48 protein-coding genes (2 of these 48 running past the window's edge) are annotated in these 57,671 nt (G+C 71.3%); 15 read left to right on the forward strand and 33 right to left on the reverse strand.

Annotated elements, in window-relative coordinates:
* The 9 genes from glgB to malQ form a co-directional block, all read right to left on the reverse strand.
* Positions 1-390, reverse strand: the 5' end (the start) of a protein-coding gene (gene glgB, locus OG494_RS22495) for a 1,4-alpha-glucan branching protein GlgB (RefSeq protein ID WP_328458755.1). It extends 1,821 nt beyond the left edge of the window; 390 of the gene's 2,211 nt are visible here — the first part of the coding sequence; the start codon lies at positions 388-390; its stop codon lies off the left edge, out of view.
* A gap of 5 nt (positions 391-395) precedes the next feature.
* Positions 396-1,769, reverse strand: coding sequence for a maltokinase N-terminal cap-like domain-containing protein (locus OG494_RS22500; RefSeq protein ID WP_328458757.1), 1,374 nt, complete (start codon positions 1,767-1,769; stop codon positions 396-398).
* Positions 1,770-1,774: 5 nt separating this feature from the next.
* Positions 1,775-3,583 carry a maltose alpha-D-glucosyltransferase gene (gene treS, locus OG494_RS22505; RefSeq protein ID WP_328458759.1) on the reverse strand — a complete coding sequence of 603 codons (1,809 nt, stop codon included), beginning with the start codon at positions 3,581-3,583 and terminating at the stop codon, positions 1,775-1,777.
* A gap of 48 nt (positions 3,584-3,631) precedes the next feature.
* Positions 3,632-5,614 carry an alpha-1,4-glucan--maltose-1-phosphate maltosyltransferase gene (locus OG494_RS22510; protein WP_328458761.1) on the reverse strand — a complete coding sequence of 661 codons (1,983 nt, stop codon included), beginning with the start codon at positions 5,612-5,614 and terminating at the stop codon, positions 3,632-3,634.
* A gap of 321 nt (positions 5,615-5,935) precedes the next feature.
* Complete coding sequence (gene glgX, locus OG494_RS22515; protein WP_328458763.1) at positions 5,936-8,083, reverse strand: glycogen debranching protein GlgX; 2,148 nt, start codon at positions 8,081-8,083, stop codon at positions 5,936-5,938.
* Positions 8,084-8,230: 147 nt separating this feature from the next.
* Positions 8,231-9,946, reverse strand: a complete 1,716-nt coding sequence (gene treZ / locus OG494_RS22520) for a malto-oligosyltrehalose trehalohydrolase (protein ID WP_328458765.1) — start codon at positions 9,944-9,946, stop codon at positions 8,231-8,233.
* Positions 9,943-12,219 carry a malto-oligosyltrehalose synthase gene (treY, locus tag OG494_RS22525; RefSeq protein WP_328458767.1) on the reverse strand — a complete coding sequence of 759 codons (2,277 nt, stop codon included), beginning with the start codon at positions 12,217-12,219 and terminating at the stop codon, positions 9,943-9,945. Before treY ends, treZ begins: the two co-directional genes overlap by 4 nt.
* Positions 12,216-14,336 (reverse strand): glycogen debranching protein GlgX, encoded by a 2,121-nt coding sequence (gene glgX, locus OG494_RS22530; protein ID WP_328458769.1) that lies wholly within the window; start codon positions 14,334-14,336, stop codon positions 12,216-12,218. The genes treY and glgX (OG494_RS22530) overlap by 4 nt, the downstream gene beginning before the upstream one ends.
* An 86-nt stretch (positions 14,337-14,422) precedes the next feature.
* Complete coding sequence (malQ, locus tag OG494_RS22535) at positions 14,423-16,378, reverse strand: 4-alpha-glucanotransferase (protein WP_328458999.1); 1,956 nt, start codon at positions 16,376-16,378, stop codon at positions 14,423-14,425.
* A gap of 172 nt (positions 16,379-16,550) precedes the next feature.
* Between malQ and OG494_RS22540 the strand changes: the two genes are divergently transcribed.
* On the forward strand, positions 16,551-18,005 hold the full coding sequence (locus OG494_RS22540; protein ID WP_328459000.1) for an amino acid permease: 1,455 nt from the start codon (positions 16,551-16,553) through the stop codon (positions 18,003-18,005).
* Here OG494_RS22540 and OG494_RS22545 read toward each other — a convergent pair.
* The 3 genes from OG494_RS22545 to OG494_RS22555 form a co-directional block, all read right to left on the reverse strand.
* Positions 17,983-18,765, reverse strand: coding sequence for a DUF6885 family protein (locus tag OG494_RS22545; RefSeq protein ID WP_328458771.1), 783 nt, complete (start codon positions 18,763-18,765; stop codon positions 17,983-17,985). The two genes, OG494_RS22540 and OG494_RS22545, sit on opposite strands and share 23 nt — an antisense overlap.
* Positions 18,766-19,366: 601 nt before the next feature.
* Positions 19,367-19,765, reverse strand: coding sequence for a VOC family protein (locus OG494_RS22550; RefSeq protein ID WP_328458773.1), 399 nt, complete (start codon positions 19,763-19,765; stop codon positions 19,367-19,369).
* A gap of 9 nt (positions 19,766-19,774) precedes the next feature.
* Positions 19,775-20,578 (reverse strand): EamA family transporter, encoded by an 804-nt coding sequence (locus tag OG494_RS22555; protein ID WP_328458775.1) that lies wholly within the window; start codon positions 20,576-20,578, stop codon positions 19,775-19,777.
* A 341-nt stretch (positions 20,579-20,919) separates the two neighbouring features.
* Between OG494_RS22555 and OG494_RS22560 the strand changes: the two genes are divergently transcribed.
* Positions 20,920-21,096 carry a DUF7455 domain-containing protein gene (locus OG494_RS22560; RefSeq protein ID WP_247063514.1) on the forward strand — a complete coding sequence of 59 codons (177 nt, stop codon included), beginning with the start codon at positions 20,920-20,922 and terminating at the stop codon, positions 21,094-21,096.
* 151 nt (positions 21,097-21,247) lie between these two features.
* On the opposite strand, the gene OG494_RS22565 is transcribed toward OG494_RS22560, so the two are convergent.
* The 5 genes from OG494_RS22565 to OG494_RS22585 form a co-directional block, all read right to left on the reverse strand.
* The gene (locus OG494_RS22565) at positions 21,248-22,429 is read right to left on the reverse strand and encodes an ROK family transcriptional regulator (RefSeq protein WP_328458777.1); all 1,182 of its coding nucleotides are present in this window, start codon (positions 22,427-22,429) and stop codon (positions 21,248-21,250) included.
* 11 nt (positions 22,430-22,440) lie between these two features.
* Positions 22,441-23,904 carry a sugar ABC transporter permease gene (locus tag OG494_RS22570; RefSeq protein ID WP_328458779.1) on the reverse strand — a complete coding sequence of 488 codons (1,464 nt, stop codon included), beginning with the start codon at positions 23,902-23,904 and terminating at the stop codon, positions 22,441-22,443.
* A gap of 20 nt (positions 23,905-23,924) precedes the next feature.
* Positions 23,925-24,698: an ATP-binding cassette domain-containing protein gene (locus tag OG494_RS22575; RefSeq protein WP_328458781.1), complete on the reverse strand. Its 774-nt coding sequence runs from the start codon at positions 24,696-24,698 to the stop codon at positions 23,925-23,927.
* A gap of 138 nt (positions 24,699-24,836) precedes the next feature.
* Positions 24,837-25,976: a sugar ABC transporter substrate-binding protein gene (locus OG494_RS22580; RefSeq protein WP_328458784.1), complete on the reverse strand. Its 1,140-nt coding sequence runs from the start codon at positions 25,974-25,976 to the stop codon at positions 24,837-24,839.
* A gap of 969 nt (positions 25,977-26,945) precedes the next feature.
* On the reverse strand, positions 26,946-28,682 hold the full coding sequence (locus tag OG494_RS22585; RefSeq protein ID WP_328458786.1) for a DEAD/DEAH box helicase: 1,737 nt from the start codon (positions 28,680-28,682) through the stop codon (positions 26,946-26,948).
* A gap of 236 nt (positions 28,683-28,918) precedes the next feature.
* On the opposite strand from OG494_RS22585, the gene OG494_RS22590 reads away from it, so the two are divergent.
* Complete coding sequence (locus OG494_RS22590) at positions 28,919-30,079, forward strand: YihY/virulence factor BrkB family protein (RefSeq protein ID WP_328459001.1); 1,161 nt, start codon at positions 28,919-28,921, stop codon at positions 30,077-30,079.
* Positions 30,080-30,167: 88 nt separating this feature from the next.
* A complete protein-coding gene (locus tag OG494_RS22595; protein WP_328458788.1) occupies positions 30,168-33,317 on the forward strand; it encodes an efflux RND transporter permease subunit in 3,150 nt (1,049 codons plus the stop codon).
* Positions 33,318-33,479: 162 nt separating this feature from the next.
* On the opposite strand, the gene OG494_RS22600 is transcribed toward OG494_RS22595, so the two are convergent.
* Both OG494_RS22600 and OG494_RS22605 read right to left on the reverse strand, forming a co-directional pair.
* The gene (locus OG494_RS22600; RefSeq protein WP_328458790.1) at positions 33,480-34,316 is read right to left on the reverse strand and encodes a hypothetical protein; all 837 of its coding nucleotides are present in this window, start codon (positions 34,314-34,316) and stop codon (positions 33,480-33,482) included.
* 180 nt (positions 34,317-34,496) lie between these two features.
* Positions 34,497-34,739, reverse strand: a complete 243-nt coding sequence (locus tag OG494_RS22605; protein WP_328458792.1) for a DUF3039 domain-containing protein — start codon at positions 34,737-34,739, stop codon at positions 34,497-34,499.
* Positions 34,740-34,806: 67 nt separating this feature from the next.
* On the opposite strand from OG494_RS22605, the gene OG494_RS22610 reads away from it, so the two are divergent.
* The 5 genes from OG494_RS22610 to OG494_RS22630 are packed head-to-tail and all read left to right on the forward strand — an operon-like array spanning position 34,807 to position 38,478.
* Positions 34,807-35,595: a sporulation protein gene (locus tag OG494_RS22610; protein ID WP_328458794.1), complete on the forward strand. Its 789-nt coding sequence runs from the start codon at positions 34,807-34,809 to the stop codon at positions 35,593-35,595.
* Positions 35,596-35,618: 23 nt separating this feature from the next.
* Complete coding sequence (locus tag OG494_RS22615) at positions 35,619-36,080, forward strand: PPOX class F420-dependent oxidoreductase (protein WP_328458796.1); 462 nt, start codon at positions 35,619-35,621, stop codon at positions 36,078-36,080.
* Positions 36,077-36,694 carry an HD domain-containing protein gene (locus OG494_RS22620; RefSeq protein WP_328458797.1) on the forward strand — a complete coding sequence of 206 codons (618 nt, stop codon included), beginning with the start codon at positions 36,077-36,079 and terminating at the stop codon, positions 36,692-36,694. Before OG494_RS22615 ends, OG494_RS22620 begins: the two co-directional genes overlap by 4 nt.
* Positions 36,695-36,703: 9 nt before the next feature.
* Positions 36,704-37,609, forward strand: coding sequence for a pseudouridine-5'-phosphate glycosidase (locus OG494_RS22625; RefSeq protein WP_328458798.1), 906 nt, complete (start codon positions 36,704-36,706; stop codon positions 37,607-37,609).
* Positions 37,606-38,478: a carbohydrate kinase family protein gene (locus OG494_RS22630; RefSeq protein WP_328458799.1), complete on the forward strand. Its 873-nt coding sequence runs from the start codon at positions 37,606-37,608 to the stop codon at positions 38,476-38,478. The genes OG494_RS22625 and OG494_RS22630 overlap by 4 nt, the downstream gene beginning before the upstream one ends.
* A 76-nt stretch (positions 38,479-38,554) precedes the next feature.
* Here the strand turns inward: OG494_RS22630 and OG494_RS22635 are convergent, their stop codons facing one another.
* The gene (locus tag OG494_RS22635) at positions 38,555-38,890 is read right to left on the reverse strand and encodes a DUF3099 domain-containing protein (RefSeq protein ID WP_328458800.1); all 336 of its coding nucleotides are present in this window, start codon (positions 38,888-38,890) and stop codon (positions 38,555-38,557) included.
* Between the two features lie 17 nt (positions 38,891-38,907).
* Positions 38,908-40,173 carry an amidohydrolase gene (locus OG494_RS22640; RefSeq protein ID WP_328459002.1) on the reverse strand — a complete coding sequence of 422 codons (1,266 nt, stop codon included), beginning with the start codon at positions 40,171-40,173 and terminating at the stop codon, positions 38,908-38,910.
* Positions 40,174-40,201: 28 nt separating this feature from the next.
* Between OG494_RS22640 and OG494_RS22645 the strand changes: the two genes are divergently transcribed.
* The 4 genes from OG494_RS22645 to OG494_RS22660 all read left to right on the forward strand — a co-directional run bounded on the left by OG494_RS22645 (position 40,202) and on the right by OG494_RS22660 (position 46,040).
* A complete protein-coding gene (locus OG494_RS22645) occupies positions 40,202-41,701 on the forward strand; it encodes a DUF7782 domain-containing protein (RefSeq protein WP_328458801.1) in 1,500 nt (499 codons plus the stop codon).
* Positions 41,698-42,123: a D-aminoacyl-tRNA deacylase gene (gene dtd / locus OG494_RS22650; protein WP_328458802.1), complete on the forward strand. Its 426-nt coding sequence runs from the start codon at positions 41,698-41,700 to the stop codon at positions 42,121-42,123. The genes OG494_RS22645 and dtd overlap by 4 nt, the downstream gene beginning before the upstream one ends.
* Before the next feature lie 286 nt (positions 42,124-42,409).
* Positions 42,410-43,438: a sigma-70 family RNA polymerase sigma factor gene (locus OG494_RS22655; protein ID WP_328458803.1), complete on the forward strand. Its 1,029-nt coding sequence runs from the start codon at positions 42,410-42,412 to the stop codon at positions 43,436-43,438.
* A gap of 943 nt (positions 43,439-44,381) precedes the next feature.
* Positions 44,382-46,040 (forward strand): fumarate hydratase, encoded by a 1,659-nt coding sequence (locus OG494_RS22660; protein ID WP_328458804.1) that lies wholly within the window; start codon positions 44,382-44,384, stop codon positions 46,038-46,040.
* 118 nt (positions 46,041-46,158) lie between these two features.
* On the opposite strand, the gene OG494_RS22665 is transcribed toward OG494_RS22660, so the two are convergent.
* The 4 genes from OG494_RS22665 to OG494_RS22680 form a co-directional block, all read right to left on the reverse strand.
* A complete protein-coding gene (locus OG494_RS22665) occupies positions 46,159-46,824 on the reverse strand; it encodes a hypothetical protein (RefSeq protein ID WP_328458805.1) in 666 nt (221 codons plus the stop codon).
* Positions 46,825-46,909: 85 nt separating this feature from the next.
* On the reverse strand, positions 46,910-48,334 hold the full coding sequence (locus OG494_RS22670; RefSeq protein WP_328458806.1) for a DHA2 family efflux MFS transporter permease subunit: 1,425 nt from the start codon (positions 48,332-48,334) through the stop codon (positions 46,910-46,912).
* Between the two features lie 84 nt (positions 48,335-48,418).
* Positions 48,419-48,856 (reverse strand): SRPBCC family protein, encoded by a 438-nt coding sequence (locus OG494_RS22675; protein WP_328458807.1) that lies wholly within the window; start codon positions 48,854-48,856, stop codon positions 48,419-48,421.
* A 14-nt stretch (positions 48,857-48,870) separates the two neighbouring features.
* Positions 48,871-49,362 (reverse strand): hypothetical protein, encoded by a 492-nt coding sequence (locus OG494_RS22680; RefSeq protein ID WP_442874493.1) that lies wholly within the window; start codon positions 49,360-49,362, stop codon positions 48,871-48,873.
* A gap of 103 nt (positions 49,363-49,465) precedes the next feature.
* Between OG494_RS22680 and OG494_RS22685 the strand changes: the two genes are divergently transcribed.
* Together OG494_RS22685 and OG494_RS22690 are read left to right on the forward strand one after the other, a co-directional pair.
* The gene (locus tag OG494_RS22685; protein ID WP_328458809.1) at positions 49,466-50,008 is read left to right on the forward strand and encodes a MarR family winged helix-turn-helix transcriptional regulator; all 543 of its coding nucleotides are present in this window, start codon (positions 49,466-49,468) and stop codon (positions 50,006-50,008) included.
* Positions 50,005-50,370 carry a hypothetical protein gene (locus OG494_RS22690; RefSeq protein WP_328458810.1) on the forward strand — a complete coding sequence of 122 codons (366 nt, stop codon included), beginning with the start codon at positions 50,005-50,007 and terminating at the stop codon, positions 50,368-50,370. Before OG494_RS22685 ends, OG494_RS22690 begins: the two co-directional genes overlap by 4 nt.
* Before the next feature lie 95 nt (positions 50,371-50,465).
* Here OG494_RS22690 and OG494_RS22695 read toward each other — a convergent pair whose 3' ends face one another.
* From OG494_RS22695 to OG494_RS22730, 8 genes are all read right to left on the reverse strand, one after another.
* A complete protein-coding gene (locus OG494_RS22695; protein WP_328458811.1) occupies positions 50,466-51,002 on the reverse strand; it encodes a hypothetical protein in 537 nt (178 codons plus the stop codon).
* Positions 51,003-51,051: 49 nt separating this feature from the next.
* On the reverse strand, positions 51,052-51,849 hold the full coding sequence (locus OG494_RS22700; protein ID WP_328458812.1) for an ABC transporter permease: 798 nt from the start codon (positions 51,847-51,849) through the stop codon (positions 51,052-51,054).
* On the reverse strand, positions 51,827-52,681 hold the full coding sequence (locus tag OG494_RS22705; protein WP_328458813.1) for a 2-aminoethylphosphonate ABC transporter permease subunit: 855 nt from the start codon (positions 52,679-52,681) through the stop codon (positions 51,827-51,829). Before OG494_RS22705 ends, OG494_RS22700 begins: the two co-directional genes overlap by 23 nt.
* The gene (locus OG494_RS22710) at positions 52,678-53,739 is read right to left on the reverse strand and encodes an ABC transporter ATP-binding protein (RefSeq protein ID WP_328458814.1); all 1,062 of its coding nucleotides are present in this window, start codon (positions 53,737-53,739) and stop codon (positions 52,678-52,680) included. The genes OG494_RS22705 and OG494_RS22710 overlap by 4 nt, the downstream gene beginning before the upstream one ends.
* A complete protein-coding gene (locus tag OG494_RS22715; protein ID WP_328458815.1) occupies positions 53,736-54,740 on the reverse strand; it encodes a 2-aminoethylphosphonate ABC transporter substrate-binding protein in 1,005 nt (334 codons plus the stop codon). Before OG494_RS22715 ends, OG494_RS22710 begins: the two co-directional genes overlap by 4 nt.
* Positions 54,737-55,402, reverse strand: coding sequence for a phosphonatase-like hydrolase (locus OG494_RS22720; protein ID WP_328458816.1), 666 nt, complete (start codon positions 55,400-55,402; stop codon positions 54,737-54,739). Before OG494_RS22720 ends, OG494_RS22715 begins: the two co-directional genes overlap by 4 nt.
* Complete coding sequence (locus tag OG494_RS22725; RefSeq protein WP_328458817.1) at positions 55,399-56,517, reverse strand: TIGR03364 family FAD-dependent oxidoreductase; 1,119 nt, start codon at positions 56,515-56,517, stop codon at positions 55,399-55,401. The genes OG494_RS22720 and OG494_RS22725 overlap by 4 nt, the downstream gene beginning before the upstream one ends.
* A 423-nt stretch (positions 56,518-56,940) precedes the next feature.
* Positions 56,941-57,671 carry the 3' portion of a GntR family transcriptional regulator gene (locus tag OG494_RS22730; RefSeq protein ID WP_328458818.1) on the reverse strand. Its footprint extends 46 nt past the window's final position, so the window shows 731 of its 777 coding nt (coding positions 47-777); the start codon falls outside the window, past its right edge; the stop codon is at positions 56,941-56,943.

Raw genomic sequence — 57,671 nt, forward strand, 5'->3', positions numbered from 1 at the left:
GTGCGCGCCGAGCGCCTCCCAGAGCCGCTCGTGCCGGCCTTCGCCGATCAGGTGCAGGTCCAGCTCGCCGACCGTGGGCAGCCAGCGGTACGGGTCGTCCGCGGTGACGCTGTGGCCGTCGTACTCGATTTCCAGGCGGTAATCACCGGGGTGTTCCGGGACGGCGACGGCGAACAGCGCATCGATCACCGGCTCCATCGGGTAGCGGTGCTCGCCGACGCTCAGCGCGACGGCCTTGGCGCCGGGCAGCAGCGCCCGCGCCGCGAACCCCTTGCCCACGGCGTGCACGCCCAGCACCGAGTGCGGGTCGTGGTGGGACCCGGCCAGCAGCCGGTCGATGTCGGCGGCCGGCGGGGCCGCGTCCGGCAGGTTCTCCGGTACCGCGTTCACGTTCCTCACCCATCTCCCCGCATGATCCGGGCGATCGAGGCGAGCGGGACGCCCAGCCAATCGGGCCGGTTCGCGTACTCGTAGCTCACTTCGTAGATCGCCTTGTCCAGTTCGAACGCGCGCAGCAGCTCACCCTGGTCGCGCGGGTCGGCCGCGATCGCGGCGTACCCCTCGCAGAACGCCGTGCGGTTGCGGGCCGACCACTCCTGCGCCCGCTCGGCCAGCTCCGGGTCGTCCGGCTGCCCGACCAGCATCTGCTGGGCCGCGTAGTCGAACGACCTCAGCATGCCCGCCACGTCGCGCAACGGCGACCTGAGCGCGTGCCGCTCCTCGACCGGGGCCGCGGGCTCGCCCTCGAAGTCGATGAGCAGCCAGCCGGTGACCGTCCGCAGCACCTGGCCCAGGTGCAGGTCGCCGTGGATGAACTGCATCGTCACGGAGTCGGCGGGCAGCGTCCGGAGCGTCTCGAACGACGCGCGCAACGCCGGCGCGTGCACGGCCAGCTCCGGGACCTGCCCGGCGACGGTGTCCAGCCGCGCGATCATGGCCTTCATCGTGCGGTCCAGCTCGTCGGCGTCGACGCCTTCGGTGTCGAGCGCCGCGGCCAGGTCCGCGTGCACCTCGGCGACCGCGCGGCCCAGCCGCTCGGCCTCGCCGGCGAAGTCGCCGCCGACCTCCTCGGCGTGCCGCTCCGGGCCGGCCATCAGGTCGCGGACGCTGGTGGTGGCCATCGCCCAGCCGTCGACCGCGTCCGGGATGAACTGCTGGAGCATGCCGACCGTGGTCGGCTCGCCGTCCAGGTCGCCGGTGATCGAGCCGAGCGGCGCGGCGATGTGCTTGCTGCCCACCTTCTGCAGCGCGCGGTGCAGCAGCAGGTCCTTGTTCTGGCCCGGGGTCAGCTTGCGGAACAGCTTGAGGATGTACTGGCCGCCGTAGACCAGCGAGGTGTTGCTCTGCTCGGACGAGATCGGCCGGGCGCGCAGCCCGGTCTCCAGCTCCACGCCGGGCTCGTGCCCGAACCCGAGCGCGCCGACGCGCCCCTCGCTCGCCATCAGGTCCAGCAGCACGCCGGTCAGGTCCGCGTCCGCGGACGCCTCGTAGGCGTTCAGGTCGCCGCCGGCGACGATCCAGCTGCCCGACGCGATCTCCGGTGGGTGCGTCCGGCGGCCGACGAGCAGCTGGTAGGGCTCGCGGCGGTCGCCCTGGATCACCTCGATGACCAGGTGCAGCAGCTGCGGGTCGCCTTCGACCAGCTCGGTCACGCCGAGCGGCCGGACACCGGTCACCGGCCGGTCCTTGCCGGCGAACCAGCGCTGGGCCGGCAGCCACCGGGCCAGATCGCCGGTCAGTGCGTCGACCAGCTCACTGGTCTCGGACACGGAACTCACCTCGCTTCGCCTTCGTCTCCCGGGGTCGTCAGCTGGAACCAGTAGAAGCCGTGCCCCGGCAGCGTCAGCAGGTAGGACAGCTCCCCGATACCCGGGAAGCGCACGCCGCCGGTCAGTTCGACCGGGACGCACCCGCGGTGCGCGGACAGGTCCAGCTCCACCGGCTGCGGGAAGCGGGAGAGGTTGTTCACGCAGAGCACCGTGTCCTCACCGCCGTCCGGGCGCCGCCACTGGCGCTTGTAGGCCAGCACGCTCGGGTTGGAGCCGCCGAGGTCGACGAACTCCCCTTCGGCGAAGGCGTGGTGCTGCTTGCGCACCTCGATCATCCGCCGGGTCCAGTTGAGCAGGGAGGAATCGTTGTTGGACTGCGCTTCGACGTTCAGGCCCTGGTAGCCGTAGACCGGGTCCATGATCACCGGGAGGTAGATCCGGCCCGGGTCGCACGAGGAGAACCCGGCGTTGCGGTCCGGGGTCCACTGCATGGGTGTGCGCACCGCGTCGCGGTCGCCGAGCCAGATGTTGTCTCCCATGCCGATCTCGTCACCGTAGTACAGAACGGGCGAGCCCGGGAGGGACAGCAGCATCGCCGTGAACAGCTCCTGCTGGTTCCGGTCGTTGTCCAGCAGCGGGGCCAGCCGGCGGCGGATGCCGATGTTGGCCTTCATCCGCGGGTCCTTGGCGTACTCCGTGTACATGTAGTCGCGCTCTTCGTCGGTGACCATCTCGAGGGTCAGCTCGTCGTGGTTGCGCAGGAAGATGCCCCACTGGGTGCCGGCCGGGATCTCCGGGGTCTGGGTCAGGATCTCCGAGATCGGGAACCGCGACTCGCGGCGCACGGCCATGAAGATCCGCGGCATCAGCGGGAAGTGGAACGCCATGTGGCACTCGTCGCCGCCGACCGCCGGGTCGCCGAAGTACTCGACGACGTCCGAAGGCCACTGGTTCGCCTCGGCCAGCAGGATCCGGCCGGGGTACTCGTCGTCGACGACCTTGCGGCAGCGCTTGAGGAACTCGTGCGTGCGCGGCAGGTTCTCGCAGTTGGTGCCTTCCTGCTCGAACAGGTACGGCACGGCGTCGAGGCGGAAGCCGTCGATGCCCAGGTCCAGCCAGAACCGCAGGGTGTCGATCATGGCGTTCTGGACGTCGGGGTTCTCGAAGTTCAGGTCGGGCTGGTGGGAGAAGAACCGGTGCCAGTAGAACTGGCCGCGCACCGGGTCGTAGGTCCAGTTGGACGACTCGGTGTCGACGAAGATGATCCGCGCGTCGGCGTAGCGGGAGTCGTCGTCGCTCCACACGTAGTAGTCGCCGTACGGGCCGTCGGGATCCTGGCGCGACTGCTGGAACCACGGGTGCGCGTCCGACGTGTGGTTGAGCACCAGGTCGGTGATCACGCGGATGCCGCGCCGGTGCGCCTCGTTCAGCAGGAAGACGAAGTCCTCGACGCTGCCGAACTCCGGCAGCACGGCCCGGAAGTCGCTGATGTCGTACCCGCCGTCGCGCAACGGCGACGCGTAGAACGGCGGCAGCCACAGGCAGTCGATGCCCAGCCACGCCAGGTAGTCCAGCCGGCCGGCCAGGCCGCGCAGGTCGCCGGTGCCGTCGCCGTTCGAATCGGCGAAGGCGCGCACCAGCACCTCGTAGAACACCGCGCCCTTGAACCACGCCGGGTTGCTCGGCGCCTGCTGCGCCGAGCGGAAATCCTCGGCCTGGGGTTCGACCAGCATCCCGTCGGCCGTCATGGCCTCACCGGTGTGCGGCACGCCCTCGAGCCCGAGCGCCGCGTCGGGGCGAGTCTCCTCCGCCATGTGTTCCACCTCGTCCCTCAAGTCCCGCACTGTCCCGCGTTTTCCCGTCTACCCGGCCAGCCGGCGCCGGACCGACACCACGTGGGCCACGGCCCGCCACGGTTCGAGCCGGACGAAGTTGGCCTGCCCCCAGTCCCAGGTGTCACCGGTGACCTCGTCGTGGGCGATCAGGCGTTCGTGCGCCTCGAAGCCGAGGGCCCCGGTGTCGAGCCACAGCGTGCCTTCCTGCGGCGCGTACGGGTCGAGCGTCACGACCGTCACCACGGTGTCGCCGGTGGCCGGGTCCTGTTTGGAGTAGGCCAGCAGCGCGTCGTTGTCGACGTGGTGGAAGTGCAGGGTGCGCATCTGCTGCAGCGCCGGGTGCGCGCGGCGGACGGCGTTGAGCTTCGCGATCCACGGCTCCAGCGACCGGCCTTCGGCGAGCGCGCGGTCGAAGTCGCGCGGGCGCAGCTGGTACTTCTCGGAGTCCAGGTACTCCTCGCTGCCGTCGCGGACCGGGACGTGCTCGAACAGCTCGTACCCCGAGTAGACGCCCCACGTCGGCGAGATCGTCGCGGCCAGCGCGGCCCGCAGGGCGAACATGCCCGGGCCGCCGCGCTGCAGCGACTCGTGGAGGATGTCCGGGGTGTTGACGAACAGGTTCGGCCGGCCTTCGTTCCAGTGGTCCCGCAGGTCCACGGCGAAGTCGATCAGCTCCTGCTTGCCGGTCCGCCAGGTGAAGTACGTGTAGCTCTGGGTGAAACCGAGCCGGGCCAGGCCCCACAGCCGCGCCGGGCGGGTGAACGCCTCGGCCAGGAACAGGACGTCCGGGTGGGCGTCCTTCACCGACTGGATCAGCCAGGCCCAGAAGTCCGGCGGCTTGGTGTGCGGGTTGTCGACCCGGAAGATCTTCACCCCGTGCTCGGCCCACACGAGCATGACCCGCAGCATCTCTTCGTAGACGCCCTTGGGGTCGTTGTCGAAGTTGATCGGGTAGATGTCCTGGTACTTCTTGGGCGGGTTCTCGGCGTAGGCGATCGACCCGTCCGGCCGGGTGGTGAAGAACTCCGGGTGCTTGAGCACCCACGGGTGATCGGGTGCGGCCTGCAGCGCGAAGTCGAGCGCCACCTCCATGCCGAGCTCTTCCGAGCGGGCCACGAAGGCGTCGAAGTCGTCAAAGGTGCCGAGGTCCGGGTGGATGGCGTCGTGCCCGCCCTCGTCGGCGCCGATCGCCCACGGCGAGCCGACGTCGTCCGGGGTCGCGTCGAGGGTGTTGTTGGGGCCCTTGCGGTTCACCCGGCCGATCGGGTGGACCGGCGGCAGGTAGACGACGTCGAAGCCCATCTTCGCGACCCGGTCGAGCGCGGCCGCGGCGGTGGTGAACGTGCCGTGCACGGCGTTGCCCTCGGCGTCGAGGCCGCCGGTGGAGCGCGGGAACAGCTCGTACCAGGAGCCGTAGGCGGCGCGCTTGCGGTCGACCCAGAGCTTGAACGGCTTGCCCTTGGTGATCAGCTCGCGCACCGGGAACTCGTGCATGAGCTGGCGGACCTCCGGCGACAGCGCGGGCCCGACGCGCTCGGCGAGGGTCAGCTCGTCGTTGCGCAGCGCGACGACCGCGCCCGTGAGCAGCGCTTTCTCGGCCCGGCGGTCCGGGCGGCGGGAGACGCGCTCCAGCAGCCGGGCGCCGTTCTCGAGGTCGTTCGCCAGGTCCTCGGGCCCCTGCCCGGCGGCGATCTTCACCTCGACGGCGTGTTCCCACGTCGCCCAGGGATCGCTCCAGGCGTCGATGCGGTAGGTCCAGAGCCCGGTGACGTCGGGGACGATCACCGCGGCGAACTCGTCGGGGTGATCGGGGCCTCGCGGCACCATCCGCGCCTGGCGCGTCAGGCGGTCGCCGGGGCCGCGCCACGCGACGGTGGCCGCGACGGCGTCGTGACCTTCGCGCCACACCGTCGCGGTGACGGGAATATGTTCCCCCGCAACGGCTTTGGCCGGATACCGGCCGCAGCTCACGCTGGGGGAGACATCGTCGATACCGAGCCGGCCGGTCATGGGCAACGCCCCTCGATCTATGGGTGTGGACTCAGGCGTCGTCAGTCTGCCCGACTCGATCACGCACGATCGAGGCAGGGCTCTCTTGTTCTGTACCCAGACTCGTTCGAGTGAAACGCTTCCCGCGCAAAGGTTCCCGGCGGATGTCCGGCGGGTTACGACCGGACGGCGGTGTACCCGAAGGGTCGGCTCACGTACCCAGGCAGTCGGCTCACGTACCCAGACAGTCGGCTCACCGTCCGACCTTCCAGGTACGCGAGCCGACTCTCCAGGTACGCGAGCCGACCCTCCAGGTACGCGAGCCGACCCTCTGGGTACGCGTCAGTAGCTTTCGGCCGGCTGCTCCGCCGCCAGGCGCGGCGCGCGCAGGAGGAGCAGCGAGCGCGACTGGAGTGTCACCCGGCTCTTCGGTTCCAGCGGGCCGGGGTTGCCCGGGCTGCCGTCGCCGGTGCTGGTGTCCAGGGTCGGCTTGAACGTCTCGCCGTACTCGCGGCCCGGCAGGACGACCTCCGTGGGCTCGTCGCCCGCGTGCAGCCACAGCAGCCACGAGTGGTCCGGGACCAGCGCGCCCTCGCGGTTGCGGGCCTGGCTGTTCGAGCCGTCGATCCACATGCCCAGCGTGCGGCGGTCGGCGAACCAGTCGCTCTCGCCGAACTCCTCGCCGTCCGGGCGGAACCAGACCAGGTCCGGCTTGCCGGTCGGAGTGGTCCGGCCTTCGAAGAACTCCGGCTGCCGCAGCGCCGGGCTGTTCGCGCGCAGCCGCACGACGCGGCGGGCGAACGCGAGCATCGTCTCGGCCTCGGGATCACCGGGGGTCCAGTCGAACCAGGACGTCTCGTCGTCGAGGCAGTAGGCGTTGTTGTTGCCGTGCTGGGTGCGCCAGAACTCGTCACCCGCGGTGAGCATCGGGGTGCCGGTGGACAGCAGCAGCGTCGCGAACAGGTTGCGCGCCTGCCGGGTCCGCAGCTCGCGGACCCCGGCGTCGCCGGTCTCGCCCTCCGCGCCGTGGTTCCACGAGCGGTTGTCGTTGGTGCCGTCGCGGTTGTCCTCGCCGTTGGCCTCGTTGTGCTTGTCGTTGTAGGACACCAGGTCCCGCAGCGTGAAGCCGTCGTGGGCGGTGATGAAGTTGATCGACTGCCACGGCCGGCGCAGGTTGTGGTCGTAGAGGTCGGACGAGCCGGCCAGCCGGTAGGCGAGGTCGCGGACGCCGGTCGCGCCGCGCCAGAAGTCCCGGATGGTGTCGCGGTAGCGGCCGTTCCACTCCGCCCACTGGGCGCCGAAGCCGCCGACGCGGTAACCCTCGCCGGTCGCGTCCCACGGCTCGGCGATCAGCTTGCAGCGCGAGAGCACCGGGTCGGTGGTGATCGCGGTGAGCAGCGTCGAGGCGGCGTCGAACGCGCCTCCGCGCGGCCGGCCCAGCGTGCTGGCCAGGTCGAACCGGAAACCGTCGACGCCGAGCTCCTGCGTCCAGTACCGCAGCGAGTCGGTCACCAGCCGGACCACCGTCGGCGAACCGGCCTCCAGGGTGTTGCCGCAGCCGGTGATGTCGGCCATGTGGCCGCGGTCGGTGTGCAGGTAGTACACCGGCGCGTTGAGCCCGCGGAAGCTCAGCGTCGGCCCGTCCGGCCCGCCCTCGCAGGTGTGGTTGAACACGACGTCGACGATCACCTCGATGCCGGCCGCGTGCAGCGCCGCCACCATCAGCCGGAACTCCTCGACCTCGTGCCCCGGCTCGCTGGCGTAGGCCGCGTGCGGCGCGAAGAAGCCGAGCGGCGAGTACCCCCAGTAGTTGTGCCGGCCGCCGCGGACCAGCGACGGCTCGTCGAGGAACGAGTGCACCGGCAGCAGCTCCACCGACGTGACGCCGAGCCGGGTCAGGTACTCGATGGCCACCGGGTGGGCCAGGCCGAGGTAGGTGCCGCGCAGCGCCTCGGGGATGAACGGGTGCTGCTGGGTGAACCCCTTGACGTGCAGCTCGTAGATCACCGCCTCCTCGAACGGCACCTCCGGGTGCGCCCCGGTGTCCGGGCCGCCGGGCGAGGTGACGACCGAGAGGGGCACGCTGCCCAGCGAGTCCACTGTGGACATCGGGCCGCGGTCCGGGTCGCCGGTGAAGCCCTGGGCGGCGGTCAGGTCGGTGAGCTGGCCGGTGATCTGCCGGGCGTACGGGTCCAGCAGCAGCTTGTTCGGGTTGCAGCGCAGGCCGCGGGCCGGGTCGTAGGGCCCGTGGACGCGGTAGCCGTAGCGCTGCCCCGGCGTCACCCCGGGCACCAGGCCGTGCCAGACGCCGAACGTGCGCTCGGTGAGCGCGATCCGCCGCTGCGACCCGTCGGCGTCGATGAGGCACAGCTCGACGGCGTCCGCGACGGCGGAGGTGATGGCGAACCGGACCCCGCCCGCCTCGGGGTGGGCGCCGAGCGGGAACGGGCGTCCGGCGAGGACGTGATCGGCGGAGGGTCGGGTAGCCATTCCTGAATCGTCCCAGACGCCGCCCCCGGTCCGCCGCACCGAGGGCGGGATTCAGCGGTATTCCGCGCTCGGGGCACCTGCCGCCGAAGTCCGTGAAGGCCTCCTTGAGGGACTCTGAGTCCCTCAAGGAGGCCTTCACGGACCTTCTCAGGGTGCTGTGGACGCCAGCACGAAGGACTCCGGCGGCAGGTGCGCGGCGCCGCCGTCCAGGGTGGCCGGTGCCCATGCGAGCAGCTCCTTCGTGGCCCCCAGCGGCAGCGTGACGTCGCCCGGGCCGAAGTTGCACGCCAGCCGCAGGTCGCCGCGGCGCAGCACGAGCCACGACCCGTCCGGCGCCGCGTCGATCCGCAGGTCCGGCGTCCACGGGTCGGCCAGCTCGGGCCGTTCGCGGCGCAGCCGGATCAGCGTGCGGTAGAGCTCCAGCATCTCCCGGTGCTCCGGCTGGTCGGCCTCGGCCCAGTCGAGCTTCGAGCGCTCGACGGTGGCCGGGTCCATCGGGTCGGGGACGTCGGTCTCGCCCCAGCCGTGCCGGGCGAACTCGCGACGGCGTCCGGTGCGGACCGCCTCGGCCAGCTCCGGGTCCGGGAAGGAGGCGAAGAACTGCCACGGCGTGCTCGCCGCCCACTCCTCCCCCATGAACACCATCGGCGTGAACGGCGAGCAGAACAGGATGGCCGCGCCGCAGGCCAGCCGGCCCGCGGGCACCGTCGCGGACAGCCGGTCGCCGGCCGCGCGGTTGCCGATCTGGTCGTGGTCCTGCAGGTAGGCGAGGAAGCGGTGCCCGGGCACGCTGCGGGTGTCCACCGGCCGGCCGTGGGTCCGCTCGCGGAACGACGACCAGGTGCCGGCGTGGAAGAAGACGTCGCGCAGCACCCGCTGGAGCGCGTCCGGCGCGGCGAAGTCCGCGTAGTAGCCCTCGTCCTCACCGGTCAGCCGGACGTGCATCGCGTGGTGGAAGTCGTCCGACCACTGCGCCTGCAGGCCGTAACCGCCGCGCTCGCGGGGCGTGACCAGCTTCGGGTCGTTGAGGTCGGACTCGGCGATCAGCGTCAGCGGCCGGTTCAGCGCCGTCGACAGAGCCTCGACCTCGACGGCGAGCTGTTCGAGCAGGTGGACGGCCCGCCGGTCGAGCAGCGCGTGGACGGCGTCCAGGCGCAGCGCGTCGAGGTGGAAGTCGCGCAGCCACGCGAGCGCGTTGTCGACGACGTAGCGGCGGACCTCGTCCGAGCCCGGACCGTCCAGGTTGAGCCCGGGTCCCCAGTCGTTCTGGCCGGCGAAGTACGGCCCGAACCGGTCGAGGTAGGCCCCCGACGGCCCGAGGTGGTTGTAGACGACGTCGAGCACGACGGCCAGGCCGCGCGCGTGGGCGGCGTCGACGAACCGCTTCAGGCCGTCCGGGCCGCCGTAGGGCTCGTGGACCGCGCCCCAGAGGACGCCGTCGTAACCCCAGCCGGCGGTGCCGTCGAAGGAGTTCACCGGCAGCAGCTCGACGTGCGTGATGCCCAGCTCCACCAGGTGATCGAGCCGGTCGATCGCGGCGTCGAAGGTGCCGCCGGGGGTGAACGTGCCGATGTGCAGCTCGTAGACGACGCCGCCCGCGAGCTGCCGCCCGTGCCAGGCGTCGTCGGTCCAGTCGAACTCGGCGTGGTCGTAGACGCGCGACTCCTGGTGCACGCCGTGCGGCTGCCACCGCGAGCGCGGGTCCGGCAGCGGCTCGTCGGAGTCGCCGATCAGGAAGGCGTAGTTGATGCCCTCGGCCTCGGCCGACCACCAGCCGCCTTCGCCGCGGGTCATCTCGTGCACGTCGGCGTCGACCCGGACGCGGACGCGCTCGGCCGACGGGGCCCACACGGTGAACGTCATGCGTCTCCTCGCACGAGCAGGGCCACCGGGTAGCGGCCGAACAGGGTGGCCAGGTCCGGGCTCGCGTCGCGGCCGGTCAGGACGTCGGTCCAGACGCCGTCGGGCAGCGGCAGCACGGTGTCGCGCCAGCCGCCGGCCTCGGCGAGGCCGATCGGCAGCCGGGTCACCACTACCACGAGACCGGGGGCCCGGGTGTAGGCGAGCACGTGGTCCGCGGCGACGCCCTCGGCGCGCAGCGGCCGGTAGCCGCGGAACAGCGCGGGGTGCTCCTGACGCAGCTTCAGCGCCTTGTGCGTCACGAGCAGCTTCGCCGCGCCCGAGGCGTCGATCTCCGGCTGTTCGCCGTCGATGACGCGGGCCAGGATCTCGCGGCGGGCCGGGTAGTCGACCGGACGGCGGTTGTCCGGGTCGACCAGCGAGAAGTCCCACAGCTCGGTGCCCTGGTAGACGTCCGGGACGCCGGGCGCGGTCAGCTGCACGAGCTTCTGGCCGAGCGAGTTGCTCCAGCCCGGGCCCTCGATCCGGCCGACGAACGCCGCGATGTCCGCGGCCAGCTCGGCGTCGCCCATGACGTCGTCCGGCCAGGCCGCGACGTCGTTTTCGAACTCCTCGTCGTGGTCGGTCCAGCTGGTCCGGAGCTTGGCCTCCTTGGCCGCCTTGTCGAGGTAGTCCCGCAGCCGGGGCGGCTCGATCGGCCAGGTCGACACCAGCGTCTGCCAGGCCAGCAGGTTCAGCGACGGCTCGTCGATCCCCCGGCGCGCGGTCCAGCGGCGGACGGCGTCGGCGAACTCGCCGGGCACCTCCGCCAGCACCGACGCGCGGGCCCGGGTGTCCTCGGACCGCTTGGTGTCGTGGGTGGTCAGCGTCGTCATCGCGGCCGGGTAGCCGGCGTCGCGGGCGGCGGCGAGGCGGTGGAACTCCTCGACGCCGGTGCCGAACCGGTCCGGGTTGCCGCCGACCTCGTTGAGCGCGGCGAAGCGGGTGTAGCGGTAGAAGGTGGTGTCCTCGGTGCCCTTCGCGACGACCATGCCCGACGTCTGCTGGATCCGCGTGGCCAGCTCGCCATCAGGTTCGGCGCGCACCTGCGCGTCGAGGGCGTCCAGCGCTTCACCCAGGTCGGGCCGGGCTTCCCGGGCCGCGGCGATCGCCGTCGCCCAGTGCTGCTCGCCTTCGGGCAGGTAGGAGCGGTAGACCGGGAACGCCACCATGGTCTCGGCGACGGCTTCCCGGGCGGCCTCGGTGTTCCCGTGGCGCAGCAGCGCCGCGATCCGCCGGACCTCGGCGACCAGGATCCGGTCGGTGACCAGGCGGCGGGCCTCGGCCTCGACGTCGTGGTAGCCGGTCCGGACGCCGAGCTCGTCCGCCAGCGCGGTGTACGCGGGCTCGGCGGCCGGGTCGACGAAGACCCCGGCGATCTCGCGCAGGGCGTCGTAGCCGGTGGTGCCGTCGACCGGCCAGCTCTGCGGCAGCGGCTCGCCAGGGTGCAGGATCTTCTCAGCGACGATCCACGCGCCGGGCGCGTTCTCCCGCAGCCGCCGGAAGTAGCCACCCGGGTCGGCGAGGCCGTCCGGGTGGTCGACGCGCAGGCCGGTGACGTCCCCGTCGGCGACCCAGCGCAGCACTTCGCCGTGCGTCTCGGCGAACACCACCGGGTCCTCGACGCGGACCGCGGCCAGGTTGGTGATGTCGAAGAACCGCCGGTAGGTCAGCTCCGCGTTGCCGCGCCGCCAGCCGACCAGCCGGTAGTGCTGGCGCTCGTGCACCTCCTGCGGCGTGCCGCCGCCGGTGCCGGGCGCGATCGGGAACCGGTGGTCGTAGTAGACGAGCTCGTCGCCTTCCACGGTCAGCTCCGACACGGCGTCGTCGTCACCCAGGACCGGCAGCAGGATCGGGCCGCGGTCCCAGTCGACGTCGTAGAAGGCGGCGTGCTCGGCGTCGCGGCCGTGCGTGAGCACGTCCCACCACGAGCGGTTCACCTTCGGCGTCTCGACCGACATGTGGTTGGGCACGATGTCGACGACCAGGCCGAGCCCGGCCTCCTTGAGCCGCTTGGCCAGCTCCCGGCGGGCCTCCTCGCCGCCCAGCTCGGGCCGCGCCCGGGTCGGGTCGACGACGTCGTAGCCGTGGGTCGAGCCCGGCGTCGCGTCGAGCACCGGCGACGCGTAGAGCGCGCCGATGCCCAGGTCACGCAGGTAGCCGGTCAGCCCGGCGGCGTCGGCGAAGGTGAACTCCGGGCGCAGCTGCACCCGGTAGGTCGACTCCGGCACCGTCATTCCGTCTCCGTCCGCTGCAGCACGATCAGGGACCGGGCGGGCAGCGTGAGCTTGCCGCCGCCCTCGATGGGCTCCGCGTCCGTGGGCTCCACCTCGCCGGTCGCGGAGTCGATGACGACCGTCCAGGCCTGGCCGTAGCCGTTGCCCGGCAGCGTCGCGTCGATGTCCTCGTAGTGCGCGTTGAAGGCGAGCAGGAACGAGTCGTCCTCGACCGACATGCCGCGCGGGTCGAGGTCGGGGATCGCCTTGCCGTTGAGGAAGACCACGACCGCCTTGCCGAAGCCGTCGTCCCAGTTCTGCTCGGTCATCTCCTCGCCGGCCGGGGTGAACCAGGCGATGTCGCCGAGCTTGTCGCCCTTGCCGACCGGGCCGCCCTGGAAGAAGCGGCGGCGGCGGAACACCGGGTGCCGGTGCCGGAACGCCGTCAGGCCGCCGACGAACTGGACCAGGCCGGCGTTCTCCTTGGCCAGCTCCCAGTCCATCCAGGCGATCTCGGAGTCCTGGCAGTAGACGTTGTTGTTGCCCTGCTGGGTACGGCCGATCTCGTCGCCGTGCAGGATCATCGGCACGCCCTGCGACAGGAGGATCGTGGCGAGCATGTTGCGCTGCTGGCGGATGCGCAGCTCGTTCACCTCGGGGTCGTCGGTCTCGCCCTCGACACCGCAGTTCCACGAGCGGTTGTCGTCGGCGCCGTCGCGGCCGTCCTCGCCGTTGGCCTCGTTGTGCTTCTCGTTGTAGGACACCAGGTCCCGCAGCGTGAAGCCGTCGTGGGCGGTGACGAAGTTGATCGACGCGAACGGGCGGCGGCCGTCGTCCTGGTAGAGGTCCGACGAGCCGGTGATCCGCGACGCGAACTCCCCGAGCGTCGAGGGCTCACCCCGCCAGAAGTCGCGGACGGTGTCGCGGTACTGCCCGTTCCACTCCGTCCACAGGGGAGGGAAGTTGCCGACCTGGTACCCACCGGGGCCGACGTCCCACGGCTCGGCGATCAGCTTGACCTGGCTCACGATCGGGTCCTGCTGCACCAGGTCGAAGAACGTGGACAGCCGGTCGACGTCGTAGAACTCCCGCGCCAGCGCCGAAGCGAGGTCGAAGCGGAAGCCGTCGACGTGCATCTCCGTCACCCAGTACCGCAGCGAGTCCATGATCAGCTGCAGCGTGTGCGGGTTGCGGACGTTCAGCGAGTTCCCGGTGCCGGTGTAGTCCATGTAGTACTCCGGCTCGCCTTCGACCAGCCGGTAGTACGCCTCGTTGTCGATGCCGCGCATCGACAGGGTCGGCCCGAGGTGGTTGCCCTCCGCGGTGTGGTTGTAGACCACGTCGAGGATCACTTCGATGCCGGCCTCGTGGAAGGCCTTGACCATGCCCTTGAACTCCTGGACCTGGCCGCCCTCGCCGGGCATCGCGGCGTACGCGTCGTGCGGCGCGAAGAACCCGATCGTGTTATAGCCCCAGTAGTTCGTGAGGCCCTTCTCCTCCAGGCCGTGGTCGGAGACGAACTGGTGCACCGGCAGCAGTTCCACGGCGGTGACGCCGATCTTCTGCAGGTGCTCGACCACGGCGGGGTGGGCCATGCCGGCGTACGTGCCACGCAGCGCTTCCGGCACGAACGGGTGATTCACCGTCATGCCCTTGACGTGCGCCTCGTAGATGACCGTCTCGTTGTAGGGGCGCCGCGGCTGGCGGTCGTTGCCCCAGTCGAAGAACGGGTTCGCCACCAGCGAGTACGGCACGCGCCCCGCCGAGTCGGCGTCGTTGCGCTCCTCCGGGTTGTCGAACTGGTAGCCGAACAGCGATTCGTCCCACTTCACGCCGTGCGAGACGGCCTTGGCGTACGGGTCGATCAGCAGCTTGTTCGGGTTGCAGCGCAGACCGCGGCTCGGGTCGTACGGTCCGTGCACGCGGAAACCGTAACGCTGGCCGGGGCCGACGTTGAGCAGGTAACCGTGGTGGACGAAGCCGTCGACCTCTTCGAGCGCGTGCCGGGTCTCGTTGCCGTCGCCGTCGAACAGGCACAGTTCGACCTGCTCGGCCACTTCGGAGAACAGGGCGAAGTTCGTCCCGACTCCGTCGTAGGTGGCGCCGAGCGGATAGGGCGTTCCGGGCCAGGGCCGCACTGGTGTCTCCTCGAGCTTCGGGTGGTGCCGGGGCGTCCGCACTCGCGGACGCGCATCACAGGGGGTCGTGCGCTGCCGTATACCCGTTACCCGGGCAACGGACGCGCCGCGGCCAGCGGCGCCACCGCGGCGCGCACTCCCCTCGCGGTGAAGAAGCCGTCGACGCTGACGGGAAGGGGAATCCGCCAGTTAGGGTACTGGTCGACGGTTCCCGGCAGATTCGGCTGCCGCACCTGGCCCGCGACGTCGGCCGGCGAGGTCAGCACCAGCCGTGACGCGGCTTTCGCGAGCAGGGTGTGCAACGCCACGACCGGGTCGCCGTCCGGGATCCCTTCGCGCGCAACGAGTTCGAACAAAGCTTCACGTTCGTCCGCCGCGGCCCGGCTTTCGGCTTCGGCACCGCGGTCCAGCAGCCCCAGCTCGGCGCGGACCCGGACGTGCTCGGCGGCCAGCCAGCCGGCGACCGTGGGCAGGTCGTGCGTGGAGATGCTGGCCATCGCGTCCGGGTCCCAGTCGGCCGGGTCGGTGAACGGGTGGCCGGGGGTGTCCCAGTCGCGTTCGAACCACAGGACGGCCGAGCTCAACATGCCGCGCTCGTGCATGGTCTCGGTGACGACGTCCTCGACGGTCCCGAGGTCCTCCCCCACGACCACCGCGCCGGCGCGGTGCGCTTCGAGCGCCAGCACGCCGACCATCGCCTCGGCGTCGTAGTGGACGTACGTGCCGCGGTGCGCGGGCTCGCCCGGCGGGATCCACCACAGCCGCCAGAGTCCGGCGATGTGGTCGACGCGGATGCCGTCCGCGTAGCGCAGCACGCCCCGGATGACGTCCCGAAACGGCGCGTAACCGGCTTCGGCCAGCTTGTCCGGCCGCCACGGCGGGAGGTTCCAGTCCTGGCCCTGCTGGTTGAACGCGTCCGGCGGCGCGCCGACCCGGACGTCGGCGGCGAAGACGTCGCGCACCGCCCAGGTGTCGGCCCCGCCGGGGTGCACGCCGACCGGCAGGTCGTGCACGATCCCGACGGTCATCCCGGCTTCGCGCGCGGCCCGGCGGGCCTCGGCCAACTGCTCCCGGCAGAGGTGCTGGAGCCAGACGTAGAAGCCGACGCGGTCCTTCAGCTCTTCGCGCGCTTCGGCGACTTCGGGGCCGGCCGGGTCGCGCAGCGGCTCGGGCCAGTCCCGCCAGTCGGCGCCGTGCCGCTCGGCGAGGGCGCAGAAGACGGCGAAGCCCCGCAGGTCGTCGTCCGCGGGCAGCTCTTCGACGCGGTGCGGCCAGAGCAGCTCGAGCGCGGCGCGCTTGGCCGTCCAGACGGCGTCGTAGTCGATCAGTTCGCCGTCGCGGTCCGGGGCCAGCGAGCGGACGGCCTCCTGCGTCGCCGCGTCGGCCGCGGTGAAGGTCTCGGTGGCGGTGACGCGCAGGTAGATCGGGTTGGCGAAGCGACGGCTCGCCGGCGAGTAGGGCGAGCGCTCGACGGGGTGCGCGGGGCTGAAGGCCTGGACCGGGTTGACCAGCAGCACGCCGGCGTCGAGTTCGGCGGCGGAGCGGGCCGCGAACGTCGCCAGGTCGGCGTAGTCGCCGATGCCCCAGGAGCCCGCCGAGTGCAGCGAGTAGAGCTGCAGCATCCAGCCCCAGGCGGGGTGGACGGCGGGCAGCTTCGCCGGGACCACGGCCAGCACGACGTCCTGCTCGGCGGTGACCACCCGGTGCCAGCCCAGCGGCAGGTCCGCCGGCAGCTCGCCCCGGACGTGCCGGCGGGTGCCGTCCTCGAGCACGACCTCGGCGTCCGCGCCGAGCGCCCTGGTAGTGCCCTCCTGGACGACGATGGTCGGCGGCAACGCGCCCGCCGGCCGGGCTTCGCGCACGGCGGTCAGGGCCGCGCCGATCGCGTCGTCGCTGGTCGCGTCCACGCCGAACTGCCGCAGGACAGCGACGACGACGTCGTCGTCCACCGCCACCCACACCTGGTCCGAGTTCTCGTACCGGGTGGCGACGCCGTGGGCGTCGGCGAGCTCGTGCAGGGGACTGCGGGCTTCGTCGGGCAGCTCGGGGCCGGGCGTCTCGTGGGGCACTGGCACAGCATTCCGGTGCCCGGCCGTTCGCGCCATCTGCGCCAGCCGACATCACTCGACGCCGTCGACGGTGAATTCCGGCCGATCTGCGAAACGGCTCGTGACCTTCTAACTTCTCCTCATGGGTGTGCGGAGGACGTTGAACGTGGACGAGGTCCTGAAACGCCAGGACTCGGGTGAGCTCAAGCGGCGGTTGCGCGGGCGCGACCTGATCGGGTTCGGCATCGGGATCATCATCGGGACCGGCATCTTCACGCTCGCGGGCGTCGAGGCGAAGACGCACGCCGGGCCGGCGGTGACGCTGTCGTTCGTGCTCGGCGCCGTCGTCGCCGGGCTGGCGGCGCTCTGTTACGCCGAGCTCGCGTCGAGCGTCCCGACGGCGGGCAGCGCCTACACCTACGCCTTCGCCACCCTCGGCGAGATCTTCGCCTGGATCATCGGCTGGGACCTGCTGCTCGAGTTCGCGCTCGGCGCCGCCGTGGTCGCCCGCGGCTGGTCCGGCTACCTGGCGAACCTGCTCGGCCTGTCGCCGGAGTGGTTCGGCGAGGACGCGAAGGTCAACGTCGGCGCCGTCCTCATCATCGCGGTGCTCACCGTGGTCGCCGTGATGGGGATCAAGGAGTCGGCCTGGCTGACGAACCTGCTGGTGTGCGTGAAGGTCGCGGTCTGCGTCCTGGTCCTCGGCGTGGGCCTGTTCTTCGTCAAGGGCTCGAACCTGACGCCGTTCATCCCGGCGGCCAAGCCGCCCGAGGGTGGGTCGAGCGTGCTGGAGCAGCCGATCGTGCAGGCGGCGCTCGGGCTGGAGCAGTCCGTGTACGGCATCGCCGGCATGATCACCGCCGCCGCCGTGGTCTTCTTCGCCTACACCGGCTTCGAAGCGCTCGCGAACCTCGGCGAGGAGACGCTGAACCCGAAGAAGGACCTGCGGGTCGGCATCCTCGGCGCGCTGGTCGTCTGCGCGGTGCTCTACATCGGCGTCTCGATCGTCCTGACCGGGATGATCCCGTTCACCGACATCGACACCGGCGCGCCGCTGGCCGACGCGTTCGACAAGGTCGGCCAGCACTGGGTCGGCGCGCTGATCTCGCTCGGCGCGGTGACCGGTCTCACGTCGGTGATGATGGTCGAGCTGGTCACGATCGGCCGGATCGGCTTCGCGATGGGCCGCGACGGCCTGCTGCCCAAGAAGCTCGGCACCGCGCACCCGAAGTGGGGCACCCCGCACCGGATGACCATCGGCGGCGCGGTGCTGATCGCCGTGCTGGCCGCGTTCATCCCGATCGCCGAGCTGGCCGACATGGTGAGCATCGGCGCGCTGTCGGCGATGATCATCGTCGCGGTGGCCGTCCCGGTGCTGCGCCGCCGGCGGCCCGACCTCGACCGGCCGTTCACCGTGCCGTTCTCGCCGGTGATCCCGATCGTCGCGGCGCTGGCGTGCTTCTACCTGATGCTCAACCTGAACGTGCTGACGTGGATCCGGTTCGCGGTCTGGCTGGCGCTCGGCCTGGTCATCTACTTCACCTACGGCCGCCGTCACTCCCGCTTCGCGCCGGAGAACGCCGGCCGCGATCCCGAGGTCAGTCCCAGAACGACGGAGTGAGGTTCGCCACGCGGACCGCCTCTCGGGCCACCGCGGCGCGGTCCGCGTCGACGACCAGCAGGACCCCCAGCCCGGCCAGCGCCGCGGCGAGCCATTCCACCGGCTGGTCGTGGATCCCGTTGTCCCCCAAGGACGGGTAAGTGTCCACAACGGACACCAGCGTCCCCTCGGCGCCGATCCGGATGCCCGCCAGGAGCACGAAGTGGCCACCGGGCGGGCGCCAGCGCGACGTCCACAGTGGCGGGACGCCGGTGTCGAGGTAGTCGAGCAGCGCCCGTTCCGGGGTGTCGTCGGCGCCGAGTTCCGCGCCGTCGATCCGGGCGATCACCGCGACGCGCGGCAGGTCCCACAACCCGGCCAGCAGGTCGAACAGCGAGCCGGTGGTCCACTCCCCCGTCGCCGGCACCGCGGTCAGGGCGCCGCCGGACAACGCCCCCACGGCCGTCGCCAGCGCCGAAGCCCGGGTGCCCGCCGTGACCGGATCGCGCACGACTCTCGGCGGCAACCGGAAATCGGCCCGCCCCGGCTCGCCCGGCGGGCGCACCGCCGGCCCGCGCACGGTGCCCGCGGCCGCCGCGACGGCGTCCTGGTCGGGCACGTCGACCCCGGCCGCGCGCAGCGCCGCGAGGCCGCAGAACGCCGCGGCCAGCCCGTCCTTCTGCGGCAGCTCCGCCTGGGCCACCGCGGCCAGCCGGGCCCCGCCCGGCAGCCACCGCACCCCGGACAGATCGAGCTGCCCGCCGTCGATCCCCGAAGACATCGATCCCTCAAAAGTCCCGTCAGTAGCGCCACCGGCGTGCGGCGACGACCTCTTCGACACCCCGTCCGGCCGGGCCGTCCCCAGTATCCCGGCCCGCCAGGGCCACGGCCAGCACGATCCGGCTCCCCGGCAGAGCAGCCCCACCGGAGCGAGCCGTCCACCAGCACCGCCGAGCAGGCCTCTTTCCGAGCGGCCCGCCGGCACACCCCCACCAGGGCGGCCCCCACCCTCTCCGGGGGGTCGGCCCCGCTTCCAGCGTATCGGGGGTGTCCGACGAGAAGCCGGAAACCCGGCGAACGAGGGCCGGTTACCCACATGTCGGGCCGCCTGTGGACAACCCCGGCCGAGCGGTTCAGCCGGGGCGAGTGCTCAGCCAGGCCGCGCAGCCACGCAGGCCGCACAGCCAAGCCAGGCCGCGCTGCCCAGCCAAGCCGAGCCCCACAACTCACCCAGGCGGAGCCGCGCAACTCAGCCAAGCCAGGCCGCCCAACTCACCCAAGCCGAGCCGCTCAGCCAAGCCAAGCCAAGCCGCCCAACTCACCCAAGCCGAGCCGCTCAGCCAAGCCAAGCCAAGCCGCCCAACTCACCCAAGCCGAGCCGCTCAGCTCAACTCGGCCAAGCCGGGCTGCGCGGTCGCCGGCCAGCAGAGGCAGAACGGGTGGCCCGCCGGGTCGGCGTACACCTGGAAGTCGTCGCCGGTCGTGCTGCCCGCCGCCTCTTTCAGTACCGTGGCGCCCAGGGCCATGACCTGCTCGTGCGCCTCCGGGAAGTCCTCGACCCACAGGTCGAGGTGCACCTGCTGCTTCACCGGGCCGTCCGGCCACTGCGGCGGCGTGTGGTCCGGGGCCAGCTGGACGCCGATCCGCGGGGCGCCGTCCACCAGCACCATGTGCCAGTCGCCGTCCTCCTCGACCTCGCCGCCGAGGACGCCCGCCCAGAACCGGCTCTCGGCCGCGAGGTCCGCCGCGTCGAACGTGACGACCTGGTGCTTGATGCGCATGCCGGCAACCTAGCCCGGCGGCTCGGGAGACGGCCGCGAAGGCGCCTCACGTCGCCGTAGCGCCACGCCGGCGACCACCGCCAGCGTCCCCAGCGCCTCCGGCAGGCTCGGCACCTGGCGCAGCAGCAGGAAGCCCATCACGCCCGCCGTCACCGGGAGCAGGGCCAGGAGGACCGCGAACCGGGCCTGGCCCAGCCTGCGCAGCACGACCTGGTCGAGCGCGTACGGCACCACCGTCGACAGCACACCCACCCCGATGCCGAGCAGGAGCATGCGTGGCGAAGACCACACTTCTCCCGTGCCGAACGCCAGGGGCGAGAGCACGACCGTCGCCACGGCGAAGCCGATCGCCAGGCTGTCGATGCCGTCGCCGTCGCTCGCGACGCGCTTGCCGAGCAGGATGTAGCCCGCCCACGCGGCCGCCGCGCCCAGGGCGAACAGCACACCCAGGGCGCTCCCGGACAGCTGGACGTCGGCGATCGCCACCACCCCGGCGGCCACCAGCAGCAGGGCCGCGACGTCCCGCCGGGTGCGGGAGCCGGCGGCCGCCACCACGACGGGCCCGGCGAACTCCAGCGCCACGACCGTGCCCAGCGGCAGGCGGGCGATCGCCTCGTAGAAGAGCACGTTCATGCCCGCCGTCACGATCCCGAAGGCGCACGCCAGCAGCAGCCGGCGGCCGCGCCAGGCCACGCGCGGCGGCCGTCGCCAGGCCAGCAGCACCACCGCCGCGCCCAGGCACCGCAGCCAGGCCACCCCGGCCGGCGTCGCGTGGCCGAAAAGACCGACCGCGATGGCCGCTCCGGCGTACATGGAAATTCCGCTGAGAACGAACAACAGCGGGGCGGGTACCGCGGAAACCTTCCGGGCCGACGTCGGTGCACTCACGACTCCATGGTGCCTGACCACGGAAAATGTGACTCTCCGGGTAATCGACTCCTGCATTGCGGGATCCCGCTACGGCATCCGGGGTAAATCGACGTGACTCGGGTCCCACCGGCGCGGGAACACTTGCGGGCCGCGAAACGTCTGGAAGAGTGGAAGCACGAACACCGCGGAGCCGGAGACGATCGCCGTAGCCGACATCAGTCCGAAGTGGGCGTAGCTGGATCGATGGCACCGGGCGACCGGTGCCGGGACGGAGGGAGACCCCCATGACAACGCCGACGCTCACCCGCCCCGAACTGACCGCCCTCGACCGCTGTGACCGGTGCGGGGCCGCAGCTCAGGTACGCGCTGTCCTCAAGGGCGGCGAGCTTCTCTTCTGCGGGCACCACGCCCGCGAGCACGAGGCCAAGCTCAAGGAACTGTCCGCCGACATCCAGCGGTAACGACCTAGACACACGAAGGCGGCCAGTGCGCACAGGCACTGGCCGCCTTCGTATTCTTCGACCGGCACAACTGCAAGTTGCCGATTGCCGCACCGAAATCACGAACAGGCCTCGGAATGCCGTGATTCCGGACACGGAACCGGACAAGAAATCAGACAGAATCCAGAACGACTTCGAACGCGACTTCGGCGGCGCCCAGCAGCTTCACGTCGGCGCCCAGCGCCGAGCTGACGATCCGCGTGCCGCCGACCGCCCGGCTCACCAGGCTGCGCCGGCGCACCTCCGAGCCGACGTGGCGCAGGACCGCCTCCGGCAGCACCGTCAGCAGGTCGCCGAGGATCACCAGCTGCGGCCCGAGCAGGTTGACGACGTTGATCAGCCCGAGGGTCAGCCACTCGGCGAACTCCGCGAGCCGCGTCAGCGCCGCTTCGGGGTCCCGGCCGAGCTCGCGCAGCTCGAACAGGATCGCGCCGCGCGGGGTGTCCTCGGCCAGCCCGAGCGCCCGGCACAGCGCGGCCTCGCCGACCTCGGTCTCCCAGCAGCCGCTGCTGCCGCAGTAGCAGGCCCGCCCGCCCGGCCGGATCACCATGTGCCCGATCTCGCCGACGTAGCCCGCGCCGCCCCGCAGGGCCGCGCCTTCGGCGATCACGCCGCCGCCGACGCCGACGTCCGCCGAGATGTAGACCATGTCGGACGACCCGCGGGCCGCGCCGCGCAGGTGTTCGGCGACCGCTCCGAGCTCGGCGTCGTTGCCGACCAGGATCGGGATCTGCAGGACCCCGCCCAGCCGTTCGCCGAGCGCGACGTCGGTCCAGCGCAGGTTCGGGGCTTCGTGCACGTAGCCGTCCGCGCGCCGGACGACGCCCGGCACCGACACCCCGACCGCCACCGGGGTCACGTCGAGGTCGCCGGCCAGCACGGCCGTCGACTCGATGACGTGGGTGATGACCTCTTCCGGCCGGTTCATCCGGCCCCGCAGGTTCCAGCTGTTGCGGCCCAGGATCTGGCCGCCCAGCCCCACGAGGGCGATCGCGACGTGCTCGACCTGCAGGTCGACCGCGAGCACGACCGCCGCGTGCGGCTGGGGCAGGACCAGGAGCGAGGGGCGGCCCGCCCCTCGTCCCGGCCTCGGCACCTTCTCCTCGACGACACCGGCTTCCGCCAGCCCGTCGACGAGGGTCTTGATCGTGCTCCGGTTGAGCCCCAGCTCCGCGGCCAGGGTCGCCCGGGTGCTCGGCCCGCCGACGTGCAGCAGGCGGAGCAGGGTCGTGCGGTTGTGCCGACGCACCTCGTCCGGTCGTGCGACGGGTGAGCTGGACACGGGCTTGATCATCCCATGCTGGTTCAGCGCGTCGACGCAGCCGCGCGGCGCCGCGACAGCGCGTCGACCGTGGCGGCGAGCAGGAGGACCAGGCCGGTGATGATGTTGACCACCGCGGCCGGCTGCTTGAGCAGGCCCAGGCCGTTGATGACCACCGCGATGACCAGGCCACCGACGACCGCGTCGGCCACCCGGCCCTTGCCGCCGAACAGCGACGTGCCGCCGATGACGGCCGCGCCGACCGAGTACAGCAGCGTGTTGAGGCCACCGGACTGCGGGCTGACCGAACCGACCTTCGACGCGGCGACGATGCCGCCGATGGCCGCGACCGCCGAGCCGATGATGAACACGCTCGCCCGGATCTTCGGCACGTCGATACCGGCGCGGCGGGCGGCTTCCTTGTTGCCGCCGACCGCGTAGACGTACCGGCCGTACTTGGTCCGGTTGAGCACGTAGGTCCCGGCCACCAGCAGCACCAGCATGATCGGGATGACGTACGGGACGCCCTCGATCGTGACGACGGCCTTGTTCGGCGAGCGGTTGATCGTCAGCAGCCAGGTGCCCAGCGCCGACAGCACGACGAGCGCGCCGACCTTGACCAGCACCAGCGCCGTCGGCTGCACGACCAGGCCGCGCTGGAGCCGCTTGAAGTGGCTGATCAGCGTGATCACGGCGAACCCGCCCGCGGCGACGAGGAAGAAGATCCAGCTGCCGAGGATGTTCAGGTTGCCGTTGGAGATCTTGTACAGGATGTCCGAGTTGGTGATGCCGATCGTGCCGCCTTCACCGATGAACTGCAGCAGGACGCCCTGCCACACGATGAACAGCGCCAGCGTCACGACGAAGGACGGCATGCCGATCTTCGAGACGAGGAAGCCGGTGATGCAGCCGATCGCGGTGCCGACGCAGATGGCCAGCAGGATCTCGAGCCAGGCGTTGGCCGGGACGCCGACCGCGACGAGCAGCAGGCCGACCAGTGACAGCGCGGCGCCGGCCCAGATCCGCTGGTAGGCCGACAGCAGCATGGCCACGGCGAGGACCGCGATGAACGTGATGAACACGCCGGAGCCCAAGGTGCCCAGCAGGTTTCCGGCGTGCACGTAGTGCAGGGCCATCACCGACGCGGCGGTGCCCGAAGCCACACCGGCGGCGAGGTCGATCTCGCCGAGCAGCAGCACGAAGACGATGCCCATCGCGATGATGATCACGCCCGCGCCCTGCGGGAACACGTTGGCGATGTTGGCCAGCGTGAAGAAGTTGTCCGACAGCGCGCTGAACAGGATCACCAGCACGAGCAGGCCGAACAGCGACGGCAGCGAGCCGAGTTCACCGGCCCGGATGCGGGCGAAGTAGTCACGAAGCGCTTCGCCTGTTGACATCGATGTCGTGTCGATGCCGAAGTCGGTGATCGCCGCGGTGGGGTTCTGGGTCTGCGCGAGCGCGTCGGCGGGGGTGCCGACTTCGTGCTTGGCAGGGGTTTCAGTCATTTCCGGTTCTTTCTTCCCGCTCACAGGACCACGGCTTCGGGCCGGGCCAGGCCGAGGTCGCCGGAGCGACCCGCGGTGATCAGTTCCACGACCTGGCCGTGGCTGACGTCCTTCGTGTGCACCTCGGCGACAAGGCGGCCGAGGTACAGCACCGAGATGCGGTCGGCGACCTCGAACACGTCGGCCATGTTGTGGCTGATCAGCACGACGCCGAGGCCCTGCTCGGCCAGCCGGCGGACCAGGTCCAGCACCTGCCGGGTCTGCGCGACGCCGAGGGCGGCGGTCGGCTCGTCCAGCACGACGACCTTGCTGTTCCACAGCACCGACTTGGCGATGGCCACGGTCTGGCGCTGACCACCGGACAGCGAGGAAACCGGCGTCCGGACCGACTTCACGGTGCGCACCGACAGGGAGGCCAGCGTCTCGCGAGCGGCCTTCTCCATGCTGGCTTCGTCCAGCTTCCAGCTGCTCCCGCGCTCACGGCCGAGGAACATGTTCTGGACGATGTCGAGGTTGTCGGCCAGCGCGAGGTCCTGGTAGACGATCTCGATGCCGAGGTCCGCCGCGTCGCGCGGGCCGCGGATGTGGGCGTCCTCGCCGTTGAACCGCACGGCCCCCGAGTCGTACGGGTGGATGCCGGCGATGCACTTGACGAGGGTCGACTTGCCGGCGCCGTTGTCGCCGACCAGGGCGGTCACTTCGCCCGCGCGCACGTCGAAGTCCACGTCGTGGAGGACGTGGACGGGGCCGAAGCTCTTGTTCAGGCCCTTGATCTCGAGGATGGGCTCACTCATGGATGGCATGTCTCCGAATTTCTTATGCCCTGTGCCGCCGCTCCGCCGATCGGCAAGCGAGGAGTGGGGACCGGGCCGGGGCGCGCCGTCGGGGTGCGCGTCCCGGCCCGGCTGTTCATGGGTACTACTGCCTACGGCTCAGGAGATGCCGAGCGAGCTGCACTTGGCGGCGAGGTCGCCACCGCAGATCTCGGTCGCCTTGACGTAGCCCTGGGTCACGACGGTCTTGATGTCCTTCTCCAGGATCAGGGTCGGCGTGAGCAGCACGGACTTGATGTCGCGGTTGTTCTTCGGGTCGTGGAGCTTGCCCGTCGCGATCGCGTCCGCACCGGCGGTGTCACCCTTGACCAGGGCGGCGGCCAGCTTGGCGGTGGCCTCGGCCTCTTCCTTGATCGGCTTGAAGATGGTCAGGTACTGGTCGCCGCGCATGATGGCCATGAGGCCGTCCGCGGTGGCGTCCTGGCCCGTGACCGGGACCTTGCCGTTGAGGCCGTTCTTCTTGAGGATCGTGATGACCGCGCCGGCCAGGCCGTCGTTCGCCGCGACGACGCCGTCGACCTTGCCGCCGTTGCCCTGCAGGATCTGCTCGAAGGTCGTGCCGCCGAGCTGGTTGTCCCAGTCGTTGATCGGCTGCTTCTGGACCAGCTTCAGCGTGTTGTTCGCGAACAGGGGCGCGAGGACGGAGTCCTGGCCCTTGGTGAACAGCGTCGCGTTGTTGTCGGTCGGGGCACCCTCGATCTGGATGACCTGCGCGCCCGGGGTCGCCTTCAGCTTGTCCGCGAGGCCCTGGCCCTGCAGCTGGCCGACCTTCTCGTTGTCGAACGAGACGTAGTAGTCGGCGGACCCGCCGAGGCTCGGCCGGTCGTAGTCGATGACCGGGATGCCGGCGCCCTTCGCCTTCGCCTCGACGGCGGCACCGACGGCCGGGTCGGACGGGGCGATGATCAGGGCCTTGACGCCGGAGCTGATGAAGCCGTCGGCCAGGGTGGTGAACTTCTGGGCGTCACCCTGGGCGTTCTGGATGTCGGCCTCGAAGCCCTGCGCCGTGAGAGCGGCCTGCAGCATCGGCTTGTCGAAGGCTTCCCAGCGCGCCGAGCTGGCGGTCTCCGGCAGGATGACTCCGACCTTGCCGGAGGCACCGCCGGCGGCGGCCGGGGCGGACGAGGAGGCGGAGCTGCTCCCCGTGCCCCCGCTGTCCGAACTGTTTGCACCGCAAGCGGAGAGCACCAGGCCGGTGCTCACCGTGGCGGCGAGGAGGGTAAGGGTTCTGCTGCGCATCCTCGTTCCTTCCGGATCCAAGCGTTGTGGTGAACGGCCCTCGAGGAACTCCACCGGACTCCGGCGGACTCCCTGACTCGGGCCTTGCGAGGCGGTGATCCGGAGAGTCCCGGCGCACCGTCGCGCATATGTTGTGGGCGACAACATATGCCGCTGAGCGGCTGCGGGGAAGATAGCTGGATCGATTAAATGACACCAATTGGACACGGTTCGGCAACACAGGCTGACCGTCGCCCGGAAAGAGTAGATCCGCTGACGATGTGATCGCCAGTACTCACCGTGTGTTACATCCAGGTTTCTTGACGGCGTGAAGTAGACCGGCCGCCGGATCCTCCGGCCACCGAGCGTGGGCGGCCGCGAAGTGGTGGTGATCCCACCGACCACGCCCGCGCCTGGTCGCCGACTTGCGAAACCTTTCGGGCGGACTGCCCGAACCGCCCTTCCGGCCGGGGACGGACGGGCAGGGCGCCGGTGACAGGCTTGTACACAGCGTCACAGGGGTGACCGGGGCGAAACCGGGAACGGACGGTGACGGCGAACTTCAGCCTCTCGGGCGACATCGGCGGGGTTCGAGAGGCGCACCACGGGGTGAACGCGGCGATCGGGGTCCGACGCGGCCGGGACCGGTCGGCTGACCTGCGAAGGGGTCGGGAACGGCCCTGACGGAGCTGCCGGGCCGGCGGCCAGGACAGCGGCTGACGGGTGGGGGCGGGCGCGGCGGCTCTCGACGCGACCGGTCGGGCCGGATGCGCCTCGGTCCGCCAGCGCGGCCGCGGCACGTTCACCAGCCCGCACAAGGTCACCCAGGAGCTCGCCGGCAGCGCCGCGGGCCTGGGGGTGCCCCCGGCGGACGGCAAAGCCGGCGACCGGGCCGGTCACGCGGAAGCCACCCCGGCCGGGGTCGTGAGTGTGCGGTCGGGTTGGAACCGCACGCTCACGACCCGCCGCGGCACCGGGTCGCGCCGGAGGTCACCAGGATCGGAGCGTCACGATCCGCTCTTCCAGCTGCTCCATCGTCGCCATCGCGGTCGGCGGGCCGCCGCAGACCCGGCGCAGCTCGTTGTGGATCGCGCCGTGCGGCTTCTTCGTGCGGTGGTGGTACATGCCGACCAGCGCGTTCAGCTCCTTGCGCAACGCCCCGAGGCGCTCGCTCACCGACTGGGACCGGGCGGGCGGCGGGGCCGCCTCCTCGGCCTTGGGCTTGCGGCGCTTCTCGTCCGAGATCTGCTCTTCCTGCCGCTTGCGCAGCAGCGCGCGGACCTGGTCCGGCTCCAGCAGGCCCGGCAGGCCGAGGTACTCCTGCTCCTCGTCGGAGCCTGAGAAGACCGCCGTGCCGAAGGAGTTGCCGTCGTAGATGACCTGGTCCAGCTCGGCCGAGGCGCCCAGCGAGGTGAACGCCTTCTCCTCCTCGCCCGGCTCGTCCTCGGTGCGGTTGGCCTGGGCGAGGAGCTCGTCCTCCCAGCCCTCCTGCTCGCGGTGGGGCTTGCCCAGCACGTGGTCGCGCTGCGCCTCCAGCTCGCTCGCCAGCTCCAGCAGCACCGGCACCGACGGCAGGAAGACGCTCGCCGTCTCCCCTTTCTTCCGCGCTCGCACGTAGCGGCCGATCGCCTGGGCGAAGAACAGCGGGGTCGACGCGCTCGTGGCGTACACCCCGACGGCCAGCCGCGGGACGTCGACGCCTTCGGAGACCATCCGGACGGCCACGATCCAGCGCTCGTTGGTCTCGGAGAACTCCTTGATCCGGCCCGAGGCCTTCGGATCGTCCGACAGCACCAGCGTCGGCATCTCCCCCGAGAGCCGCTCCAGGATCTTCGCGTACGCGCGCGCCGACTCCTGGTCGGTGGCGATGACCAGGCCGCCCGCGTCCGGCACGCTCTGGCGGACCTGCGACAACCGGGTGTCGGCCGCGTGCAGCACCGCCGGGATCCACTCGCCCGCCGGGTCGAGGGCCGTGCGCCACGCACGGGCGTTCTGCTCGGCCGTCAGCGGCTCGCCGAGCCGCGCCGTGAACTCCTCCCCGGCGCTGGTGCGCCAGGAGGCCTCACCCGAGTAGGCGAGGAAGACGACCGGCCGGACCACGCCGTCGGCCAGCGCGTCGGCGTAGCCGTACGAGTGGTCGGACTTGCTGCGCTGGAAGCCGCCGGCGTCCGGCTCGTAGGTGACGAACGGGATGGCCGAGTCGTCGGACCGGAAGGGCGTCCCGGTCAGGCACAGGCGCCGCACGGCCGGGGTGAAGGCCTCACGGATGGCGTCACCCCAGGACTTCGCGTCACCGCCGTGGTGGATCTCGTCGAGGATGACCAGCGTCTTGCGGTTTTCGGTGCGCACCCGGTGCAGCGTCGGGTGGGCCGCGACCTGCGCGTACGTCAGCGCGACGCCGTTGTAGTCCGACGACGTGACGCCGGTGGTGTTGCGGAAGTTCGAGTCGATCTGGATCCCGGCCGCGGCCGCCGCCGAGGCCCACTGGTGCTTCAGGTGCTCGGTCGGGGTGACGATGCTGACGGCCTCGATCGTGCGGTCCGACAGCAGTTCCGCCGCGATCCGCAGGCCGAACACGGTCTTGCCGGCGCCTGGTGTCGCCACCGCGAGGAAGTCCTTGGGGCCCGTCGTCAGGTACTTGGTCAGTGCCCGCCGCTGCCACGCCCGCAGCGGGCGCGCGGTCGAGTCCTTCTCCGCGGGAGGCGCTCCGAGCTGCGTCCCCGTCATGCCGGTCCCCCCTCGCTCAACTGCCGCTCAAGTGCTTTGACGTGCGAAAACCCTCACTGTGGTACCGACTTCGGCAGTAACGACCGGTCTGGCTGCAGCGGTGAGGGCACTCCGGCGAGTCTACCGGCCGGGTCCGACGGTTCCGGGCACCGGCACGGGTGATGTCACCCGACACGCCCGGGTGCAGGGGTGGTGACGAGCCAAATCTCCACGGATGGACCATGCTGGACACCGACATGGGTGAGGTTCAGCCGCCTGAAACGGCGAAGGTGGCCCGCAAGGGGCCGTGGCGCCTCGTCACGCGCACGCTCGGCAAGGCGTGGGAGGGCAACATCTTCTCGGAGGCCGCGGAGGCGGCCTTCTGGCAGACGCTCTCGCTGCCGCCGCTGCTCCTGGGCCTGCTCGGCAGCCTCGGCTTCGTCGGCGAGTGGTTCGGCCAGGACGTCGTCGCGCAGGTGCACGACCGGATCATCGGCTTCTGCCGGACGGTCTTCAGCGCCAACGCCGTCCAGGACATCATCGAACCGACGGTGAACAGCATCCTCACCGTCGGCAAGGGCGAGATCGTCTCGATCGGCTTCCTCATCTCGCTGTGGGCCGGCTCGTCGGCGATGTCGTCGTTCGTGGACGCGATCACCGTCGCGCACGACCAGTACGGCGTCCGCAACGACGTCTGGCAGCGGATCTTCGCCCTGCTGCTCTACCTGTGCGGCCTGGTGATCCTGGTGGTCGGGCTGCCGCTGCTGGCGATCGGCCCGGACCTGCTGCCGGAGTTCTTCCCCACGCAGTGGCGCCCGACCGTGACGTCGTGGGTGAGCGCGCTGTACTTCCCGGCGCTCGGCGCGATGATCACCCTCGCGCTGACGACGCTGTACAAGCTCGCGCTGCCGCGGAAGCTGCCGTGGCACCGCGGGCTGCCGGGCGCGGTGCTGGCCATGGTCGTGTTCCTGCTCTCCTCGGTCGGCCTGCGCGTCTACCTGAACTGGATCACCAAGACCGGCTACACCTACGGCGCGCTGGCCGCGCCGATCGCGTTCCTGCTGCTGATGTTCTTCATCGGGCTGGCCGTGGTCGGCGGCGCCTACTTCAACAGCGCGCTCCAGGAGCTGTGGCCGGCGAAGGCGACCCGGCGGCAGCGCCGCAAGTGGCGCCGGCTGGAGATGGAACGCGCTTCCGAGCGGCTGCGCACGGAAGAAGGGCGCAAGCTGTGGGAGCGTTCGACGATGCCGCTGCGGCGCCCGCGAGCCGAGGACGTGAACGGCACCACGAAGACCGGCGACGAAGACGGACCGTCCGATGAGGACGGATCGTCACCCAGCGCGCCGGAACCGGCACCCAGCGCAGCTCAGGGTGGAGCCTCATCCGAAGGGACCACCCGGAATCCACCCCCAGACTGAGTCGCTCCTCAGTTCGGACATGGGAGGCTCACCGGGTCACTGACGCCGGCGTCGGTCGCCGCGTCATTCCCGAGGGGGTTCCCAAGTCATGTCCGTGCTGGCCAGATTGAGCCTGCGCAACCGAAGCCTGATCGGCCTGCTCGCGCTCGTCGTCGTCGGCTTCGGTGCCTTCGCGCTGCCGCAGATCAAGCAGCAGTTGTTCCCGTCGCTGCAGTTCCCGCAGGCGCAGATCGTCACCGCGTACGCGGGCGCGTCCCCGGACGCGGTCGACAAGCAGGTCACCGAGCCCCTCGAAGGCGGCCTCCAGGGCCTGAAGGGCCTGGAGCAGCTCAACTCGACGTCGTCCGACGGGGTGTCGCGGATCGTCGCGCAGTTCGAGTTCGGGACCGACATCGACGCCTCCGTCTCGCAGATCCAGCAGGCGGTGAACCAGCTCCGGACGCGGCTGCCGCAGAACTCCGAGCCGACCGTGTCCGCGGGCAGCACCGACGACCTGCCGGTCGTCCTGGTCGCCGCCGGCACCGCCGGGGACCCGCAGCAGCTCGCGCCCGCGCTGACCGACCAGGTCGCGCCGGAGCTGCGCAAGATCGACGGCGTCCGCACCGTCACCGTCACCGGCGTGCAGCAGCCGCGGGTCACGATCACCCTCGACTACGCGAAGCTGGCCGCCGCGGGCGTCGATCCGGCGTCGATCGCCACGACGCTGCAGACGGCGGGCGCGGCCGTGCCGGCCGGAACGCTCACCGAAGGCGGCAAGACGCTGTCCGTCCAGGTCGGCGGCGCGCAGACCACTGTGGACACGATCCGCAACCTCTACCTCACGCCGAGCGCGGCTTCCGGAGCGGCCCGCGGACCGGCACGCGGCCCGGTGAAGCTCGGTGACGTCGCCGACGTCCGGACCGGGTTCGCGCCGCCCACGTCGATCACGCGCACCAACGGCAAACCGAGCCTCGGCCTGTCGATCACCATGGTGGACAACGGGAACGCGGTCGCGATCTCCGACGCCGTCCGCGACAAGCTGCCCGACCTGGCGAAGAAGACCGGCGCCGAGATGAGCGTCGTGTTCGACCAGGGCACCCCGGTGAAGGACGCGATCAGCGGCCTGACCACCGAAGGCCTGCTGGGCCTGGCGTTCGCCGTCATCGTGATCCTGCTGTTCCTGCTGTCGGTGCGCTCGACGCTGGTGACCGCGGTGTCGATCCCGCTGTCGGTCGTGGTCGCGCTGCTCGCGCTGTGGACCGGCGACCTGTCGCTCAACCTGCTCACCCTCGGCGCATTGACCATCGCGATCGGCCGAGTGGTCGACGACTCGATCGTCGTGCTGGAGAACATCAAACGCCATCTGGCGTACGGCGAGGAGAAGCAGCGGGCGGTGCTCGACGGCGTCCGCGAGGTGGCCGGCGCGGTGACGTCGTCCACGCTGACGACCGTCGCGGTGTTCCTGCCGATCGCCTTCGTCGGCGGGTTCGTCGGGGAGCTGTTCTCGCCGTTCGCGATCACCGTGACGGTGGCGCTGCTGGCGTCGCTGCTCGTGTCGCTGACCGTGGTCCCGGTGCTCGCGTACTGGTTCCTCAAGCAGCCCGCGATCCCGGCGGACGCCATCGAGGCCGAGCGAGCGCGCGAAGCCGCCGTCGAGAAGGAGCGCCGCGGCCTGCTGCAGCGCGCCTACCTGCCGGTGATCCATTTCGCCACCAAGCGGCGGCTCACCGTCGTGCTGCTGGCGCTGCTGATCTTCGCCGGCACGGTCGGCCTCGCGACGCGGCTGAACACCAACTTCCTCGACCAGTCCGGTGGCACCACGCTGAACATGACGCAGAAGCTGCCCGCGGGCACCAGCGTCGAGGCCAAGGAGAAGGCCGCCACGGCGGTCGAGCAGGCTCTGGCGGCCGAGAAGGCCGTGCAGACCTACCAGGTCAGCGTCGGCGGGGGTGGCGGGTTCGGCGGCTTCGGGGGCGGCGGCACGGCGACCAGCATCTCGGTCACCGTCGCGAAGGACACCGACCTCGACGCGCTGTCGAGCCGGCTGCGCGACAAGCTGACGTCGCGGCCCGAGCTGGGTGAGATCAAGATCGGTGCCGACGCCTCCGGGTTCAACTCCGACCAGGTCTCGGTCACCGTGACCGCGCCGTCGGAAGCCGCCCTGAAGCCCGCGTCCGACCAGGTGCAGCAGGCGCTGCAAGGGGTGTCCGGGCTGACCGAGGTGACCAGCGACCTGTCCGTCGGCTCGCCGCGGGTGCAGGTCGAGGTGGACGACGCCGCGGCGGCCGCGCGCGGGCTGTCGGCGAGCAGCATCGGCCAGGTCGCCAACCAGGCGATCGCCGGGCGCACGGTGACGCAGCTCCCGGTCGACGGGCAGCGCACCGATGTCGTGCTCCGCGCCGGCACCGCGCCGGTGAGCGTGGACCAGGTGAAGAGCCTGCCGATCCCCGGCCCGGCCGGCGTCGTCCGGCTGGACGAGGTCGCGAAGGTGTCCACTGTGGACGGCCCGGCGTCGGTGCACCGCACCGGCGGCGACCTCAGCACCACCGTCACGGCGAAGAACACCGGTGACAACCTGAGCAAGACGACCGCGGACATCCAGTCCAAGCTGGACGGCATCACGTTCGCCGGCGGCGCGTCGTACTCGCTCGGCGGCGTGAGCCAGGACCAGCAGGAGGCGTTCTCGAACCTCTTCCTGGCGCTGCTCGCGGCCATCGCGATCGTGTTCCTGATCATGGTGGCGACGTTCCGCAGCCTGATCCAGCCGCTGATCCTGCTGGTGTCGATCCCGTTCGCGGCGACCGGCGCGATCGGGCTGCTGCTGGCCACCGGCACCGCGCTGGGCCTGCCGTCGCTGATCGGCATGCTGATGCTGGTCGGCATCGTCGTGACCAACGCGATCGTGCTGATCGACCTGATCAACCAGTACCGCGCCGAGGGGATGAGCGTCGCCGACGCCGTCACCGAAGGCGGCCGGCGCCGGCTGCGGCCGATCCTGATGACCGCGGCGGCGACGATCTTCGCGCTGATCCCGATGGCGCTGGGCATCACCGGCCAGGGCGGCTTCATCGGCCAGCCCCTGGCGATCGTGGTGATCGGCGGCCTGGTCAGCTCGACCCTGCTGACGCTGGTGCTGGTCCCGACCCTCTACACGATGGTCGAGACCCGCAAGGAGCGCCGGAAGGCCCGCCGCGAAGCGAAGCGGCACCCGGCCGAGGCGCCGAAGTCGGAGTCCCTGGACCCCGCCCCCACCGCCTGACCGGACGACACGCGTACCTGCGCGGACGACACGCGTACGCAGATGGACGACACGCCGTACCCGGCTCGCGGGTACGGCGTGTCGTCCATTCAGGTACGCGAGTTCGCCATCCAGGTACGTGAGTTCGCCGTTCAGGTACGTGATCAGAGCGCCGGCTCGCGGCTACTGCTTGAAGCGGTAGGTCATGCTGTCGAAGACGATGCAGATGCTCGGCGACATCACGATCACGCGCAGGGTGTTGTCCCGCTCGTCGAAGTCGATGCCTTCGACCTCGAAGCTCCCGCTGCAACCGCTGCGCAGCGGCAGCTGGCCGAGCGAGGTGACGTGCCCGGCGACGTCCGAGCCGGAAAGCGGGCCGGCGAGGTCGACCTGCAGCAGCGGCTTGGTCGTGCCGAAGAGGCTGCCGTCCGGGTCGTCGGACGAGCACAGCAGCCGGGTCGCGGTCTGGAAGTCGCAGCCCTGGACGTCGCGGACCGGGTGGTCGAGCCGGATCGTCCCCGCCATCGGCAGGTTCTGCGCGGGGTCGGTGAAGACGGCGCCGGGCATCGGGTGCACCAGGAGCCGGTCCATGGTGCCGTACTCGCCTTCGACCAGCCAGCGCGCGTCGGGCGAGACCGCGGCGAACGAGTTGTTGTTCGCCTCCCAGGACTCGAGGCTGTGCTTGTAGTTGGCCCACGAGCCGTTCGGCGCCTGGACGCGGTAGAGCTTCCCGCCCCGGTCGTCCCGCTGGTAGGGCTCGACGTACCAGCCCTGTGCGGAGCCGGGGTCGCCGACGTGGTTCCAGCCCTGCGCGTTCAGGTCGGCCGGGATGGTGCTGAGCCCGGTGTAGCGGATGGTGGTGCCCGAAGGCCGCACGATCGTCGCGAGCCCCTGGCTCTCGTCGAGGGCGCGGGCCTGGTCCTTGCCGACCTCGGTCCAGCCCGTGACGGCCTGCGCCAGCGCGGGCGCGAACACGGTGAGCAAGGCGGCTACGGCGACGACGATCCCGGTTCTGCGCATGACGCCCTCCGGTGGGAGTGGAAAACCTGGCGAACCGGATCTACCAGCACTCCCGGGCGTCGCGCACCCGCCTAATGAAGGGTTTTCACGTTTGTCCCGGAGTTCTGTCCTCTTTCGGACAAGTACGCGGACGCGGCTGAACCCCGGCGGACGACGTCAGCCGGGGTCCGGGGCCGGGGGTCACTCCCCCGGGCGCAGCCCGTCGAAGATCTCCTTGCACGCCGGGCAGACCGGCGAACCGGGCTTCGGCGATTTCGTCACTGGGAAGACCTCACCGCACAGCGCCACCACGTGATTTCCCATGACCGCGCTCTCGGCGATCTTGTTCTTCTTCACGTAGTGGAACATCTTCGGTGTGTCGTCGTCGGTGGTTTCCGTGCCCTCGGGCGTGGTTTCCGGCTTCGTCAGCGTCTCGGTGCTCACCCGGCCATTGTGCCCCAGTCCCGCCGAAGCTCGTACGAAAGCCCCCCGACCTGGCAGGATCGGCCGCATGTTCCAGAAGGTGCTCGCGACGTTCGGCTCGGGCGGCGCGAAGATCGACGCCCGCCTGCTCGACCGCACGGCCGCCCCCGGCCGCCCGTTGCACGGCGAGGTCCTGCTGCTCGGCGGCGAGGTCGACCAGGAGATCAACGCGCTGGGCGTGACGCTGCTGGCCCGCGTCCGGGTCCCCGGCGAGGACAAGACCGAAGACCTCCCGTTCGGCGCGCAGCAGCTCGTCGGCCGCGAGACCATCCGCGCCGGCCAGCAGGTGCGGGTGCCGTTCGAGATCCCGCTGCCCTGGGAGACGCCGGTCACGAGCGTCTTCGGCAAGCCCCTGGTGGGGACGGCGGTCGGCGTGCGGGCCGAGCTGGACTTGGCCGCGGCGGTGTCCGACCCGTTCGACGCCGACGCCGTCGCGATCGAGCCGCTCCCGGCGCAGAAGCGGGTCCTCGACGCGCTGGGCCGGATCGGCTTCGGCTACCACGAAGCGATCCTGGAACAAGGCCGCATCAACGGCGCGAACCAGCAGCTCGCCTTCTTCCAGGAGATCCGCTTCGCGCCTTCGCCGCGCTTCGCGAGCGTCTTTTCGCAGGTCGCCGTCACGTTCCTGACGTCATCGGAGCGCACCGACGTCGTCCTGGAGGTCACCAAGCGCGTCCGGGTGAGCAAGACCGGCGGCTTCGGCGGCCGCGGCCAGGAGTTCCTGGGCCTGTTCACGATGAAGCCGGACGTCAACTGGGAGAAGCAGCTCGAAGACTGGTTCGACCAGGTGGCGCGCCCGCGCGGGATCTTCGACTAGCCATGGGGACGGACCGTCCGCACATGCCCGGTTACGGCATCGCGGCCGCCGGCGAAGGCCTGCTGCCGTGGTCGTGGGCCGACGAGCGGTTGCGCGCGTCGCACGACTTCTGGCTCGCCACGGTGACCCCGGCGGGCCGCCCGCATCTGATGCCGGTGTGGGCGGTGTGGACCGGTGAGGTGCTGTGGTTCTCGTCGTCGCTGCGGTCGGCGAAGGCCCGCAACGTCGCCGCCGGCTCGGCGGTGTCGATCGCGACGGACGATCCGTACGAACCGGTCGTCGCCGAGGGGACCGCCGAGGTCGTCACCGATCCGGCGGCGCTGCGGGGGTTCCTGGACGCGATGAACGCCAAGTACGCGACGTCGTACGGGGAGGACTTCCTCGACCCGGCCGCCAACGCCTCGATGCGGCTGCGGCCGGAGAAGGTGATCGGGTTGCGGGAGAAGGACTTCACGAACACCCCGACCCGCTGGACGTTCCCGTGAAGTGGGCCGAAGCGGTCGCCGCGCTGGGTGGCACGCCCGACGCCTGGCCGCGGCTCGAAGCCCGCTACGGCGAGCCGCATCGCCGCTACCACACGCTCACCCACGCGGCCGCCGTCGCGCGTGACTCCGCTTGGCTGGCCGGCGGTCTCGGCGAAACCGATCGAGCCGTCGTCGCCGTCGCGGCCTGGACGCACGACGTCGTCTACGACGCGAAGCCCGGCGAAGACGAACGCGCCAGTGCCGCGTGGGCCAGGGAAGCACTGGAAGGCGTCCGGGAAGAGCACATCGAGCGCGTCGAAGGCCTGATCCTGGCCACGATCAAGCACGACGCTCCGCCCGGCGACCACCTCGCCACCGCGCTGCTCGACGCCGACCTCGCGATCCTCGGCGCACCCGAAGCGCAGTACGCGGCGTACGCCGACGCCGTGCGCCAGGAGTACGCGAAGTACCCCGACGACGTCTGGCGCGAAGGACGCATCGCCGTCCTCGAGGGCATGCTGTCGCGGACGCTCTACCGCAGCGAAGCCGCGCGGGCACGCTGGGCGAGCACTGCCACGGCGAACCTGACGGCCGAGCTGACCCGCTGGCGCCGCGGGCAACCCGATCACCGATGATGGTTCCTCGTGACCACCCCACTCAACCTGCACGAAGAGGTCGCTTCGGCGCTGCGTGACGGGCACCCCGTCGTCGCGCTGGAGAGCACCATCCTGTCCCACGGCCTGCCGCCGGGCCGCAACCTCGACGTCGCCCGGCGCCTCGAGCGCGTGGTGCGTGACGGCGGCGCCGTCCCGGCCACCATCGCGGTGCTCGACGGCCGCGTCGTCGTCGGCCTCTCCCCCGCCGAGCTCGAGCGCGTCTGCGCGCCGGACGCCGGTCTGGACAAGCTGTCGCTGCGCGACCTGGGTCCGGCCGTCGGCCTGGGCCGCTCGGGCGCGACGACCGTGGCGAGCACGTCGGCGCTGGCCGCCGCGGCCGGCATCGGGATGTTCGCCACCGGCGGCCTCGGCGGCGTGCACGTCGGCGCCGCGCAGTCCTGGGACGTCTCGGCGGACCTCGGCGTGCTCGCGAAGGTGCCGACCGTCGTCGTCTGCTCCGGCGTGAAGTCGGTGCTCGACATCCCGGCGACGCTGGAGGTGCTGGAGACGAACTCGGTGCCGGTGCTGGGTTATCGCACCGACGACTTCCCGGCGTTCTACCTGCGGTCGTCCGGACACGCCGTGGGCTGGCGGGTGGACGACGCACAGCAGGCCGCCGCCGTGGTCGCCGCGCACCGCGCGTACGCGGATTCCGGTGTCCTGCTGGCGAACCCGATCCCCGAAGCGTCCGAAATGGACAAAGAGCTGCACGACCGGCTGCTCGCCGAAGGCCTGGCGCTGGTCGCCGAGCGGGGCGTGCACGGCGCCGAGGTCACGCCGGTGCTGCTGGAGCACTTCCACACCGCGAGCGGCGGCGTGAGCATCGACGCGAACGAGGCGCTGGTGCTCAACAACGCGAAGCTGGCGACCGACGTCGCGGTGGCGCTCGCATGACCGGCATCGTGGTGGTCGGCGACGCGGCCCTGGACGTGATCGCGCGGCACGACAAGCCGTTGCCGCACGGCGGTGACGCCCGCGCGAAGATCCGCTTCACCGGCGGCGGTTCGGGCGCCAACACCGCGCTGTGGCTGCGTTCGCTCGGCGCGGACACGACGTTGCTCGCGCGGATCGGCGACGACCCGGGCGGCCGGCTGATCAAGGCCGAGCTGGAAGCCGCGGGCGTGCGGTGCGCGTTCGCGGTCGACCCCGAGGCGCCGACGTGCTGCGTCGTGGTGATGGTCGACGCGACGGGGCAGCGGAGCATGCTCGCCGACCGCGGCGCGAACCAGCGGTTTGCGCCCGAAGACGTCACTCGAGAGTCGCTGGCCGGAGCGGGGCACCTGCACCTGTCCGGGTACGTGCTGCTCGACCCGCCGTCGCGGGCCGCGGGCCTCGCCGCGCTGGCGCTGGCCCGTGAGCTGGGCCTGACGACGTCGGTGGACCCGCAGGCGGCGGCGCACATCACCGACCCGGCGGCGTTCCTCGACGACGTCCGCGGCGTCGACCTGCTGATGCCGAACACCGAGGAACTGGTCGCGCTGACCGGTTCGGCGGACCCGGCCTCGGCGAAGGAGCTGCTCGCCGCGGTGGGCGCGGTGGTGGTCACGGCGGGCCTGAACGGCGCGAGCTGGGTCGACGGCGGCGGCGTCACGAGCGTGCCCGCGATCGAGGCAGACTGCGTCGACTCGACGGGCGCGGGCGACGCGTTCGACGCGGGCGTGCTCACCGGCTGGCTGGCCGGCGAGTCCACGGTGGACGTCCTGCGTCACGGGACGCGGCTGGGCGCGCTGGCCGTCGGGAAGGTCGGACCCCAACCGGCCTGAAGCCGCATCTTTCTCTAGGAAAGATGCGGCTTCGGCGGCCCCGAGCGCGGGTTTCGTCGGATGAATAGCGGCTTGGTCAGCCGTCGATGACGCGGTGGGTGGTGTGCTCGATCGCCGTCGGCTCGGCCTGGAAGCGGTTGACCTTCTCGGTCTTGCGCGGCGGGCTGTCGTTGGCGATCAGCACCGCGATCCACGGCAGCGGCACCGAGATCGCGAGGAAGCCGAGCGCCAGCCACCACGTGTGGTAGGTCAGCCCGGCGAGGATCAGGCACGGGATGCGGCACGCCATCATGATCACGTACTTGCGCTTGCGCGCTTTGAACTGTTCTTCGTACGACGGGGCCGCCCCGGTGATCAGCACCGGGTCCGAGTCGTTGGCGGGCATGGTCACTGCACCACCTCCGCTGTCCATCGTCGCACCCCGGCGGCTCATGCGACACCGGGGTGGGCCAAGCGGCTCAACGCCGCGGCGACGAGCGTTTCGATGCCCGTGCGCAGGGTCGGGTGCAGCACCGGGGCGAACCGCGGCGAGTGGTTGGACGGGATGTCGCGCTCGAACCGGCCCTCGGTCATCGCGGTGATCACCGTCGCCGGGTCGAACCCGCCGACCAGCCAGAACACCGACGGCGCGCCGGCGGCGCGGCCGAACTCGCTGAAGTCCTCACTGCCGGTGATCAGCGGGGCCGGCATGGTCACCTCGGGCCCGAAGTGGGCGAGGAAGACCTCGGCGAGCGCGTTGTTGGCCGCTTCGTCGTTCTCCGTGATCGGGTAGGACCCGTACCGCGTGATCTCGGGCGGTTCCGGCGCGCCGGCCGTAGCCGCTTCGCCGTTGACGATCCGCTCCACCGCGCTCAGCACGCGCTCGCGGACCGCCTGGTCGAACGACCGGACGTTGACCTCCAGCACGGCGTCGTCGGCGATCACGTTGCTCGCCGTGCCCACGTGCAGCGAACCGACGGTGACGACGGCCGAGTCGGTCGCGGCGATCTCGCGCGAGACGATCGTCTGCAGCTTGAGCACGACGGACGCGGCCAGCACGGCCGGGTCGACGGTGGTCTCCGGGCGCGAGCCGTGGCCGCCGCGGCCGTGCAGGGTGATCCGCAGCGTGTCGGTCGCGGCCATGATCACGCCGGGGCGGGTGAGCACCCAGCCCGCCGGGCCCGGCACCAGGTGCTGGCCGAACACGACGTCGGGTTTCCCGGCGATGTCGAACAGGCCGTCGCGGACCATCGCCGACGCGCCACCCGCGCTCTCCTCCCCCGGCTGGAACACCACCAGCAGCGTGCCGGACCAGGCGTCGCGGCCGCGCGCGAGCAGCGTCGCGGCCCCGGACAGCCACGTGGCGTGCATGTCGTGCCCGCAGGCGTGCATCACCGGGACGTCGGTGCCGTGCTCGTCGGTGCCGCGCGCGGTGCTCGCGTACGACAGCCCGGTCTTCTCCTCGACCGGCAGCGCGTCGATGTCGGCGCGCAGCTGCACCGTCGGGCCCTCGCCGTTGCGCAGCACGCCCAGCACCCCGGTGCCGGCGATGCCGGTGTGCACCTCGTAGCCGTCGCGCTCCAGCCGCCGGGCCAGCTCGGCCGCCGTCCGGGTCTCGGCGAAGGAGAGCTCGGGGTGGCGGTGGAGGTCGATGTAGAGCGCTTCGAGCTCGGGCAGCGCCGCGCCGAGCGGGGTGAGGACGTCTTCGAGGGTCACAGGAGCCATCGTGGCAGCATTACCCACCGTGAGCACGCGAAGCGTACTGCCCGACCTGTCCGACGACGTCTGCGCGCGGCTGCGCGAGGCCTTCCGGCGCACCTCCTACGACGCCGACGGCGTGGTGGGCACCCTCGGCGGCGCCGCCCACGCGGCGCTCGGCCGCGGCGAGCCGGAACCGGCGGACCGGGCCAGCCGGGACGCGGGCGACCTCGGCACGCTGATCCGGCTGTTCCTGCTCGGCGGCACCGAACCGGAGACCGCGGTCAAGGCCGCGTTCGCGCCGCTGACACCGGAAGACGCCGCCGCGGCCGGTCTGCTGGACGCCGTCGCCGGCGGCTACCGCGCCGCCCTCGACGTCCGCCCGCACGGCGACGAGGAGGGCTCCTGGTGGGTCGTCTCCGACCTCGACGCCGACGTGCTGGGCGCCACCGTCCCCGAGGACCACGTGCTCGGCGTCGGCCACGCGTCGCTGTCGCTGATCCGCGCCACCACCCGCCGCCCGGTCGGCACCCTGCTCGACCTGGGCACCGGCAACGGCGTCCAGGCACTGCACGCGACCCGGCACGCGCGGCGCGTCACCGCCACCGACGTCTCCGCGCGGGCGCTCGCACTGGCCGCGGCGACGTTCCGGCTCAACGAGCTGGACGTCGAGCTGGTCCGCGGCGAGTGGTTCGCGCCGGTCGCGCGGCGGAAGTTCGACCAGGTCGTCTGCAATCCGCCGTTCGTGGTCGGCCCGGCGCGCGTCGACTACACCTACCGCGACTCCGGGCTGGCCGGCGACGACGCGAGCGCGCTCGTCATCCGGCAGCTGCCGGGGTTCCTGAACGACGACGGCATCGGCCAGCTGCTGGCTTCCTGGCTGCACACCGGAAAAGAGGACTGGGCCGACCGGGTGAGCCGCTGGCTGCCCGCGGAGACGGACGCCTGGTTCGTCCAGCGCGACGTCGCCGACCCGGCGCTCTACGTCGGCACGTGGCTGCGGGACGCGGGCATCGACCCGCGCTCCCCCGAAGGCCGGGCGAAGGCGGCGGCGTGGCTCGACTGGTTCGCCGCCAACGACGTCCGGGGCATCGGCTTCGGTTTCGTGACGCTGCGCCGCGCGGCCGGGCGCACCCCGACCGTCGTCTGCGAAGACCTGCGGCAGGCCTACGACGACCCGCTGGGACCGGAAGCGGCAGGCTGGCTGGACCGCGTCGAATGGCTGCGCAATTCCGGTTCGTTGCTCGATGTCCGATTTGTCGTGCCCGACACCGTTTTGCTGGAAAGCGTCGAAGAACCGGGTGACGAAGGCTGGACGACGTCGATCCGGCGGTTGCACCGCACCGACGGGCCGGGCTGGCAGCACGAGGTCGACGACCTGGCCGCGCGGCTGCTCGCGGGCTGTCGCGGCGCCCTGCCCCTGGAGGACCTCATCGAGCTGCTCGCGGCCGCCCAGGGCCTCGAAGCGGACGAACTGGCCGCCGCCGCGCTGCCCGTCGTCCGCGAGCTCGTCCGGCACGGCATGCTCGTCCCGGCGCAGCGGTGAGGGCGGTCGCGGCCCGCGTCACCCGGGCGGACGTGACGGTGGACGACGAGGTGGTCGGCGCGATCACCGAACCCGGTCTGCTTGTGCTGCTGGGAATCCACGCGGACGACGACGCCGCGAAGGCCGCGACGATGGCGCGCAAATTGCACGAGTTGCGCATCCTGCGTGACGAGGAATCATGCGCGACGGTGAATGCGCCGTTGCTCGTGGTGAGCCAGTTCACGCTCTACGGCGACACGAAGAAAGGGCGCCGGCCGTCGTGGACGCGGGCCGCGCGGCCGGAGGTCGCCGAACCGTTGGTGGAGGCCGTGGTGGCCGCGCTGCGCGACCGCGGCGCCACCGTCGCGACCGGGCGTTTCGGGGCGATGATGGCGGTATCGAGCGTCAACGACGGTCCGTTCACCGTTCTCGTAGAGGTCTAGACCACTCCGGAGCGGTTCACTTCCTGACCGAATTCTCAAGGTCTTCTCAGGTTTCGCGACCCCTGCCCACTCTCAGGAAAAGCTCAGCATTGGTGGAGCAACCGGAAGGCTTCGGCAGCCGTCTCCTTTTCAGCGAGCCGGGAACGTTTCGGGAACCCGGAGCGTTGCACCAGATGTCCAGCCAAGCCGGCCGGACCGGCGTACCGGGTTCCACAGGCCTCGGTCCGCGGGTACGCACCCGGCGTGACCCACCGCAGCACGTTCAGCCCGTGACCGGGGAGGCAGAATGTCAGTCCAGACTCTCGAACGCGAGTCGCGCGGGATTCGCGAACGTATTCCGGCTCAGACGTCCGAGGAGCCGGTGAGCGCGGGGGCGTTCGCCGAAGGCGACCTCGACGCCCCGAGCCCCGCCGCCGACCTGGTGCGTGTCTACCTCAACGGCATCGGCAAGACGGCGCTGCTGTCCGCCGCCGACGAGGTGGAGCTCGCCAAGCGCATCGAAGCCGGCGTTTTCGCCCAGCACATGCTGGACACCGGGGAGAATCTCACCTCCAAGCGGCGCACCGAGCTGTCCGCTCTGGTCCGTGACGGGCACGTGGCGAAGAACCACCTGCTCGAGGCGAACCTGCGCCTGGTCGTCTCGCTGGCCAAGCGCTACACCGGCCGGGGGATGCCGCTGCTGGACCTGATCCAGGAGGGGAACCTGGGCCTGATCCGCGCGGTGGAGAAGTTCGACTACTCCAAGGGGTTCAAGTTCTCGACCTACGCCACCTGGTGGATCCGGCAGGCCATCACCCGGGGCATGGCCGACCAGGGCCGCACCATCCGGCTCCCGGTCCACCTGGTGGAACAGGTCAACAAGCTCGCCCGCATCAAGCGCGACCTGCACCAGCAGCTCGGGCGCGACGCGACGCACGAAGAGCTGGCCGCGGAGTCGGGCATCCCGGCCCACAAGATCTCCGACCTGCTCGACCACTCGCGTGACCCGGTAAGCCTGGACATGCCGGTGGGCGCGGAGGAGGACGCCCCGCTCGGTGACTTCATCGAGGACTCCGAGGCGACCGACGCCGAGAGCGCCGTGATCTCCGGCCTGCTGCAGGACGACCTGCGCCGCGTGCTCGCGACGCTGGACGACCGCGAGCAGTTCGTCATCCGGCTGCGCTACGGCCTGGACGACGGCCAGCCCCGCACCCTCGACCAGATCGGCAAGCACTTCGGGCTGTCCCGCGAGCGCGTCCGCCAGATCGAGCGCGAGGTCATGTCCAAGCTCCGCCAGGGCGAGCGCGCGGACCGGCTCCGCGCCTACGCCAGCTGATCCGCTCTCCGACGGGGCGGGCGCGCACACTGTGCGTGCCCGCCCCGTTTTTGTGTGCGTTACCGCAGTTCAGGACCGCGAACGGAAAATAAGCCACGAACCCGGGGTTTCGGCCCAACATGACGTGGGTAGCAACCCTCGGCGACACCCGTTCGGCCGGATTGACTTATGACCTACGTCACGCCACTGTCGGGTGAAGGCCGGTGGGGTCACGGCGTCAAGCCTCGCGACCGGGTGTGCACGCATCCGGGAGCGTTCCCCGGGAGGTCGGGTCCGTCGGGGTGGACCCGGCCTCCCGACCAAACCTCCGGCACCGCGCACCCAGCCGGCCGGCTCACCCAGCCGGCCAGTCGCGTCGCGCGCTCAGCCGGCCAGTCACTTCGCACACTCAGCCAGTCGGCTCGTGTAGCCAGACGGTCATCTCGCTTACCCAGCCCCGCCGGCCACGCCCAGCCGGTCGCTTCGCGCACCCCAGCCCGCTGGCTCACGCACCCAGCCTGTCGCCTCGCTTACCCAGCCCGCCGGCCACGCACCCCGGCCAGTCGCTTCGCGCACCCCAGCCCGCTGGCTCACGCACCCAGCCTGTCGCTTACCCGGCCAGTCGCCCAGCCCGCCGGCTCACGCACCCAGCCCCGGTCTCCTCGCGTACCCAGACGGTCGCCTCACACCCCACGCCGACGGCCCTTACCCAGCCGGTCGGCTCGCCCTGCCGGATCCGGCTTTCCACAGGTCCGCCGTGATGTGGACAACCAGGCCCCGGCCGCCGCTTTCCCCGGCTTTCGTCGGGCACCCCCGATAAACTGGACAAGGGCACGCCCCCCAGGGAGGGTGGGGGCGCGGCCGGGGCGGGTGGGGTGCTTCACAGTGGCCGGACGCCTCTGGGGCGTGGGTGCCGCGGGTGCGTAGGGTGGACCGATCCCGGAGCTGGCAAAGGAGCCTGGCAGTGCCGTCCACCACTTTTCAGCACACCGAAGTCCTCCCGCTGGGCAAGGACACCACCACGGAGTACCGGCTGGTCACCGACGAAGGCGTCGAGACCTTCGAAGCCGCCGGGCGGAAGTTCCTGAAGATCGACCCCGCGGCGCTGACCACCCTCGCGCGCACGGCCATCACCGACATCCAGCACCTGTTGCGCACGTCACACCTGACGCAGCTGCGCGCCATCGTCGACGATCCCGAGGCGAGCGGCAACGACCGGTTCGTCGCCATGGACCTGCTCCGCAACGCCGCCATCTCGGCCGGCGGGGTGCTGCCCATGTGCCAGGACACCGGCACCGCGATCGTCATCGGCAAGCGCGGCGAAGGCGTCCTCACCGGCGGTGACGACGAGCGTGCCCTCTCGCAGGGCATCTACGACGCCTACCAGCAGCTCAACCTGCGGTACTCGCAGATGGCGCCGGTCAACTTCTGGGACGAGCGCAACACCGGCACGAACCTGCCGGCGCAGGTCGAGCTCTACCACAAGGACGGCCAGGGCGACCCGGCCTACGAGTTCCTGTTCATGGCCAAGGGCGGCGGCAGCGCCAACAAGACGTTCCTGTACCAGGAAACGAAAGCCGTCCTGAACCCGAAGCGGCTCGCCCGGTTCCTCGACGAGAAGCTGCGCAGCCTCGGCACCGCGGCCTGCCCGCCGTACCACCTCGCGATCGTCGTCGGCGGTATGTCCGCCGAGTTCAACCTGAAGGTCGCGAAGCTCGCCTCCGCGCGCTACCTCGACAACCTCCCGCAGGAGGGCTCCGAGCTCGGCCACGCCTTCCGCGATCCGAGCCTCGAGCAGCAGGTCCTGGAGATGACGCGCCAGTTCGGCATCGGCGCGCAGTTCGGCGGGAAGTACTTCTGCCACGACGTCCGCGTCATCCGGCTCCCCCGCCACGGCGCGTCGTGCCCCGTCGGCATCGCCGTGAGCTGCTCCGCCGACCGGCAGGCGAAGGCCAAGATCACCGCCGACGGCGTGTTCATCGAGCAGCTCGAGCGCGACCCGGCCCGCTTCCTGCCCGAGGTCACCGAGGAGGACCTCTCCGACGACGTCGTGTCCGTCGACCTCAACCGGCCGATGGCCGAGATCCGCGCCCAGCTCTCGCAGCTGCCGGTGAAGACCCGGCTTTCGCTGTCCGGGCCGCTGGTCGTCGCCCGCGACATCGCGCACGCGAAGATCGCCGAGCGTCTCGACGCCGGCGAGGAGATGCCGGAGTACCTGAAGAACCACCCGGTCTACTACGCGGGCCCGGCGAAGACGCCGGAGGGCTACGCGTCCGGCTCGTTCGGGCCCACCACGGCCGGGCGGATGGACTCCTACGTCGCGCAGTTCCAAGCCGCCGGCGGCTCGCTTGTCATGCTGGCCAAGGGAAATCGCTCGAAGCAGGTGACGTCGGCGTGCGAGGAGCACGGCGGTTTCTACCTCGGGTCGATCGGTGGCCCGGCCGCGCGGCTGGCGCAGGACTGCATCAAGAAGGTCGACGTCCTCGAGTACGCCGAGCTCGGCATGGAAGCCGTCTGGAAGATCGAGGTCGAGGACTTCCCCGCGTTCATCGTCATCGACGACAAGGGCAACGACTTCTTCGCCAGCACCGGCGATCCGGTGCTGCAGATCAGCTTCCGCTGAAATACCACACAGCGCCCCCTTCGGCCGTCCACAGTGGCCGATGGGGGCGCTGTCGGGTGATCAGGGCGGGGAAGGGAGCACCAGCCCGCCGCCAGTGCTCCCCTCCTTCCCTGCTCCCTCAGCCGACGCGCTCGATCCGCGCACGCCGGATGAGGAACTTTCCGGGTTCCCGAACCTGTTCGAAGGCCGCGTTGTTGAGCAGCGCGCAGCTGCCCGACACCGACGTCACCGTCACGGTGGTGGACTTCGAGTTGTCGAGGTTCGTCACCTTCAGCTTGGTCCCCGCGGGGAACTGGTTGCTCGACGCCGCCGGCGCGCCGGCCTCGCCCGAGAGCGTCACGGTCGAGCCGGGGCACACCACGTCACCCGTCGCGGCACCGTTCTGGTTCTGCTGCTGCGCCGGGGCCTGCTGGGCGGGCGCCTGCTGCGCGGGCGCCTGGGCCGGAGCCTGCTGGACCGGCGCCGCCTGGCCGTTGTTCGCGACGACGTTCGCGGTGCATTCCGCGACGACCCGTCGTTGCTGGATGAGGTCCACCACCGCCTGGCGGTTGGCGATCCTCGCGGCCGACTGCGCGTCCGGGTTCGCCTGCTGCCCGGCGATGAAGTCCAGGTTGTTCTGCAGCGCGGTGTCGAGTCCCGCGCAGTTCTCCTTGGGCGCTTCGGCCGCGTTGCTCGCGGGGCTGCTCAGCGCGATCGCGGCCGCGGTTACGCCGGAAACGCCCAGCAACGCGGCCAAGCCGATGGTCGCTCGCTTGCGGTGCCGACCACTAGTCAACCGGGGCATGTTCCGTTCCTCTCTGATCACCACCTCATCCGGGAATACGGCCCGGTAACGAAGGTGGTTCACCGGGATGCGGGACTTTTTCGGCCTAGTTGCCCGAAGCCGAGGTCACGGGCTCGCCGAGGTGGTCCGGACCACTGACGCGCGCGGCGGTCGCCAGGGCCCACCGGCCGGTGGTGACGAGCCCCAGCACGAACACCAGCACCCCGCAGCCGGCGATGATCACCCAGCCGGTGCGGCCCGTCCCGGGCGGCAGTCCCTCGCTCGCGGCGACGACCACGCCGATCACCGCCACCCCCAGGGAGATCCCGACCTGGCGGCTGGTCGAGGCGACGGCCGCGGCGAGCCCGGCGCGGTCCCGCGGCATGCCCGACACCGCGGCGTTCGTGATCGGCGCGTTGAGCATGCCGAACCCGGCGCCGAAGCACACGTAACCCAGTATCAGCACGGAGATCGGGGTGGTCGGGCTGATCCCGGAAAGCACGATCCCGGAGGCCGCGATCCCCGCCCCGGCGACGAGCAGCGGCAGCCGTGGCCCGCGGGCGCCGACGAGACGGCCGGACAGCGGCGCGAACACCGCCGTCACCACCGCCATCGGCAGGGTCAGCAGACCGGCGTCCAGCGCGGACAGTCCGCGGGCGTCCTGCAGGTAGAGCGAGTTGAGGAACAGGAACCCTGACAGCGCCGCGAGCCCGGTGACGGCGGTCAGCGTGGCGCCGGAGAACGGCACGCTGCGGAAGAACTTCAGGTCCAGCAACGGATCCCGGCGACGCCGTTCGTAGGGCAGCAGCACGGCCAGCGCCACCGCGGCGATGACGAAGCAGCCGACGATCTCCGGGGAGCCCCAGCCGGCGCCGCGCCCTTCGATGATCCCGTAGATGAGCGACGCCAGCAGGACGATGACCAGCAGCTGACCCACCGGGTCGAGCCGGCGCGGGTGCGGGGACCGCGACTCCGGCACGAACAACGCCGTCAGCACGATCGCGGCGATCCCGACCGGGACGTTGATCCAGAAGATCGAGCGCCAGCCCGCCCAGCCGACGAGCGCGCCGCCGAGCACCGGCCCGACGGCCATGCTCAGCCCGACGACCCCGGCCCAGACGCCGATCGCGCGGGCGCGTTCGCGGGGCTCGGTGAAGATGTTGGTGACGATGGACAGCGCGACCGGGTTGAGCATCGAGCCGCCGATCGCCTGCAGCGCGCGGAACGCGACGAGCGAGCCGATGTTCGGCGCGATCCCGCAGAGCAGCGAGCCGAGGCTGAACAGGGCCAGGCCGGTCTGGAACGTCCGGCGGCGGCCGATGCGGTCGGCCGTCGAGCCCGACAGCATGAGCAGGCTGGCCAGCACGAGGGTGTACGCGTCGATCGTCCACTGCAGACTGGACACCGAGGCGCCCAGTTCCCGCCGGATCGACGGCAGCGCGAGGTTCACGATCGTGTTGTCGAGCCCGACGATGAACAGGCTCATGCAGCAGACGGCGAGGACCACCCGCCGCCGGACCGGCTGTGGCACGCCGCACCCCGCTCAGTTGTCAGCGACAATACTTAGCACTGTACAACTAATTTTTCGCGGGGCCGGGTGACCCGAACCACGCCGTCAGCCCGGGAACAGCTCCGTGAGCCGGGCCAGCGTCTTCTCGATGCCCTGGGTGTTCTTGCGCGGGAACGGGCTGAGGCTGATGGCGAGCGGGAACTTCGCCGTCGACCAGTCGAACGTCTCGGTGACCTCGGTGCGGCCGCCGTCGAGGGGTTCGAGGCGCCAGCGCCAGCGGTGGCCGTTGAAGTGGCGCCAGGCGATCAGGCGGCCTTCTTCGTACTCGACCACGGTGTTGAGGACCTTGTAGGACGCGCCCATCTTCATGTCCATGCCGAACTTCGTGCCGAGCACGAGCCGGTCCGGGCCTCCCGGCTGGGGGGCCCGGACCGTCCCGGATCCGTCGATGAGCGGGTGCTGGGCCGGATCGGCCAGGAGCCCGAAGATCTTCTCCGGGGTCGTGGCGACGATCGTGGTGCGTGAGACCTGACGGCTTCCCATCACCCGAGCCTAGATCATTTGGTCGTCTTCAGGACGACCGTGCGCTGGTCGAGCGGCGCGGCCAGCGCCACGGAGATCACCGGGAACCGGATGTCCATCGTGCACATCTGGCCGGTCTGCGCCTTCGTCTCGCTCAGGTTGACCACGACGCGGTCGCCGGCCTGCTCGGTCGCCTCGCCGAGGGCGTGGCCGCAGCCGCCCTCCTGGGCGCGGATGTTGAGGATCGTGCCGCCGTTGGCCGTCCACACCTCGTGCGGGTAGTCGGCGGGCAGCGCCGCCGCGTCGACCTTGTTCGGCGGCACCGGGGTACTGCCTTCGGGCACGGTGAGCCGGGGTTTGCCGGGCGGGTTCGCCGAGGGCGACGTCGGCAGCACCGACTCGCTCGGCGACGTCGAAACGCTGCCGGAGGGTGCTGCGGAGTCGCCCCCGGAAGCGGGCTGGCTGATGGGCATGTCCTGGCCGGCGCAGGCCGTCGCCATGAGGAGGATCGCGCCTGTCCCGACCACCTTCGCTAAGTACCTCATGCGTCCAGGACGGAACGCGGGCGGCGCGGGGTTGCACGAAGATCGATGACAAATACGGAAGTACGTACTAATGTAGTGCTTCATCATGAAGGACGTAGATTTCTCCCGGGATCCGGCCGACCGGTTGTTCGACCCGAAGGTCCGGACGGCGCTCGCCGAGTTCGCCGTCGACGACGACCTCGGCCCGCTGGAAGCGGCCGCGGCCGTCCGGACGGCCGCGCGCGGCCTGGATTGGCTGCGCTCGCACGGGACGGACAGCCGCGGGCTGAGCCCGGGCGCGCTGGACATCCTGATCCGGATCAGCGGAAGTGAAGCCGGGGTCAGCATCAAGGACCTGGCCGGCGCCGCCGGGGTGAGCTCGCGGAACGTGACCGGCCTGGTCGACACGCTCGAGCGGGGCGGACTCGCGGAGCGCGTCCCCGCCCCGGCGGACCGGCGGTCCGTGCTCGCCCGGATCACCCCGGCCGGGCGGACGTGGCTCGAGGAGTTCCGGCGGCCGTCCCAGGCGGCCATGGCGGCCGTCTTCCGCGGGTTCACCCCCGGCGAAACCGCGCTGTTGCGGCACTTGTGCCTGCGTGTCGTGGAAAACCAGCACCACTTGGCCCGCTACCTGGAGGACCGACCATGACGACCCGTGAGACCGTTCAGGCCTACCACCGGGCGAGATTCGCCGGCGACGTGCCCGCCGCGGCCGCCCGCCTCACCGGCACGTTCACCTTCGAGAGCCCCCTGCTCAGCGCCGACGCCGACGGTCACCTGGCCGGGCTCGCCGGCTTCCTCCGGGTGGTCTCGGGCGTGGAGATGATCAGCGAGCTGTACGGCGAGTCGGAAGCCACGCTCGTCTACGACGTGCACACCGCGACGCCGGTGGGCACCCAGCGCACGGCGGAGCACTTCCGCCTGCGTGACGGCCGGATCGAGGCCATCACGCTGATCTTCGACGCCACCCGCTGGCACCCGCTCATGGCCGCGGCCCCTCACCCCGCGTGACCCAAAGCCGCCACTTTCGCTAGGAAAGATGCGAGTTTGCGCGGGGTGAGGGGACACGTTCGTGGGGGTGTGGTGCTTTCGGGTGATGTCGGAGCTCAGCCTTGGCGGAGGACGACCGTGCGCGTGCCGAGGGGTGCGGCCAGCGTCAGCGGGATGCTGATCTCCTTGATGTAGTCCGGGCACATCTGGCCCTTCGTCCCGGACGTCACCGTGATCAGCACGACCACCTGCGCCGCGTTCTGGTCGCCGACCCGGGCCGAGACGCGGCGGCAGCCGCCCTCCTCGGCGCCCAGGACCACCGTCTTGCCGTCCAGGCTGCGGGTCAGCGTGCGGGGGTAACCCTCCGGCAGGCCGCGCGCGTCGACCTGGGTCTCGGCGATGACGTCGTCACCCGGGGCGATGCCCTGCGTCGGGCGGCCGACCGTGCCCGGGGGCGGCGGGTCGAACGTCGGCGTCACCGTGCCCGGCACCGTCGGTGCCGTCGTGGGCGTCTCCGGCCCGGTGCTGCTCGCCGGCGGAGCCGAAGAAGCCGAGGAGGCCGACGGGGCCCCGGCACCGGTCGAAGAAGACCCGCACGCCGTCAGCGTGACCAGCAGCAGGCCCGTCCCCAGCAGTTTCACCGCGTTGCGCATACCTCCAGGACGGAACGCGGGCCCTTCCGGTTGCACCGCGCCCGGAACGTCACCGATGGGCGGCTCGTCCCCGGACCAGGCCCAGCAGGCTGACCCCCACCAGCGTCACCACCAGCAACAGGACCGTCGCCGCCGAAGCCAGGAACACCTGGCCGCGGTCGGTCAGCGCGAAGATGCTCGCCGGGAGCGTGCGCCAGTCCGGCGGGTACAGCATCATCGTCGCGCCCAGCTCGCCCATCGACATCGCCAGCGCGAGGCTCGCCGACGCCGTCATCGCCGGCAGCAGCACCGGGACGCGCACCCGCAGCAGCACCCGCACCGGCGACGCGCCGAGCGACGCCGCGGCCTGCGCGAGCTGCGGGTCGACGCGGGACAGCGCCGCCGAGACCGTGCTGTAGGCGAACGGCAGCAGGATCAGCAGGTGCCCGAGCAGCACGATCCAGCGGGTGCCGTTGAACGCCAGCGGCGGCCGGCTGAACGCGATCAGCAGCGCGAGGCCGAGCACCACCGACGGCACCGCGATCGGCAGGTAGAACACCGTGTCGGTGAGCCGCCGCAGCCGCCTCGGCGCGGTTTCCGCCGCCAGCGCGGCCCACGTGCCGAGCAGTACGGCCGCCGCCCCCGCGATCACCCCTGTCTGGATGCTCACCGACAGGCTCGCGAACGTCTCCCCCGACAACGCCTCGGTGTAGTGGCCGAGGGTGAACCCGCCCGGCAGCACGCCGGTCCACTGCCCGGCGAACGACGCGAGCACGATCATCACCAGCGGCGCCGCGACGACCACCGCGAACAGCACGCCGAACACCAGCCACAGCAGCGCTTTGCTACGCCGCGTCCACAGCAGCACCGCGGCTCCTTCCGCCCAAGACCCGGTAACTCCCGTACAGCAGCAGGGAAATCGCGACGTCGACCAGCGCGACGACATTCGCCGCCGGGAAGTCGAACGTGACGATCCCCTTGCCGTACACCAGCATCGGCAGCGTCGTGACGCCCTTCGCGCCGAGGAACAGCACAATGCCGAACTCGTTCAGCGCGAGCAGCAACGTCAGGCACGCGCCCGAGGCCAGCGACGGCAGTGCCGCGGGCAGCACCACCCGCCACAGCACCCGGCCGGGTCGCGCACCCAGCGCCGCCGCGACGTCCAGCTGCACGCCCGGGACCTGGCTGAACGCCGCGAGCGCCGGACGCATCACGAACGGCGTGTAGAAGGTGATCTCGGCCAGCAGCACACCCCACGGCGAGTACAGGAACCCGCCGGCGCCGAACACACCCGCGTTGCCGTAGAGGAACGTGAACGCCAGCGCGATGAGGAACGACGGGAACGCGAGCACGGTGTCGACCAGCCGCGACAGCGTCCGCGCCCCGGGGAACGGGACGAACGCGACGACGAGGGCGAAGAACGTGCCGAGCAGCACGCAGCCGGCGGTCGCGCCCAGGGCGAGCAGCACCGTCTGCCACGCCGCGTCCCGGAACTCCGCCGAGCCGAGCACTTCAGCCCACTTCGCCAGGCCGACGCCGTCGTCCGTGGACAGGGACTGCCCGGCCACCAGGACCAGCGGGTAACCGAAGAAGACGGCCACGACCACCAGCGGCGGCAGCAGCCAGAGCCCACGGCCGCGCCGTGCGGAAGCCCGCCGCGGCGCCGGGGCCACCGTGACTTCGAGCGCGAGGCCGGTCATGCGCCGACCCCGACCAGCGGGCAACCGTCCGGAATGGACACTCCCACCGGGGTGCCCACCGCCAGGCCGGCGACGTCCGGGACCTCGGCGCGGATCGTGCCGCCGGTCGCCTCGAGTTCCAGGTCGAGGCGGTAGCCGGTGCCGCGCCACTGAACCGCCCGGACCAGCGCCGGGAGCGTGTCCGCGCCGGGTTCGCCGACGCCGACGCGGTGCGGGCGCACACCCAGCGCCACCGGCTGCCCGGGGCTCAGCGCGCCGGTCGGCTCGGCGGTCAGCACGCGCGCGCCGAGCCGGACGGTCGACGGCGTCCCGGCGTGGACCACCTCGACCGGGATCAGGTTGGCCGCGCCGAGGAAGCTCGCGGTGAACCCGTCGGCCGGGCGGCGGTAGAGCTGCTCGCACGGGCCGGTCTCGACCAGCCGGGAGTCGCGCATGACGGCGATCCGGTCGGCCAGCGCGAGGGCCTCACCCTGGTCGTGGGTGACGTAGACGAGCGTCGTGTCCGGCAGTTCGGCGCGCAGCCGCAGCAGCTCCGCGATCATGTCCTCGCGCAGCGCGGCGTCCAACGCGGACAGCGGCTCGTCGAGCAGCAGGACGTCCGGCCGGATGGCCAGCGCCCGGGCGAGCGCGACGCGCTGCTGCTGCCCGCCGGACAGCTCGCGCGGGTACCGCCGGGCGTAGGCGCCCATGCCGACGAGGTCGAGGACTTCGGCGACCCGCGACGCGACCTCGGCACGCGGAGCCCGCCTCGCGTTCAGTCCGAAAGCAACGTTCGCGGCGACGCGCAGGTGCGGGAACAGCGCGTAACTCTGCACGACGACGCCGAGCCCGCGCCGGTGCGGCGGCAGGTCGGTGACGTCCTGCCCGGCCAGGAACACCCGCCCGGAGCTGGGCCGCACGAACCCCGCGAGGGCCTTGAGCGCCGTCGACTTGCCCGAGCCGGACGGCCCGAGCAGGGCCAGGGTCTCGCCGCGGGCCACGGCAAGGCTCAACGAGTCCAGCGCCGTCATCCGTCCGAAGTGGACAGAGACGTCGCGGAACTCGACCGCCGGGGTCATCGCTCGACGGCCTTCTTGTACGCGGCCAGGTCGGCGTCCAGCTTGCCGAGCACCGCGGCCCAGTCCGGGTGCCAGATCTCGACACCCTGCAGCGCGGCCTTGATCTTGTCCGCGTTCGGGCCGGTGGCGGTGACGTCGGCGCGGGCCGGGATGCCGAACGCGTCGGCGGTCTTGGCCTGGACCTGCGGCGAGAACAGGAAGTCGAGGAGCTTCCTCGCCTCGTCCGCGTGCGGCGCGTTGGTGACGAGACCGGCGTAGTAGGGCAGCGCGAACGTCGAGCGCCGGCCCTGGGCGTCGGCCGGGAAGAAGACGTCGAAGCCGCCGCTCTCGGCGATCTCGGCGAGGTTCATCTGGAGGTCGCCGTTGGCCACCAGCAGCTCGCCCTTGGCCACCTTCGGCTGCAGCTTGCCGGTGGACGACGACGGCCCGGCGTTGTTCGCCTCGAGCCTGCCGAGGTAGTCGAGCGCGCCCTGCTCGCCCAGTACGTGCTGCAGCTGCAGCAGGACCGCGGTGCCGTCACCGGCCTCGCCGGGCGTCGAGTACTGGACCTTGCCCTTGAGCTTCGGGTCGAGCAGGTCGTCCCAGGTCTTCGGGGTGGCACCCGGGTTGTGGATGAAGCTGAGGTAGTTGTTCATCATCGCGAAATAGCGGCCCTGCGGGTCCTTGTCCGTCACTTGGTCCGCGCCCGGCGGGGTGTACGGCTGGAGGAGCCCGGCGACGCGCTGGACGAACGGCGGCAGCGTGACGAGGACGTCGGCCTTCGTGTTGGCCTTCTCCTTCTCGACACGCGAGGCGACCTCGCCGGAGCCGGCTGTCACGGCTTCGACGGTGATGCCGGTCTGCTGCTCGAACTCGGCGAACCGGGCGGTGTACCAGTCTTCCAGTCCGTCCACTGTGTACACGGTGACGGTCTTGCCGCCGGCGGACGCGGCGCCGGTGCCACCGCAGGCGGCGAGCAGTCCGGTCAGCGCCACGGCGAGCACGGCGATGGTCTTTCTCATCGGGTTTCTCCTAGTACAGCGGGAAGGTCACGGACGGAGTCGAGGACATGGGTGGCGCCGAGGAGGTCTTCGCGGCGGCCCGCGCCGGTGAGGACACCCGCGACGACCGACGCGCCCGCGCGGAGTCCACACAGGACGTCGGACGCGGTGTCGCCGACGACGGCGACGTGGCGTACGTCGGTGACTTCGAGCCGCATGGCGGCGGTGAGGACGAGATCGGGGAACGGGCGGCCGCGGACGCCGTCGCCCGGAGCGAGCGCGAGGTCGGCGAGGTCGCGCCAGCCGAGCGCGTCGAGGATGGCCTGCTGGGTCGCCGGGGCGAAACCGGTGGTGAAGGCGACCTTGACGCCCTTCTCGCGCAGGTCGCGGACGACGTCTTCGGCGCCGTCGATCGGGGTGCACGCGCCGCCGCGCACGAGGTCGCCGTACGCGCTTTCGAACGCGGCATTGGCTTGCTGCGCGCGGGTTTCGTCGTCGAGCAGGGCGCGGAAGACGGTGATCTTCGACTGCCCCATGGTGTCGAGGACGTACTGGAGCATGTCCGGGTAGCGCTCGTCGGGTACGCCGACGGCGCGGATGGCTTCGGTGAAGGCCCGCACCACGAGGCCGTCGTCGGCGACGGTCGTGCCGGCCATGTCGAGGACGACGAGTTCGGTGGTCACAGGCCCAGCTCCGCGGCGGTGTCTTCGGCGATGGCGGGGGCGCAGGTCATGCCGCGGCCGCCCGGCCCGGTGACGAGGAAAGCGTTGTCCGCGACGCGTTCCCGGTGCACGATCCGGCCGGTGTCGGTGGTCTGCGCGTAGACGCCGGCCCAGCGGCGCCGGATGCGCGGCAGCGGCCTTCCGAGCAGCGCGGACGCGACGTCGGTGAGGTGCTCGTAGGGGTCTTCGGTGACGTCGAAGGTGAAGGGCTCGTCGTACTCGTGGGTGTCGCCGATCGTCAGGGAGCCGTCGAGCCGCTGGACGAGCAGCAACTGCATGCGGTGGTGTGCGGCGACGTCCCCCTGTGGCTGCGTTGCCGCCAGCGTGCCGAGGGCCGGACCGCGGTAGGCGGGGTAGTAGCGGAAGCTGTCACCGTCGGCGACGCTCGTGGTCAGCTCCTCGCCGAGCGGCTCGGTCTGCGCCATCTGCAGCCGGACCTTGCGCACGGGCGGGCGGCCGGCCAGCTCGCGCACGAGCCCGCCGGTCCACGCGCCGGTGCAGAAGACGACGACGTCACCGTCGTGCCGCTCACCCCGGTCGTCGACGACGCCGGTGGCGCTCAGGTGCCGGACCTCCCGGCCGGGCCGCCAGGTGTAGCGGCCACTGCGCTCGAGTTCGGCACGCAGGGCGGGCTGGGCGACGCGGGGTTCGACGGCGGCGTCGCGCTCGCACCGGAGCGCGCCGAGGAAGTCCCCGCGCAGGGCCGGATTCAGGTTTTTCGTCTCGGTGGCGTCGAGCAGCTTGTACCCGCGGTCGGCGGCCTCGGCGCTCGCGGCGCTCTCCTGCGCCACGGCGAGTTCGGCTTCGGTCCGGACGACGGTCAGCGAGCCGTTCGCACGGAAGCCGAGGGCCGGAACACGCTCGCCGATCCGTTCCCACAGCCGCCGAGCCCGCAGCGCGGTGTCCAGTTCGGCGCCGGTGGCCCGGCCCCCGACCCAGACGAGACCGAAGTTGCGCACGGACGCGCCCCGGGCCTCGGGTTCCCGTTCGAGCTGAACGACGTCGTGGCCGCGCTCGACGGCCTGCCAGGCGTGCAGCGTGCCGAGCACGCCACCGCCCACGATGAGGATTCGCACGCCGCACACGCTCGCGGCCACGCGCCAACGGCGCCTGACCCGACGGCGAACGGAGCGTGAAGCGCCATCGAATATTGGACCGGATGAGTTACCGTTCCGTTATCACGCTAGCCCGGAGGGCCACGCACCAGCGAGCGCCGGGAGATGCCGAGCAGCCGCGTCAGGCTCACCGGAGGGAACAACACGCGAGCCGGTTGTCCACAGCCAGGCCGTGATGTGGACAGCGAGGCCCAGCAGCGCACATTTCCGGCTTCTCGTCGGATGCCCCCGATACGATGGACGGGGGACGCCCCCCGGAGAGGGTGGGGGACGCTCTAGGGGGCGCGGCGGCCGCGAACTCGCGTGAGTGCGGCCGACTTCGAACCGCGAACCTCCGCGCGGGACAGCCCCCGCCCGACGTGACAGGTCAGTCCACGCGGCAGGTCAGTCGACGCGGCCCAGGCGGGTCATGAAGCTCAGCCGGTCGCCGCGGTACAACGAGCGCACCCGCTCGAACGGCGCGCCGTCCGGGCCCCATGACACGCGGTGCATCAGCAGCATCGGCAGGGCCGGGTTCGTGCCGATCAGCAGCGCCTCGCGCGGCGTCGCGAGCACCGTCTCGACACGCTCCTCGGCGCCGTCGAAGACCACGCCGAGCCGCTCGCTCAAGCACGCGTACAGCGACTGCTCGGGGTCGAACACCTCCATCAGCGTCGGGAAACGGGACGCGAGGAGATATGTCGACTCCAAGCCGACGCGTTCCTCGTCGGCCAGCAGGACGCGCTCGATGTGGATCACTTCGGCGTCCGACGTGACCTGCAGGTCGGCCGCCAGCGCGCTGCCGGCGACGCGCCGCTCCAGCGTCACCACGTTCCGGCCGGGGCGGATGCCCTGACGCCGCAGGCCCTCGGTGTAGCTGACCAGGGCCAGTGGCTGGATGAGCTTCGGGCCCGCGACGTACGTGCCGCTCCCCTGCCGCCGGCTGAGCTTGCCTTCGAGCACCAGCTCGCCGACCGCCTGCCGCACCGTCGCGCGCGACACCTCGAACCGCTCGCACAGCTCCCGTTCGGTGGGCAGAACCGAGCCTTCGCCGAGTTCCGCGATCACCGCCAGCAGCTCGACCTTGACCGCGTAGTACCGCGGGACACGGCCGTGTTCGGGAATCCCGTCGAGCA

It is taken from the genome of Amycolatopsis sp. NBC_00438, assembly GCF_036026695.1.
GTDB lineage: Bacteria > Actinomycetota > Actinomycetes > Mycobacteriales > Pseudonocardiaceae > Amycolatopsis.

Coding starts and splice junctions, on each gene's coding strand:
- treS (WP_328458759.1), bottom strand. CDS start 3,583: ATGGCGGAGGAGACTCGCCCCGACGCGGCGCTCGGGCTCGAGGGCGTG.
- OG494_RS22510 (WP_328458761.1), bottom strand. CDS start 5,614: ATGACCGGCCGGCTCGGTATCGACGATGTCTCCCCCAGCGTGAGCTGC.
- glgX (WP_328458763.1), bottom strand. CDS start 8,083: ATGGCTACCCGACCCTCCGCCGATCACGTCCTCGCCGGACGCCCGTTC.
- treZ (WP_328458765.1), bottom strand. CDS start 9,946: ATGACGTTCACCGTGTGGGCCCCGTCGGCCGAGCGCGTCCGCGTCCGG.
- treY (WP_328458767.1), bottom strand. CDS start 12,219: ATGACGGTGCCGGAGTCGACCTACCGGGTGCAGCTGCGCCCGGAGTTC.
- OG494_RS22545 (WP_328458771.1), bottom strand. CDS start 18,765: ATGTCTTCGGGGATCGACGGCGGGCAGCTCGATCTGTCCGGGGTGCGG.
- OG494_RS22550 (WP_328458773.1), bottom strand. CDS start 19,765: ATGCGCATCAAGCACCAGGTCGTCACGTTCGACGCGGCGGACCTCGCG.
- OG494_RS22555 (WP_328458775.1), bottom strand. CDS start 20,578: ATGTACGCCGGAGCGGCCATCGCGGTCGGTCTTTTCGGCCACGCGACG.
- OG494_RS22560 (WP_247063514.1), top strand. CDS start 20,920: ATGACAACGCCGACGCTCACCCGCCCCGAACTGACCGCCCTCGACCGC.
- OG494_RS22565 (WP_328458777.1), bottom strand. CDS start 22,429: ATGATCAAGCCCGTGTCCAGCTCACCCGTCGCACGACCGGACGAGGTG.
- OG494_RS22570 (WP_328458779.1), bottom strand. CDS start 23,904: ATGACTGAAACCCCTGCCAAGCACGAAGTCGGCACCCCCGCCGACGCG.
- OG494_RS22575 (WP_328458781.1), bottom strand. CDS start 24,698: ATGAGTGAGCCCATCCTCGAGATCAAGGGCCTGAACAAGAGCTTCGGC.
- OG494_RS22580 (WP_328458784.1), bottom strand. CDS start 25,976: ATGCGCAGCAGAACCCTTACCCTCCTCGCCGCCACGGTGAGCACCGGC.
- OG494_RS22585 (WP_328458786.1), bottom strand. CDS start 28,682: ATGACGGGGACGCAGCTCGGAGCGCCTCCCGCGGAGAAGGACTCGACC.
- OG494_RS22590 (WP_328459001.1), top strand. CDS start 28,919: ATGGGTGAGGTTCAGCCGCCTGAAACGGCGAAGGTGGCCCGCAAGGGG.
- OG494_RS22595 (WP_328458788.1), top strand. CDS start 30,168: ATGTCCGTGCTGGCCAGATTGAGCCTGCGCAACCGAAGCCTGATCGGC.
- OG494_RS22600 (WP_328458790.1), bottom strand. CDS start 34,316: ATGCGCAGAACCGGGATCGTCGTCGCCGTAGCCGCCTTGCTCACCGTG.
- OG494_RS22610 (WP_328458794.1), top strand. CDS start 34,807: ATGTTCCAGAAGGTGCTCGCGACGTTCGGCTCGGGCGGCGCGAAGATC.
- OG494_RS22615 (WP_328458796.1), top strand. CDS start 35,619: ATGCCCGGTTACGGCATCGCGGCCGCCGGCGAAGGCCTGCTGCCGTGG.
- OG494_RS22630 (WP_328458799.1), top strand. CDS start 37,606: ATGACCGGCATCGTGGTGGTCGGCGACGCGGCCCTGGACGTGATCGCG.
- OG494_RS22635 (WP_328458800.1), bottom strand. CDS start 38,890: ATGGACAGCGGAGGTGGTGCAGTGACCATGCCCGCCAACGACTCGGAC.
- OG494_RS22655 (WP_328458803.1), top strand. CDS start 42,410: ATGTCAGTCCAGACTCTCGAACGCGAGTCGCGCGGGATTCGCGAACGT.
- OG494_RS22665 (WP_328458805.1), bottom strand. CDS start 46,824: ATGCCCCGGTTGACTAGTGGTCGGCACCGCAAGCGAGCGACCATCGGC.
- OG494_RS22675 (WP_328458807.1), bottom strand. CDS start 48,856: ATGGGAAGCCGTCAGGTCTCACGCACCACGATCGTCGCCACGACCCCG.
- OG494_RS22685 (WP_328458809.1), top strand. CDS start 49,466: ATGAAGGACGTAGATTTCTCCCGGGATCCGGCCGACCGGTTGTTCGAC.
- OG494_RS22690 (WP_328458810.1), top strand. CDS start 50,005: ATGACGACCCGTGAGACCGTTCAGGCCTACCACCGGGCGAGATTCGCC.
- OG494_RS22695 (WP_328458811.1), bottom strand. CDS start 51,002: ATGCGCAACGCGGTGAAACTGCTGGGGACGGGCCTGCTGCTGGTCACG.
- OG494_RS22705 (WP_328458813.1), bottom strand. CDS start 52,681: ATGACCGGCCTCGCGCTCGAAGTCACGGTGGCCCCGGCGCCGCGGCGG.
- OG494_RS22710 (WP_328458814.1), bottom strand. CDS start 53,739: ATGACCCCGGCGGTCGAGTTCCGCGACGTCTCTGTCCACTTCGGACGG.
- OG494_RS22715 (WP_328458815.1), bottom strand. CDS start 54,740: ATGAGAAAGACCATCGCCGTGCTCGCCGTGGCGCTGACCGGACTGCTC.